The organism is Thermoanaerobacterium xylanolyticum LX-11, from assembly GCF_000189775.2.
Lineage (GTDB): Bacteria > Bacillota > Thermoanaerobacteria > Thermoanaerobacterales > Thermoanaerobacteraceae > Thermoanaerobacterium > Thermoanaerobacterium thermosulfurigenes.
The window spans coordinates 1,137,059-1,194,729 of record NC_015555.1 but is presented as its reverse complement, the minus strand read 5'-3'; the positions used below and the strand labels follow the sequence as shown (position 1 = coordinate 1,194,729).

Annotated in this window: 62 protein-coding genes, 1 tRNA gene and 1 riboswitch (2 of these 64 running past the window's edge); of the genes, 6 read left to right on the top strand and 57 right to left on the bottom strand. The window is 34.7% G+C overall.

Going from position 1 to position 57,671, the window contains the following annotated elements:
* Positions 1–398, top strand: partial view of a DDE transposase family protein gene (locus tag THEXY_RS05775; RefSeq protein WP_013787896.1) — the final stretch only. The gene continues 433 nt to the left of window position 1, outside the view; 398 of the gene's 831 nt are visible here — the last part of the coding sequence; its start codon lies beyond the left edge, outside the window; the stop codon is at positions 396–398.
* A gap of 34 nt (positions 399–432) precedes the next feature.
* Here THEXY_RS05775 and THEXY_RS05770 read toward each other — a convergent pair whose 3' ends face one another.
* The gene (locus tag THEXY_RS05770; protein ID WP_013787895.1) at positions 433–1,629 is read right to left on the bottom strand and encodes an IS701 family transposase; all 1,197 of its coding nucleotides are present in this window, start codon (positions 1,627–1,629) and stop codon (positions 433–435) included.
* Between the two features lie 117 nt (positions 1,630–1,746).
* Here THEXY_RS05770 and THEXY_RS05765 point away from each other — a divergent pair, with 117 nt between their 5' ends.
* A complete protein-coding gene (locus THEXY_RS05765; protein WP_013787894.1) occupies positions 1,747–2,223 on the top strand; it encodes a transposase in 477 nt (158 codons plus the stop codon).
* 415 nt (positions 2,224–2,638) lie between these two features.
* Positions 2,639–3,202 (top strand): TMEM165/GDT1 family protein, encoded by a 564-nt coding sequence (locus tag THEXY_RS05760; RefSeq protein ID WP_013787893.1) that lies wholly within the window; start codon positions 2,639–2,641, stop codon positions 3,200–3,202.
* 64 nt (positions 3,203–3,266) lie between these two features.
* Here the strand turns inward: THEXY_RS05760 and THEXY_RS05755 are convergent, their stop codons facing one another.
* From THEXY_RS05755 to THEXY_RS05680, 17 genes are all read right to left on the bottom strand, one after another.
* Positions 3,267–4,091 (bottom strand): cell wall hydrolase, encoded by an 825-nt coding sequence (locus THEXY_RS05755; RefSeq protein ID WP_013787892.1) that lies wholly within the window; start codon positions 4,089–4,091, stop codon positions 3,267–3,269.
* Positions 4,091–4,219, bottom strand: a riboswitch (cyclic di-AMP (ydaO/yuaA leader). It overlaps the preceding gene by 1 nt.
* Before the next feature lie 57 nt (positions 4,220–4,276).
* Positions 4,277–4,423 (bottom strand): hypothetical protein, encoded by a 147-nt coding sequence (locus THEXY_RS12625; protein ID WP_013787891.1) that lies wholly within the window; start codon positions 4,421–4,423, stop codon positions 4,277–4,279.
* Positions 4,424–4,513: 90 nt separating this feature from the next.
* Positions 4,514–5,884: a sensor histidine kinase gene (locus THEXY_RS05750; RefSeq protein ID WP_013787890.1), complete on the bottom strand. Its 1,371-nt coding sequence runs from the start codon at positions 5,882–5,884 to the stop codon at positions 4,514–4,516.
* A complete protein-coding gene (locus tag THEXY_RS05745) occupies positions 5,874–6,560 on the bottom strand; it encodes a response regulator transcription factor (protein ID WP_013787889.1) in 687 nt (228 codons plus the stop codon). Before THEXY_RS05745 ends, THEXY_RS05750 begins: the two co-directional genes overlap by 11 nt.
* Before the next feature lie 18 nt (positions 6,561–6,578).
* Complete coding sequence (aroA, locus tag THEXY_RS05740; protein WP_013787888.1) at positions 6,579–7,850, bottom strand: 3-phosphoshikimate 1-carboxyvinyltransferase; 1,272 nt, start codon at positions 7,848–7,850, stop codon at positions 6,579–6,581.
* A 23-nt stretch (positions 7,851–7,873) separates the two neighbouring features.
* Positions 7,874–8,719: a prephenate dehydrogenase gene (locus THEXY_RS05735; RefSeq protein ID WP_013787887.1), complete on the bottom strand. Its 846-nt coding sequence runs from the start codon at positions 8,717–8,719 to the stop codon at positions 7,874–7,876.
* On the bottom strand, positions 8,716–9,732 hold the full coding sequence (aroF, locus tag THEXY_RS05730) for a 3-deoxy-7-phosphoheptulonate synthase (protein ID WP_013787886.1): 1,017 nt from the start codon (positions 9,730–9,732) through the stop codon (positions 8,716–8,718). Before aroF ends, THEXY_RS05735 begins: the two co-directional genes overlap by 4 nt.
* A gap of 24 nt (positions 9,733–9,756) precedes the next feature.
* Positions 9,757–10,581 (bottom strand): prephenate dehydratase, encoded by an 825-nt coding sequence (gene pheA, locus THEXY_RS05725; protein ID WP_013787885.1) that lies wholly within the window; start codon positions 10,579–10,581, stop codon positions 9,757–9,759.
* Positions 10,582–10,653: 72 nt separating this feature from the next.
* A complete protein-coding gene (aroB, locus tag THEXY_RS05720; RefSeq protein ID WP_013787884.1) occupies positions 10,654–11,724 on the bottom strand; it encodes a 3-dehydroquinate synthase in 1,071 nt (356 codons plus the stop codon).
* Positions 11,725–11,883: 159 nt separating this feature from the next.
* Positions 11,884–12,759, bottom strand: coding sequence for an L-serine ammonia-lyase, iron-sulfur-dependent, subunit alpha (sdaAA, locus tag THEXY_RS05715; RefSeq protein ID WP_013787883.1), 876 nt, complete (start codon positions 12,757–12,759; stop codon positions 11,884–11,886).
* A 20-nt stretch (positions 12,760–12,779) separates the two neighbouring features.
* On the bottom strand, positions 12,780–13,466 hold the full coding sequence (sdaAB, locus tag THEXY_RS05710) for an L-serine ammonia-lyase, iron-sulfur-dependent subunit beta (RefSeq protein ID WP_013787882.1): 687 nt from the start codon (positions 13,464–13,466) through the stop codon (positions 12,780–12,782).
* The gene (pepF, locus tag THEXY_RS05705) at positions 13,466–15,265 is read right to left on the bottom strand and encodes an oligoendopeptidase F (protein ID WP_013787881.1); all 1,800 of its coding nucleotides are present in this window, start codon (positions 15,263–15,265) and stop codon (positions 13,466–13,468) included. The genes sdaAB and pepF overlap by 1 nt, the downstream gene beginning before the upstream one ends.
* A gap of 13 nt (positions 15,266–15,278) precedes the next feature.
* Positions 15,279–15,506 (bottom strand): hypothetical protein, encoded by a 228-nt coding sequence (locus tag THEXY_RS05700; protein WP_013787880.1) that lies wholly within the window; start codon positions 15,504–15,506, stop codon positions 15,279–15,281.
* Positions 15,503–16,132 carry a cyclase family protein gene (locus THEXY_RS05695; RefSeq protein ID WP_013787879.1) on the bottom strand — a complete coding sequence of 210 codons (630 nt, stop codon included), beginning with the start codon at positions 16,130–16,132 and terminating at the stop codon, positions 15,503–15,505. The genes THEXY_RS05700 and THEXY_RS05695 overlap by 4 nt, the downstream gene beginning before the upstream one ends.
* Entirely contained in the window at positions 16,119–17,597 is a 1,479-nt protein-coding gene (zwf, locus tag THEXY_RS05690; RefSeq protein ID WP_013787878.1) for a glucose-6-phosphate dehydrogenase, read from the bottom strand. The genes THEXY_RS05695 and zwf overlap by 14 nt, the downstream gene beginning before the upstream one ends.
* 229 nt (positions 17,598–17,826) lie before the next feature.
* A complete protein-coding gene (locus tag THEXY_RS05685; RefSeq protein WP_013787877.1) occupies positions 17,827–18,138 on the bottom strand; it encodes a hypothetical protein in 312 nt (103 codons plus the stop codon).
* Positions 18,139–18,201: 63 nt separating this feature from the next.
* Positions 18,202–19,380, bottom strand: a complete 1,179-nt coding sequence (locus THEXY_RS05680; RefSeq protein WP_013787876.1) for an FprA family A-type flavoprotein — start codon at positions 19,378–19,380, stop codon at positions 18,202–18,204.
* Between the two features lie 113 nt (positions 19,381–19,493).
* Between THEXY_RS05680 and THEXY_RS05675 the strand changes: the two genes are divergently transcribed.
* Complete coding sequence (locus tag THEXY_RS05675) at positions 19,494–20,849, top strand: hypothetical protein (RefSeq protein WP_013787875.1); 1,356 nt, start codon at positions 19,494–19,496, stop codon at positions 20,847–20,849.
* Positions 20,850–20,877: 28 nt separating this feature from the next.
* On the opposite strand, the gene sspI is transcribed toward THEXY_RS05675, so the two are convergent.
* Positions 20,878–21,132 carry a small acid-soluble spore protein SspI gene (gene sspI, locus THEXY_RS05670; RefSeq protein WP_230197650.1) on the bottom strand — a complete coding sequence of 85 codons (255 nt, stop codon included), beginning with the start codon at positions 21,130–21,132 and terminating at the stop codon, positions 20,878–20,880.
* A gap of 21 nt (positions 21,133–21,153) precedes the next feature.
* Entirely contained in the window at positions 21,154–21,426 is a 273-nt protein-coding gene (locus THEXY_RS05665; RefSeq protein ID WP_013787873.1) for a pro-sigmaK processing inhibitor BofA family protein, read from the bottom strand.
* A 143-nt stretch (positions 21,427–21,569) separates the two neighbouring features.
* On the opposite strand from THEXY_RS05665, the gene THEXY_RS05660 reads away from it, so the two are divergent.
* Positions 21,570–22,376, top strand: coding sequence for an undecaprenyl-diphosphate phosphatase (locus THEXY_RS05660; RefSeq protein WP_013787872.1), 807 nt, complete (start codon positions 21,570–21,572; stop codon positions 22,374–22,376).
* 38 nt (positions 22,377–22,414) lie between these two features.
* On the opposite strand, the gene THEXY_RS05655 is transcribed toward THEXY_RS05660, so the two are convergent.
* From THEXY_RS05655 to THEXY_RS05640, 4 genes are all read right to left on the bottom strand, one after another.
* Entirely contained in the window at positions 22,415–22,936 is a 522-nt protein-coding gene (locus tag THEXY_RS05655) for an O-acetyl-ADP-ribose deacetylase (protein WP_013787871.1), read from the bottom strand.
* A 66-nt stretch (positions 22,937–23,002) separates the two neighbouring features.
* Positions 23,003–23,653 carry a hypothetical protein gene (locus THEXY_RS05650; protein WP_013787870.1) on the bottom strand — a complete coding sequence of 217 codons (651 nt, stop codon included), beginning with the start codon at positions 23,651–23,653 and terminating at the stop codon, positions 23,003–23,005.
* Positions 23,654–23,672: 19 nt separating this feature from the next.
* Positions 23,673–24,407, bottom strand: coding sequence for a glycerophosphodiester phosphodiesterase (locus tag THEXY_RS05645; protein WP_013787869.1), 735 nt, complete (start codon positions 24,405–24,407; stop codon positions 23,673–23,675).
* A gap of 11 nt (positions 24,408–24,418) precedes the next feature.
* Positions 24,419–26,095: a B12-binding domain-containing radical SAM protein gene (locus tag THEXY_RS05640; protein WP_013787868.1), complete on the bottom strand. Its 1,677-nt coding sequence runs from the start codon at positions 26,093–26,095 to the stop codon at positions 24,419–24,421.
* 135 nt (positions 26,096–26,230) lie between these two features.
* Between THEXY_RS05640 and THEXY_RS05635 the strand changes: the two genes are divergently transcribed.
* Complete coding sequence (locus THEXY_RS05635; protein ID WP_013787867.1) at positions 26,231–27,457, top strand: M48 family metallopeptidase; 1,227 nt, start codon at positions 26,231–26,233, stop codon at positions 27,455–27,457.
* A 143-nt stretch (positions 27,458–27,600) separates the two neighbouring features.
* Here THEXY_RS05635 and THEXY_RS05630 read toward each other — a convergent pair.
* The 33 genes from THEXY_RS05630 to THEXY_RS05470 form a co-directional block, all read right to left on the bottom strand.
* Positions 27,601–27,676: transfer RNA gene (locus tag THEXY_RS05630), tRNA-Pro, on the bottom strand.
* Positions 27,677–27,723: 47 nt separating this feature from the next.
* The gene (gene spoIVA / locus THEXY_RS05625) at positions 27,724–29,202 is read right to left on the bottom strand and encodes a stage IV sporulation protein A (RefSeq protein ID WP_013787866.1); all 1,479 of its coding nucleotides are present in this window, start codon (positions 29,200–29,202) and stop codon (positions 27,724–27,726) included.
* A 101-nt stretch (positions 29,203–29,303) separates the two neighbouring features.
* Positions 29,304–30,296 carry an NAD(P)H-dependent glycerol-3-phosphate dehydrogenase gene (locus THEXY_RS05620; RefSeq protein WP_013787865.1) on the bottom strand — a complete coding sequence of 331 codons (993 nt, stop codon included), beginning with the start codon at positions 30,294–30,296 and terminating at the stop codon, positions 29,304–29,306.
* 14 nt (positions 30,297–30,310) lie between these two features.
* A complete protein-coding gene (gene plsY, locus THEXY_RS05615) occupies positions 30,311–30,907 on the bottom strand; it encodes a glycerol-3-phosphate 1-O-acyltransferase PlsY (protein ID WP_013787864.1) in 597 nt (198 codons plus the stop codon).
* Positions 30,908–30,923: 16 nt separating this feature from the next.
* The gene (gene der / locus THEXY_RS05610) at positions 30,924–32,243 is read right to left on the bottom strand and encodes a ribosome biogenesis GTPase Der (protein WP_013787863.1); all 1,320 of its coding nucleotides are present in this window, start codon (positions 32,241–32,243) and stop codon (positions 30,924–30,926) included.
* Positions 32,244–32,247: 4 nt separating this feature from the next.
* Positions 32,248–33,549, bottom strand: a complete 1,302-nt coding sequence (locus THEXY_RS05605; protein WP_013787862.1) for a DUF512 domain-containing protein — start codon at positions 33,547–33,549, stop codon at positions 32,248–32,250.
* Positions 33,550–33,600: 51 nt separating this feature from the next.
* On the bottom strand, positions 33,601–34,065 hold the full coding sequence (locus THEXY_RS05600) for a DUF3189 family protein (RefSeq protein WP_013787861.1): 465 nt from the start codon (positions 34,063–34,065) through the stop codon (positions 33,601–33,603).
* Positions 34,062–34,523: a DUF3189 family protein gene (locus THEXY_RS05595; RefSeq protein WP_230197649.1), complete on the bottom strand. Its 462-nt coding sequence runs from the start codon at positions 34,521–34,523 to the stop codon at positions 34,062–34,064. Before THEXY_RS05595 ends, THEXY_RS05600 begins: the two co-directional genes overlap by 4 nt.
* 37 nt (positions 34,524–34,560) lie before the next feature.
* Positions 34,561–35,691: a stage II sporulation protein P gene (spoIIP, locus tag THEXY_RS05590; RefSeq protein WP_013787859.1), complete on the bottom strand. Its 1,131-nt coding sequence runs from the start codon at positions 35,689–35,691 to the stop codon at positions 34,561–34,563.
* Positions 35,672–36,388, bottom strand: a complete 717-nt coding sequence (locus THEXY_RS05585) for a DUF1614 domain-containing protein (protein ID WP_013787858.1) — start codon at positions 36,386–36,388, stop codon at positions 35,672–35,674. The genes spoIIP and THEXY_RS05585 overlap by 20 nt, the downstream gene beginning before the upstream one ends.
* An 80-nt stretch (positions 36,389–36,468) precedes the next feature.
* The gene (phoU, locus tag THEXY_RS05580) at positions 36,469–37,125 is read right to left on the bottom strand and encodes a phosphate signaling complex protein PhoU (protein ID WP_013787857.1); all 657 of its coding nucleotides are present in this window, start codon (positions 37,123–37,125) and stop codon (positions 36,469–36,471) included.
* A gap of 13 nt (positions 37,126–37,138) precedes the next feature.
* Entirely contained in the window at positions 37,139–37,888 is a 750-nt protein-coding gene (gene pstB / locus THEXY_RS05575) for a phosphate ABC transporter ATP-binding protein PstB (protein WP_013787856.1), read from the bottom strand.
* Between the two features lie 37 nt (positions 37,889–37,925).
* On the bottom strand, positions 37,926–38,813 hold the full coding sequence (gene pstA / locus THEXY_RS05570) for a phosphate ABC transporter permease PstA (protein WP_013787855.1): 888 nt from the start codon (positions 38,811–38,813) through the stop codon (positions 37,926–37,928).
* Positions 38,810–39,715, bottom strand: coding sequence for a phosphate ABC transporter permease subunit PstC (gene pstC, locus THEXY_RS05565; RefSeq protein WP_013787854.1), 906 nt, complete (start codon positions 39,713–39,715; stop codon positions 38,810–38,812). The genes pstA and pstC overlap by 4 nt, the downstream gene beginning before the upstream one ends.
* Before the next feature lie 181 nt (positions 39,716–39,896).
* Positions 39,897–40,802: a phosphate ABC transporter substrate-binding protein gene (locus THEXY_RS05560; RefSeq protein WP_013787853.1), complete on the bottom strand. Its 906-nt coding sequence runs from the start codon at positions 40,800–40,802 to the stop codon at positions 39,897–39,899.
* 93 nt (positions 40,803–40,895) lie between these two features.
* The gene (pnpS, locus tag THEXY_RS05555) at positions 40,896–42,257 is read right to left on the bottom strand and encodes a two-component system histidine kinase PnpS (protein ID WP_013787852.1); all 1,362 of its coding nucleotides are present in this window, start codon (positions 42,255–42,257) and stop codon (positions 40,896–40,898) included.
* Entirely contained in the window at positions 42,250–42,957 is a 708-nt protein-coding gene (locus THEXY_RS05550) for a response regulator (protein WP_013787851.1), read from the bottom strand. The genes pnpS and THEXY_RS05550 overlap by 8 nt, the downstream gene beginning before the upstream one ends.
* Before the next feature lie 40 nt (positions 42,958–42,997).
* The gene (gene nrdR / locus THEXY_RS05545) at positions 42,998–43,465 is read right to left on the bottom strand and encodes a transcriptional regulator NrdR (RefSeq protein WP_013787850.1); all 468 of its coding nucleotides are present in this window, start codon (positions 43,463–43,465) and stop codon (positions 42,998–43,000) included.
* Positions 43,466–43,553: 88 nt separating this feature from the next.
* A complete protein-coding gene (locus THEXY_RS05540) occupies positions 43,554–43,805 on the bottom strand; it encodes a YlmC/YmxH family sporulation protein (protein ID WP_013787849.1) in 252 nt (83 codons plus the stop codon).
* Positions 43,806–43,891: 86 nt separating this feature from the next.
* Positions 43,892–44,662, bottom strand: coding sequence for an RNA polymerase sporulation sigma factor SigG (gene sigG / locus THEXY_RS05535; protein WP_013787848.1), 771 nt, complete (start codon positions 44,660–44,662; stop codon positions 43,892–43,894).
* A 65-nt stretch (positions 44,663–44,727) separates the two neighbouring features.
* Complete coding sequence (gene sigE, locus THEXY_RS05530; protein WP_013787847.1) at positions 44,728–45,453, bottom strand: RNA polymerase sporulation sigma factor SigE; 726 nt, start codon at positions 45,451–45,453, stop codon at positions 44,728–44,730.
* Between the two features lie 15 nt (positions 45,454–45,468).
* A complete protein-coding gene (gene spoIIGA, locus THEXY_RS05525; RefSeq protein WP_013787846.1) occupies positions 45,469–46,311 on the bottom strand; it encodes a sigma-E processing peptidase SpoIIGA in 843 nt (280 codons plus the stop codon).
* A 231-nt stretch (positions 46,312–46,542) separates the two neighbouring features.
* Positions 46,543–47,631, bottom strand: coding sequence for a cell division protein FtsZ (ftsZ, locus tag THEXY_RS05520; protein WP_013787845.1), 1,089 nt, complete (start codon positions 47,629–47,631; stop codon positions 46,543–46,545).
* Positions 47,632–47,648: 17 nt separating this feature from the next.
* Positions 47,649–48,875 carry a cell division protein FtsA gene (gene ftsA, locus THEXY_RS05515; RefSeq protein WP_013787844.1) on the bottom strand — a complete coding sequence of 409 codons (1,227 nt, stop codon included), beginning with the start codon at positions 48,873–48,875 and terminating at the stop codon, positions 47,649–47,651.
* Between the two features lie 22 nt (positions 48,876–48,897).
* Entirely contained in the window at positions 48,898–49,245 is a 348-nt protein-coding gene (locus THEXY_RS05510) for a small basic family protein (RefSeq protein WP_013787843.1), read from the bottom strand.
* Positions 49,245–49,964, bottom strand: coding sequence for a DUF881 domain-containing protein (locus tag THEXY_RS05505; RefSeq protein ID WP_013787842.1), 720 nt, complete (start codon positions 49,962–49,964; stop codon positions 49,245–49,247). Before THEXY_RS05505 ends, THEXY_RS05510 begins: the two co-directional genes overlap by 1 nt.
* Positions 49,965–49,981: 17 nt before the next feature.
* Complete coding sequence (locus THEXY_RS05500; protein ID WP_013787841.1) at positions 49,982–50,701, bottom strand: cell division protein FtsQ/DivIB; 720 nt, start codon at positions 50,699–50,701, stop codon at positions 49,982–49,984.
* 62 nt (positions 50,702–50,763) lie between these two features.
* Positions 50,764–52,014 (bottom strand): UDP-N-acetylglucosamine 1-carboxyvinyltransferase, encoded by a 1,251-nt coding sequence (murA, locus tag THEXY_RS05495; RefSeq protein WP_013787840.1) that lies wholly within the window; start codon positions 52,012–52,014, stop codon positions 50,764–50,766.
* A 70-nt stretch (positions 52,015–52,084) separates the two neighbouring features.
* On the bottom strand, positions 52,085–53,179 hold the full coding sequence (gene murG / locus THEXY_RS05490; RefSeq protein ID WP_013787839.1) for an undecaprenyldiphospho-muramoylpentapeptide beta-N-acetylglucosaminyltransferase: 1,095 nt from the start codon (positions 53,177–53,179) through the stop codon (positions 52,085–52,087).
* Positions 53,180–53,183: 4 nt separating this feature from the next.
* The gene (gene spoVE / locus THEXY_RS05485) at positions 53,184–54,290 is read right to left on the bottom strand and encodes a stage V sporulation protein E (RefSeq protein ID WP_013787838.1); all 1,107 of its coding nucleotides are present in this window, start codon (positions 54,288–54,290) and stop codon (positions 53,184–53,186) included.
* A gap of 5 nt (positions 54,291–54,295) precedes the next feature.
* Entirely contained in the window at positions 54,296–55,660 is a 1,365-nt protein-coding gene (gene murD, locus THEXY_RS05480) for a UDP-N-acetylmuramoyl-L-alanine--D-glutamate ligase (protein WP_013787837.1), read from the bottom strand.
* Positions 55,661–55,712: 52 nt separating this feature from the next.
* Positions 55,713–56,663, bottom strand: a complete 951-nt coding sequence (mraY, locus tag THEXY_RS05475) for a phospho-N-acetylmuramoyl-pentapeptide-transferase (RefSeq protein ID WP_013787836.1) — start codon at positions 56,661–56,663, stop codon at positions 55,713–55,715.
* A protein-coding gene (locus THEXY_RS05470) for a UDP-N-acetylmuramoyl-tripeptide--D-alanyl-D-alanine ligase (protein WP_230197647.1) crosses the window boundary here: on the bottom strand, positions 56,660–57,671 show its 3' portion. The gene runs 377 nt beyond the window's last position; only the last 1,012 of its 1,389 coding nucleotides appear in the window; its start codon lies off the right edge, out of view — the gene reads right to left on this strand; its stop codon occupies positions 56,660–56,662. The genes mraY and THEXY_RS05470 overlap by 4 nt, the downstream gene beginning before the upstream one ends.

The window sequence follows — 57,671 nt, the reverse complement described above, 5'->3', positions numbered from 1 at the left end:
TCCAAAAGGACGGGATTACTCATTACTTTCATAGGTCAGTAATATGTGCATCTGTAGGTTCTGATCCACATCTTATCATAGGTCAGGAAATGCTTGAACCTAAAAGAGATGCTTCAGATAAAGACGAAGGAGAAATCACAGCAGGCAAGCGTCTAATTAGAAAATTGCATAAAGAATTTCATCATTTTGCAGACATTATAGTAGCTGATGCATTATATTGCAAATCTACTTGGATTAAAGAAGTATTATCAATAGGGATGGATGCAGTAGTAAGGGTTAAAGATGAAAGACTTAATATAGTTAAGGATGCACTTGGTTTATTCAAGTGTCGAGAAGCAGATAAAGAATGGACTGTTAAGAAAAAAAGTAACAATTATACTATAGATGAGAAAAATTGATAACAAATATTACCATCAAATAGATGCACTACACCTATGCTAATTGTAGTTCTGCTAAAATTTCATTAATAGGTACTTTATTATTAGCTCGCTCATACAGCCATTGAACACGCTGCTTTTGTACTTCTTTGCGTACTATTTTTATTCCTTGCCCAAATTTATAATATTCGTCACCTGAAGTCGTACAATACAGGTATGTCAATGATATAAGCCATAATAATCTATCTATTGATTTTGTTGAGCGTACTTGATATGTATTTAGTCCAAGATTATTCTTTGTCTGCCTAAAGAATATTTCTATAGGCCATCTCTGACTATAGTATTTTAGAATAGTCTCAGTATCTAATTCAGTATCAGTACAGATAAATGCATGTAGAGCCTTCTGATTTTTAAAAGCTTTCTCAGGCCAACACAATACTACTACAGCATTATCTATTCCATTTAAGGCTCCTTCATAGCGATATACACAGTAATTAGAACCGTTCACTGTAACGAGGTGAACTTCGTTCTTTTCGATATATTGGGCAAAGTCTTTTATCTGAATTCTAATGCCTTGTGGATAGATAATTCTGTTAGTTTTTAGTGCTCCTATGAGATGGTATCCTCTTTCGAAATGTGCTTCTATTACTTTTTTGTTTATGTACCATGAATCACATAGTCCATATGCTGGTCCTTTAGGTATTGGAAGCATAGATACCATTTCGCATATTCTTTCGATTTTGCTTTTGCCACCTTTTTCATAGCGCTCAATACAGTAAGGTAATACCACATTGCCGCAAGATAGCATCATGGTAAGAAGTTGATGTCCCCAAACTTGCTTCCCTTTTAAATGTGATTGATGGAATCCTGTTGCCTGGATAGTATGTTTAGCCTGTAACGAAGGCTTTGTCTTCTCAGCAATAGTATCATCAAAAATCACAAATATCGGCTTGTTGCTAGTTTGGGATAATTCAAATATAATGCGAATAACTTCTCGCCTTATAGCTCTCCATGCATACTCTATATTCCAAACACCTTGGCTTAAGAATTTGCCAAATGTAGTTCTATGGCAATTAGCAAGGCTTAAATTAACTATATCTGTAACAGTACCACTATAACCTTTTTGAGTGGCAGCAATTATAAATTCTACAATATGACGAATAACAGGTTTAGTAAAATATAATGCAAAATTTAATTTCATTAAGTACTGGATTATTGATGAATTTTCTGTTATTCTTTTATTATGAGACATTTGCTCCACTCCTATGATTAATATTGTTATAGGGTAACAACATATTAATACCATAGAAGCGAGCATTTGTCTCTATTTTTTATTAAATTTTTTCATGTAAGTTTATTATGGTAATTTATGTTAGTGAATTTTCTCATCTATAGCAATTATATTAAAATAAAGGCCTGGGACGAAGACAATTTTCAAATGCCTAATTCCGACATAGAAGTAAGGTTTATAAAATTTATAGAGGAGATACATAGCTCAAGCAAAGTAGAAACAAAAGAATCATGGATAATAACTACCTCTAAAGTTACTTCAGTAGAAACTCTATGGAAAATAATACATAAAAGATGGGAAATTGAAAACAATGCTTTTCATCAATTAAAAACAGAATGGCACTTAAATCACTGTTTTATGCACAGTCCTGAGGGTGTAGAAACTGTGTTAATGTTTATAATAATAGCATTTAATTTGATGCAATTATATTTCTTCAGGTGTATAAGAAATTTTAGGGAAAAGCATATGCTTCAAATAGATATTATTGAAGATATAAAAGATGAGATATTTATCATAGAAACTGGATGGAGTAATCCACTGTTTGTGAAGACATAATTTGAAACAAAACTGGAAATTCATTATTAAAATTCATGGGGTAAGGGGAAAGTATAACTTTTTTAGCATCTAAATGGATTTACTATTACCATATATTCAACTAGATGTAAAATATAAAAATTCTTGTAAAGATAAATTTTTTGCTGGAATTTTGATGCGAAATCTCTGAAAGGAAACAAGTTGCATTGACATAATTTTTTGACTTATTATATAATGAAGTTATGACTTTTAAAAAATATTATATAATTTATCTATGTAAAGGGGAGTAGTTCACATATATAAATATGTGGCAAAGTCAACATGCTGGTTTTAACCTGGCTTTGCCTTAAAGAATGAGACCTTTACGTAATATGTTGCACATATTATGTAATAGGTTTTATTTTTTTGGCATACTAATTACAAGGAGGCAGATTTGATGAATGCTTTAATATCGTCTTTTATTCTCGTTTTTGCATCTGAAATGGGCGACAAGTCACAGTTTATGGCTATGGCATTTGCCACATTTATAAAAGCCAGAACTGTCTTAATTAGCATATTGATCGCTGCCCTTTTAAATATGGGTATTGCAGTTTTGTTTGGCTCATTTATTACAGAGTACATACCGATAAAATACGTGAAGCTATTGGCTGCCATATCTTTTTTAATTTTTGGGTTGATTACATTAAAAAATGGCCATGAAGGACATGAAAAAATCAGAAAATCCAAATACGGTCCGGTTTTCACCATAATAAGTACATATTTTATTTCGGAATTTGGAGATAAGACACAGCTTTCGACATTAGCACTTACTGCCACATACAAAAATCCTGTATTTGTTTTATTAGGCGCTACTGCAGGAATTTTTATGGCCGATGTCATCGGAATCGTATTGGGAGTTTATTTAGGTAAGAAATTGCCGACAAGGCTTTTACACTACATATCAGCGATCATTTTTATAATATTTGGCTTTATCACTTTGTACGAAGCAAAAACATTATAAAAGCAAAATGGATACCTTTCGGTATCCATTTTGCTCCTCTTAGCCTCTCAATTTTGCATCATCTTTATCTTGCATAAGAAAATACCATATTTCCAACTCTCAATGCAACTGGCAATGACCAAAGCCACTGGTTAGTATTGCTGTCGTCAAAGTAATAAAGTGCACCGTTTGTAGGATCTACACCGTTTAAGGCATCCCTTGCAGCACTTATTGAGTCTGGTGTGGCAGGTAGATTTATCCAGCCATTTTCAACAGGCGTAAATTGATAGTAGCCATTGCTATCGACTTGATATATTACACCCTTTATGGAGTTAGGAAATATACCACTTTTTACCCTATTCACTATCACGGCACCGACAGCAACTTTAGCTTGATACGATTCACCACCAGCTTCTGCATTTATAAGCCTTGATAGAAGATCCAAATCAGCATTTGTGTATGAAATAACACCTCTTTGGACAGAACCCCTGTTTGTAGTTACATCGCTTCTTATACTTGAAGAAGTTGATGGTGTGCCAGACGTCGATGTTGGTATGACAAAAACTTGACCTGGATAAATCATATCGCCTGTTAAACCATTTACATTTTTTAAAGCATCTACAGTAGTACCATACTTCATGGCAATTAAGTATAAACTATCGCCTTTTTGGACTGTATATGTGTTGTCACTGCCAGGTACAACTAATACTTGCCCCGGATATATTACTGTATTACTGATATTGTTAAGCTTCATTATTTGATTGTATGTTGTACCATAATTTAAGCCTATTTTATATAGGCTATCACCAGGCTTCACAGTATATGTTGCCGCAAATGCCGTCTGAGAAAATAAAAGAGCCGCTGCTAATGATGCAATGAGAGGCTTTACCTTAATACATTTTTTTAACATAAAAATCCCCCTTTTGCCTCCGAGGTTAGTTGACGGGTTCGGGCAAAGGGCCGCCCTACCACTTAAGTGGATTCACCCCAAAAAAAGATCCCCCGTACCCCTTTTCGGGGATTCGGCATATTTTACTTTAATTATAAGGGGAATGCTTGTATATGTCCATATTAAACTGATGGGAATATAGGTAATTAGTGGCATTCACTGTAACCGCAAAATGGACAGTAAATACATCCGCTTTCAGGAACTAACTGAGCCCCACAATCAGGGCATTTATATTCCTTAGAAGAATTTTTTGCCTCCATCTGCTGATTCTTCGTCGCTTCTTTTTGCAACATTTTATACCCTCCAATATATAGTGATTTTATAAATATATTATACCATATATTGTGGAGTATGTCACTAAAAATAAATAACACCCCCATCTATCAAATTTTGGGAATTGTTATTTTAAATTCGGATCCTTCATTTAACTTGCTTTTTACTTCAATACTTCCACCATGCAGCTCAACAATAAGTTTTGCAATAGATAGTCCTAAACCCATTCCACCAGTTTCTTTGCTTCTTGCTTTGTCAACCCTGTAAAATCTGTCAAATATATAAGGAATCTCTTCTTCAGGTATTCCAATGCCGTCGTCTTTAATTGTTACGGCTACATTATTATCTGCTTCCCCTGCATAAAATTTTATGTTGCCGTCAATATCTGTATATTTTAATGCATTATCGAGAATTATTCTTAATAGCTCCTTTATAAGGTTCCTATCTGCATACACTTCCAAATTTTTATCGCAAAAAATTTCAATGTTTTTCCCATTAAAAATCACTTTAGCATCCCTGACTATTTCTGCAATCAATTCATAAACATTAAATAATTTCTTATTTATATTAAGCGTCTTGTTATCTCCTCTTGCCAGCATTAAAAGCCTTTCAATCAATATCTCCATTTCTTGCTCTTCTTTTTTTAAAGCGCCTATAGACTCTTCCAGTACATCTTTGTTGTCTTTCCCCCATCTGTCTATAAGTTCTATATATCCTTTCAAGATAGACAAAGGTGTCCTCAGCTCATGGGAAACATTTGATATAAATGCATTCTGCCTTTTAAAATAGTCTTCCAACCTATCCAGCATGTCATTAAATGTAGCAGCGAGCTTAGACAGTTCATCATTATTTCCACTAATGCTCAATCTTTTATTTAATTTTTTTTCGTCGATTGCATGAACTTCTCTCACCATATAATCAACAGGCCTTAATGCTCTACCCGTTATAAAATATCCTGCAAAAAAAGACACCAAAACTCCAATGACATCGGAAACAGCCATCATAACAAACAAAAGCTTTAAGAAAAAATACTGATTTTTTAAATCTTCATAAACCTGAATATAAAAAAATTTATTCCCAAAAGTATACTTTCTGTTTATATATGCTATATGTGTCTCATCTTTTTCTATTTTTGTAGGTACATTTATATTTTTATCATATGGTATATCAATCAAATGCGGTGAAGACACGTACACAATTTTCCCATGCGAATCCACAATCTTTAAATACATATTTTCACCTATTGACGATCCGAAAAGTAAATCTTTGTCTACACTTGTTATTATGCCATCAACCTCTTTCAGTTTTTCGACTATGACATCTGATTGATTTTGTATATCGTCAAACGCTTGATATACAAGGTAATATTTGAGACCGTATAACACAGATGCATTAAGCACTATTAAAATAAATGAAAATATGATAGCATAAAGCAAAGCAATCCTCAACTTTATTGACAACTTAAAGCTTTTAATTCTCATTTTTTTCTTTCCTTAAAGAGTATCCTACACCTCTTATCGTCTGTATCAACTTATTATCAAACGGTTCATCAATTTTACTTCGCAAATACCTTATGTACACATCTACTATGTTTGTCTCACCAATATAATTGTAGCCCCATACATTCTCCAGTATGTTTTCCCTTGTAAGCACTATTTCAGAGTTTATAATCAAATATTTCAAAAGCTCAAACTCTTTTTTCGTCAGCTCTATCTTTATTCCGTCTCTTTTTACTTCGTATGTAGACAAATCCATTGTTATCCCATCATATACCAATTTATTAGCATTTGACTTTGCATTTTTTCTAAGGACATTTCGTATTCTCGCCATAAGTTCTTCAATCGAAAACGGCTTAGTCAGATAATCATCAGCACCTATATCAAGCCCAAATACCTTGTCTTTTACCTCATCTTTTGCACTTAAAATTATTACAGGCGTCGATGATTTTTTTCGTAGTTCTCTCAATACTGAAAAACCATCCAAACCTGGAAGCATCAAGTCTAAGATTATCAAATCGTAATTTCCATCTAAAGCCTCTCTTAAGCCACTATTGCCGCTATATTCTAATGTTACACTATAACCTTCACGTTCAAGCTCTATCTGTAAAAACCTTGCAATTCTTTTCTCATCTTCAATTATGAGTATGCTTTCTTCCATTAAAATCACCAATTTTTATTATAGCACATTAAGTACGCTATAAAAATCAGGAAATGAAATATTCACACATTCTGCATTTTTTATTTTTGTACTGCCATCAGCTTTTAGAGCAGCAATGCTTAATGACATAGCAACTCTATGATCGTTGTAGCTGTCAACCGTAGCACCATGCAGTGTTTCTTTACCATGGATTATCATACCGTCATTTGTAGCTTCTATATCAGCACCCATTTTTCTCAATTGGCTTACCATGGTGTCTATGCGATTGCTTTCTTTTACTTTTAGTTCTTCAGCATCTTTTATAACTGTAGTACCATCAGCGTATGCTGCCGCTACAGCAATAACCGGTATCTCATCAATCAACCTCGGTATAATCTCACCACCTATATCAATCCCCTTTAAATGCGAAGATTTTACTACTATGTCCGCTACAGGTTCATTGTTAACGACTTTCTCCTCTATTATTTCAACATTGCCACCCATTTTATTCAGCACATCTATTATTCCTGTTCGCGTGTTGTTTATATTTACATTTTTTATCAATATTTCTGAATTAGGCAATATGCTGGCTGCTACCATAAAATACGCAGCAGAAGATATGTCGCCAGGAACCAATACTTCGCACCCATGCAGTTTTTCCACAGGATGGCATATCACCTTATTGTCATAAGACTCAAAATTTCCGCCAAAGTAATTAAGCATAAGTTCGCTGTGATTTCTGGACAAATATGGTTCCTCAATTGTCGTAACGTCCTGTGCATACAAACTTGCCAGCATTATGCATGATTTTACTTGAGCACTGGAAACTTCTGTTTTGTAGTTAATCCCCTTAAGTGTATTGCCTTTTATGGTAATAGGTGCATAATTATCATAAACCGCTGTTATTTTAGCTCCCATCATTGATAGCGGCTGTATTATTCGTTTCATAGGCCTTTTTCTTAAAGACTCATCACCGGTTATAGTAGATGCAAATTTCTGACCAGCTAAAATACCTGATAAAAGGCGCATCGTTGTACCAGAGTTTCCTGCATCTAAAACATCAAGGCTTTCATTCAGATACATGCCATTTCCTTTAACATATACATCATCATTAACTATTTCTATCTCCACACCTAACTTTCTCATGCAATTTATCGTCGAAAAGCAATCTTCACTTTTTAAGAAACCTTTCACAACAGTATCGCCAACAGCAATAGAGCCAAACATTATGGCTCTATGAGATATAGATTTATCTCCAGGAACATTCACTACACCTTTTAGATGGCTTTTTTTAGAAATTTCTACCTCCATAAAATATTCATTCCTTTCCAAAGTCAAGAAGCTATGCTTTTTCTGATTTCTCTTGCTATATCAAAAAATTCACACAGTGACTTTATATCGTCACAATCAAGGCTAAATAAAAATTCGTTTAAAAGATTTTCATAATCTATTATCAGCTTTTTTATCACATCTTTGTTATTCAAAATAATATCCTTCCACATCTCAGTCTGGGACATCGATATTCTCGTAGAGTCTTTAAAACCGCCAGCAGCGAATCTTATGGCATCTGCATCTTCTCTATATGCAAAATTAGTCAGAGCCGCCGATAAAATATGCGGCACATGGCTCACAATACCTACTATCCTATCATGTGAATAGCTATCTACGAATATAGGGTTAGCACCAATTTTTTTAATGATTTCATTGATGAAAATCTCTACAACACTGTCAGGTGTTCGTTCATCAGGAATTATAAAATAATTGCTTCCCAAAAAGAGTTCAGAACTGCTTGAGAAAAATCCGCACTTTTCAGAGCCTGTCATAGGATGACCGCCTATAAAGAATTTATCTTTCGGCAATATACCATTTACCGCATCCATTATCGTTTTTTTTGTACTTCCGACATCAGTTATCACACAGCCATCTTTTAAGTGCGGAAGTATTTCTTCTATGCAATTTATGACTATGCCAACAGGAGTGCATACAAATACTACGTCTGTGTCTATTGGTTTATCAATTTCTTTAAAACCTTCATCAATTATACCTTCCCTTAAAGCTTCGTCGATATAATCATCTTTCACGTCTACACCTATTATACCTAAACTTGTATATTTTCTTATAGCTTTCGCCAAAGAGCCACCTATAAGTCCCAATCCTATGATCGCTACTTTTTTGATCATTTAAAATCACGTCCTACAGCATTTGCTATATCAGATATTTCTTCTGTCAAAACTCTAAATTCATCTGGCGTCAATGACTGCGCACCATCTGATAAAGCATTTTTAGGATCTGGATGGACTTCAATTATAAGGCCATCTGCTCCAGCAGCTATTGCAGCTTTCGCCATTGGATTTACTAAAAAAGATTTTCCTGTTCCATGGCTCGGATCGACTATTATTGGCAAGTGACTTAGTCTTTTTACAACAGGCACCGCACTTAAATCAAGGGTATTTCTCGTGTACTGTTCGAATGTCCTTATTCCTCTTTCACAAAGTATCACATTTTTGTTGCCTTCGTTTAAAATGTATTCAGCAGCATTAAGCCATTCTTCTATTGTGGCTGCAATGCCTCTCTTTAAAAGAACAGGCATATTAGACTTACCAACTTCTTTAAGCAGCGAAAAGTTTTGCATGTTTCTCGCGCCGATTTGCAATACATCTGCATATTTAGCTACAATTTCTACGGAATAGACGTCCATAACCTCCGTAACTATTTTTAAACCTGTATACTTTTTAGCTTCATATAACATCTCAAGTCCTTCTTTTTCAAGTCCTTGGAAAGAATATGGAGACGTGCGAGGCTTGTATGCACCACCTCGTAAAAATTTAGCTCCAAACATCTTTACTGCTTCTGCACTTTCAAAAAGCTGTTCTTTGCTTTCAACAGCACAGGGACCAGCCATTATGACTACACTTTTACCACCAACTTGGACACCGTCTACATCTACAATTGTAGATACAGGATTAAATGTACGACTTGCAAGTTTATAAGACTCAACTATAGGTATGACTTTCTCAACACCTTCCATAAGCTCAACATTTTTATCTTTAAGCTTTTTTTTGTCGCCAATCACACCTATTACTACTCGTTCTTCTCCTTTAGAAATGTGTGGTTTTAAATCAAGAGATAATAAAAGATTTGATACATCAGAGATTTGCTTTTCTGTAGCACTTGGCCTCATAACAATTACCATTTAAAAATCCTCCATTCTACCGTTTTACAAGTATTTAGGATATGAACCTAACACCTTTAAAAACTCCGTTTTACCCATCAACACACCTAATATTTTATTAATGCGATTATCGCATCTATGACCTTCAATGTCAACCCAAAACACGTATTCGCCCATATTCTTTCTGGAAGGCCTTGATTCAATCTTGGTCATATTCACGTTTTCTCTGGCAAACACCTCTAATATCTTATAAAGACTTCCCGGCTCATTTGGAACAGAAAATATTAGAGATGTCTTGTCGTTTCCTGTGTATTCGCAATCACTTGAGGCAAGAACGATAAACCTCGTAAAATTATTTTTCACATCTTGTATGTCTTTATCGATTATTTGCGCTCCATAAATTTCTGCGGCCCTGGCATTTCCTATTGCTGCAGCATACGCCTTATTCTTTATTTCCGAAACAGCTTTTGCCGTACTATCTGCAGTTACAATTTCAGCATTTGGCAAGTTTCTCCTGATATAGTTTCTACACTGAGCAAGTGCCTGTGGATGAGAGATTACAAGCTTTATTTCATCAAACTCCAGATTTTTGTCAGCGATAAGACAATGAGATATAGGAATGACTATCTCTCTTTTTATTTTAAGCCCATCAGCATCATTTATAAGCATATCCAATGTGACATTTACAGTGCCTTCTATAGAGTTTTCTATCGGAACTAATCCCTCATCATCTTTATTAATACACAACATTGTAATGATGTCTGGAATTGTCTTTAATTCCTTAATGCAGTATCCTCGTTTTTGACTAATATAAAATATAAGAGCTTGTTCAGAAAATGTCCCTTTCGGTCCAAGGTAGTATATGTTCATGCCACACCCCCTTTAACTATTTTCTTGATATTTTAATACTCTATTCTGCTAAAGTCAAGAAAATTTCTTTTATTACTTCAATACATTCAATATTTCATCTTCTAAAACATCGAAGACTTCAGCGTTGCCATATCCTATTGGCAGGACAAACTTCATTTTGCCCTCTCTGTTTTTCTTATCATGCTTTATGCACTTAACTATTTCATACTTGTCTATATTGCCGTAATCAACAGGAAGACCACATGAAATCAGCAAATTTTTGATGCGCAAAAGATAACTTTCGTCGATATACTTTCTGTTTAAGGCGATTTTACCAGCATAATACATTCCAATGGCAACAGCTTCACCATGAATGTACTTTTTGTACCGCGTAATTGATTCTAAAGCATGTCCTATAGTATGCCCATAGTTTAAAATGGCTCTTATATTATTTTCTTTTTCATCTTTTGATACAACGTCACTTTTTATCTCACATGATCTTTTAATCAAATATCTCATCATATCATCATCTAAATTTAATATTTTCTCCAAATTGGTTTCAAAGAAATTAAGCAGTGATTCATCTTTAATTATGCCGTACTTTATTATCTCCGAAATTCCTCCCAACACCTCCCTTTTGTTAAGGGTTTTCAATACGCTTGTATCAATGAAAACAGCCTTTGGCTGATAAAATGAGCCAACAATGTTTTTCCCCTCATCTAAATTTACTCCAACCTTGCCTCCCACACTGCTGTCAACTTGCGCTAATAGAGTGGTCGGAATCTGTATGAAGTCTATACCCCTCATGTACAATGCAGCTACAAGACCAGCTATATCGCCTACAACTCCTCCGCCTAATGCTATCACAGCACTATCCCTCAATAATCCAAAGTCGAAACACTCTTCCAACAAACGCTTTACTGTATATAAGTTTTTACTTTCTTCACCAGCTTTTATAACTAAGTGACTTACGACAAATCCATCTTTTGATAAAGCGTCTTCAGCGTTTTGAAGATATATATTTGACACATTTGAATCAGTTATTATGATTGCCCTTCCACTTCTCAAGTGGTTTCTCAAATACAGCCCAATATCACTTAAAATTCCATTTGAGATGTAAATAGGATATGAATAATTTTTTAAATTTACGTTGACGATTTCCATTGAATCAATCCCCTTTAACTTTGTATTAAAAGCAATATATATGCATATATTATAATAGAAAATTAAATAAATTTAAACAGTTCTGCCTCTTATAGAGGTAATTACCGATTAAAAATCGGTTTTTAAAAAGGCTTTACGAATAACTCGTAAAGCCTTTTTCTATTCTCTCATATTCATTTTCAACTTAATGCCGGTTGCAGTCTTGGCAAGCCCACCTTCAGCCGTCTCTCTAAGTGCACAAGGCATAGCTTTTCCTACACTGTCCATTGCACTTACAACTTCATCAAAAGGAATGATGCTTTTCATGCCAGATAAAGCCAAATCAGCGCAAATCAAAGCATTTGCAGCACCAATTGCATTTCGCGTGACACATGGAACCTCCACTAACCCTGCTACAGGATCACATACAAGTCCCAAAAGATTCATAATGGCAAAAGACGCTGCATTTAAGGCCTCGTCAGGAGATCCACCCATCAATTCAACTAAAGCAGCGGCAGCCATAGCCGACGCTGATCCCACTTCAGCCTGACATCCTCCTTCTGCACCTGAAAGCGTAGCATTTTTCGCAATTATTATTCCAATTCCAGATGATGTAAACAAAGATTTTATCAATTCATCATCATTTTTGCCAAATTTTCTTGCAATAGTTATCAGCGCTCCCGGAATGACGCCACTGGAACCAGCAGTAGGTGCTGCAACAATTTTGCCCATCGCTGCATTCACTTCTGATACTGCAATAGCCGATGCAACAGCCTTTGAAACTGTTTCACCGCTTATTGTAAAATTATTAATTATTTTATCGTACAATCTTTTTGCATCTCCACCGATAAAACCACCTACAGATTTTACATCTTCTTTTAAGCCTCTTTCGATAGATTTTCTCATCACGTCAAGATTCGATGACATCTTTTCTATTATTACATCTCTATCATCGCCAGTCATCTCATGCTCATAATTTATCACAACTTCCGATATAGGAATGCTATATTTTTTTGTAAGCTCCAGTAATTCAAATCCACTACTAAACTGATACAACTTCTTCACCTCAGTACATTTTATTTATGCTTTATCACACTGTCTACAACTATAGCTTTCTCTATTCCATCAATATGCTCTATTCTTATTCGCACATCTTCTGGTATGGTTTGGTCTGATTCAATCACCATAATAGCCATATCGCCCTTTAACTGCCTGTACACCCTCATAAAAGCTATATTTATCATATGCTCAGATAAGACCTTTGTCACCATTGCTATGATACCAGGTTTGTCAATATGCTTTGTAATAAGCGTCTCGTACTCTCCTGTAAACTCCACATTCATGCCGTTAATTTCTTTAAGCACAACATTACCTCCGCCTATTGACGAACCCAATACTTCAATAACATCACCTGATTTGTTTTTTATGACCATTCTAACTGTATTAGGATGCGACGCATCCTTATCGCTTTTTACAAACGAAAATGATATGTTTTGCTCTTTTGCCAATTCAAAAGAATTAGGCAGCCTTTCATCATCTGGATCAAGTCCTATAATTCCTGCGACAAGCGCTTTGTCAGTGCCGTGACCTTTGTATGTGTTTGCAAAAGAATCGTACAGTATAAACTGCACTTCTTTTACATCATCACCTGCTATTTGTCTGGCTATCTTTGCCAACCGTGCAGCTCCTGCTGTATGTGAACTGCTGGGACCAATCATGACAGGTCCCATTATATCAAAAACACTGTACTCTCTCAAATTCATCACCTGTCCAAAAGTCTTTCCATTTCATCTAACACATTCTCAAATACAGTTAAAGCATCTAAAACCGGCTTCTTTGTTGTAAGATCTACACCAGCTTTTTTTAAGATATTAAGTGGATAATCTGAACCACCGCTTTTTAAAAATTCTATATATCTTTTTACCGCAGCATCCCCCTCATTTAAAATCATCTGCGACAACGCAACAGCAGCGGAAAATCCTGTAGCATATTTGTAGACATAAAAGCTTGAATAAAAATGCGGTATCCTTTCCCATTCATAATCAATCTCATCGTCTACTATTATATCATTTCCGTAATAAAATTGATTAAGTTCATGATACTTTTTACACAATTTTTCTGCAGTCAGCGCCTCGCCTTTCTCAGCTTCTTCATGAGTATACTTTTCAAATTCAGCAAACATAACCTGTCTAAATATTGTTCCTTTAAACTGTTCAAGATAATGGTTTAATAAATACAACTTCTCGCTTTTGTCTCTTGCATTTTTTAAAAGGTAGTCTATTAAAATAGATTCATTGCAAGTAGATGCGACTTCTGCAACAAATATCTTATAGTGAGAATTGATGTATTTCTGAGCTTTGTCAGAATAATACGTATGAAGCGAATGCCCCATCTCATGAGCTATGGTGAAAACATCATCCAATTTACCTTGAAAATTCAGAAGCACAAATGGATGCACGCCATAAGTTCCCCATGAATACGCTCCAGATGTCTTGCCTCTATTCTCATAGACATCTATCCAACGGCTATCAAAGCCTTCCCTTAAGATGCTTACGTACTCATTTCCCAACGGCTCTAAAGCTTTTAGCACTATGTCTTTGGCTTCTTCGTATTCATATTCTTTGTCAAAGTCAGCAACTAATGGCACATAAAGATCGTACATATGCAGCTCATCAAGGTTCAACATTCTTTTCCTAAGAGAAACATATCTGTGTAATAAATTAATCTTTTCATGTATAGCCTCTATCAAATTGTCGTAAACAGATACAGGGACATTGTCATCAAAAAGCGAAGCTTCCAAAGATGTACTATAATTTCTTATCTTAGAATAAAATACATCTTTCTTAACATTGGAATCTGTCATAGCTGCATACGTATTAGCAAAATTTTTATATACACTGTAAAGTGATTCAAAAGACTTCTTTCTAACATTCCTGTCTTTACTGCTTATGAACCTAATATAATTCCCATGCGTCAGCTCCACTAAATCCCCGTCTTCATCTTCAATAGAAGGAAATCTAATGTCAGCATTATCCAGCATTTTGAATATATTCTCAGGAGAGTGTGCCATGACTTCACTTTCTGCCAATATCATCTCTTCTTTGTCTGAAAGGGTATGGGGCTTATACCTTAGTAAATCTTCTAAAAAATGCCTGTAATCTATGAAATCAGCATTTTCTTCAATACAACTTTTTAAGATTTTTTCATCCATCGATAAAATCTCTGGAGCAATAAAAGAAGTTGCACTGGATGCTTCAATATTAATTCTCATAGCTTTATCTGTCAATGCTTGATATTTTCCATTGCTATTGTCTTCATCTCTCTTCATCCTGGCATACACAAAAAGCTTCTCTATGATCATCTGCAAAGCATCATTTAGCTTAAGAACATTTAAAAGGGATTCTGAATCTTTAATCTTACCTTTAAAGTCAGACAACTGCCTTATGATTTTCTTGGCTTTGTCAAAATCGTCATTCCACTCTTTATCGCTTTCATATATGTCTTCCAGTTTCCACTTGTACTTGTCGTCAATGTCCTTTCGATCTTTCAACTTCTTATCCATATTAACCTCCAAATTAGATACTTTCTTTAAATTTTAATTTTTTAATCATGTGTTTTTTATTTAAAGCATTTTTAAAAGCATCTGAATAATTTTGCCCCATTTTATAGTTTTCAACAAATTCCAACATTGTACTTTCACCGTATTTGTCTATAAGCATAGACGATATTTCATGGATACTGTCTAAATCAACCTCAGAATTGCCAACAATACAATTTCCTATATTGTACATGTTGACTTTCATTTTTTATCGTCCTCTATCAAAAGCGCTCTAGTAGGAGCAGCTTCTGCACCATCTACTTTTAAAGGAGCAGCAATCAATGTATATTTTCCTTCACTTACGTCTTTTAATCTTAATCCCTCAAGTATAGTTATTCCGTTTCCAAGTAAAGTTTTATGGGTTTCGTGGTTTGGCTGTGCTCTTTCTATTCCAAGTCCATCTGTTCCAACTCCTATTACTTTTTTTCCCTTCAAATACTCAGCTCCGCTTGCATCTAAGAAAACGAAATTAAAGTTGAAACTATCTTCATAAGAATTTTTAGTCTTTAAAAGTACAAATTCTCCACTTTCTATTTCTTTCTCTTTCAAATCTTCTGCAGTAATTCTGTCCTCAACATTTGTAAAATCAAGCACTTTACACTTAACGACGGACTTAGAAATATCAAAGTTTTCAATGGTATCTCCGCCTTCTATCATGTGAAGAGGTGCATCAAAATGAGTACCTGTGTGCATATCCATACATATCCTGGATTCATGCACGCTGTCATTGGGAAAATCGCTGGTGACAATCAATTCAGGTTTTTTCTCTGGTTTGTTCTTGTAAACCTGCATATTCTTATTGATATTCATCGAAACATCATACATTTTCATCGTAAAAACCTCCTATATTCCACCACTTAAAATTATCTCTAAGAAGCAATTCATCAGCATCATAAGGTCCCCATGTTCCTGGTTTGTAGTTGGGAAACTCTGGTTTATTGTTCTTCCAGACCTCAGCTATTTTGTCTACATATCTCCATGAATACTCAACTTCATCCCATCTTGTAAAAAGAGTAGAATCACCTCGCAGCGCGTCGTAAATCAATCTTTCATAAGCTTCTGGGGAATTCATACCAACTTGACAATTTTGGCAAAAATCCATTCGCACCGGTATCACCTTATTTAAAGTACCAGGTCTTTTTGCATTAAACTGCAAAAAGACGCCTTCTTCAGGTTGTATCTTAATGACTAACAAGTCTGGCATAAGTCCACCGTACTCTTTAAAGTACAAAACGCCTGGGAGAGGTTTAAACTGTATTACTATTTCAGTGGATTTTACTGGCAATTTTTTACCTGTTCTTATGTAGAAAGGTACACCGGCCCATCTAAAATTGTCCACAAAGACTTTAAGTGCAGCAAATGTCTCTGTATCGGAATCAGGCGATACTCTATCCTCGTTCCTATAGCCTTCATATTGACCTCTAACTGCATTTTTCAATACAAGATCCGGCGTCAACTCCTTAAGAGATTTTAACACCTTCACTTTTTCATCATGGATAGAATCAGTAGTAAGATCAATAGGCGGCTCCATGGCAGTCAGCGTCAAAAGCTGCAACATATGATTTTGAATCATGTCTCTTAGCGCACCAGCTTTTTCATAATATCCACCTCTATTTTCTACACCAACCATCTCGCTGGAGGATATCTGAACATTGTCTATATATTTGTTGTTCCAAACTGGCTCAAAAAACACATTGGCAAACCTGATTACCATTATGTTTTGCAACATTTCTTTGCCTAAATAATGGTCTATGCGATACGTATTTTTCTCAGTAAAAACATCAGTTATCTTTTTATTTAAATAAACTGCAGAATTCAGATCCTTGCCAAATGGTTTTTCTATCATGACTCTTTGCCACGACTTTTCATTCTCCGCCATTCCATGTTGATGCAACTTTTCAACAATTAGTTCAAAATACTCAGGAGCTACTGCCAAGTAATAAATTCTATTTCCATTTGTTTGATATTTATCATCAAGCATTCTCAAAAAATCTTTAAGTTTTGAGTATCCATAGTCATCATTAAACTCAAACTTTTGATAGTATATTCTATCTCTTAAATTTTTCCAAAGCTCATCATCTATTTTAATTCTTGAAAATTTCTTAATAGATTCATAGACTTCATTGCGATAAATTTCATCCGTCTTATCACGCCTTCCAACTGAAACGACGCAAAAATTTTCTGGAAGGCTTTTGTCATAAAGCAAATTGTAAACAGCGGGCATCAACTTTCTATGAGTTAAGTCTCCTGTGCCACCAAAAATAACCATAACACTGGATATATTATCTGTTCCCATAATATCACCTTCTTTCATTTAATGTCTTAAATTTTAACCATTTCTATACATTATAATAACTCAGAAACAGAATTTTTTAAAATAACTTTCATAAAAATTTCAGCTATTAATAATTATTATTTATTAATATATTTTTCTTAATAGATATTATACTACTTTTTTATAATTATTGAAATAAAGAAACGTCAATAATCATCTTAAAATGAAAAAATAGGAGCATTAAAGCTCCTTACCGTATAGTTAAATACACATTCAACAATCTTTTTATTTCATCACACACACCTTTGTCAATCTGTATCATTATGTTGTTGCCGTCTATCTTATATTCAAAGCCAGAATATCCTTTGTTTAGTAAATACTCCTTTACTGCATTAATACCACCATCGCCGTTTGCAACAAGCACTTTTTTACCCACGAAGTCACCATTGACGTACACATTTAATGCATCCTGTGATTTCTTTAAAAGTGAATCTTCTTCATAAGTTGTCATAGCACTAATAATGCCAGGAGCTATGGTATTTTGTCCGTTTAAATTAATCATGAAATCACCTCACAGGATATTCTATACACAAATTTGCTATTATATTCTTCTATGATACATTAATTATTTGATGTTTGCTTCTTTATGTTTTTCAACTATAGTTTCTGCCAATTTATCTAAAAGCTTATAATCTTCTTCTTTCGGTAGACCTTTTATAAATACTGGCGGTATCACTTCAACTTTTAAATTCGTGATCATGCTGGACAATTGGTCAATAGTTTTTCCGCCCCAACTGTATGATCCAACAATTGATAAAAATTTAGTTTTTGGCTTTAAGGCATTTGCGAGATATGTAGCATAAATCACCTGTGGATGTGCCCCAGCCAAAACCGTCGGGGTACCTACGACTATTGTGGCAGCGTCAACTAATGACATAGCAAGTTCACCTAAATCCGTAACTGTCAAATCAAACGGTTTTACGATGACACCTTTTTGCGAAAGCACAGCAGTCAAATAATCCACCATTGCTTTAACAGAGCCATGCATTGTAACATAAGGTATAACAACTATATTCTTCGGTTCGTCGTATACCCAGCTATTGTACGCATCAAAAATAAATTGTGGTTTATTGTAAACCGGGCCGTGAGAAGGTGCTATGTAATCTATTTTTAAATCTTTTATCTTTTCAAGATTCTTTGCTATAAAGCTTCTAAAAGGCATCATTATTTCTGCATAGTATCGCTTTGCAGAATTATAAACATGGCATTCATCTTCTGCAAAAAGCTTCGATGTAGCTAAATGTGAACCTAAAAAATCACATGTAAAGAGGATATTGTCTTCTTCAAGATATGTAAACATGGTCTCAGGCCAATGTACCCACGGGGCATGAATAAACCTAAGAGTCTTTCCTCCAAGAGATACAGTTTCATTGTCTTCTACAGTTATTATCTTGTCTTCAGAAATATGTAAAAGATCCATTAAAAAGGCCTTTGCTTTCGGAGTGCATATGACTTTTGCATCAGGATACTTTTCTAAAACAAAAGGAATTCCACCAGAATGGTCCTGTTCAGAATGATTTGATACAATATAGTCTATCTTTTGTACATCTTTCAATTGATCCATAAGCACTTCTATTTTCATAGGATCAACTGTGTCTATCAAAGCTATCTTTTCACTGCCTTCTATTAGATAAGCGTTATAGCTTGTCCCGTCAGGAAGTGGAATAAGAGAGTCAAACAATCTTCTTTCAAAATGTACTGCACCAATTTTTGTTACACCATCTTTAAGCTTCATTGGTTTCATTTTAACTACCTCCTTACCGAATATTTTATCATATTTTTAATAATTTTGCCAAACTCAACACAAAATATGTAATTGAAACGAGTAAATAAAAACGCAAAAAATGAGGTGTTACAATGGTAAATATAACAACAACACATATTGTCTATTTAATTTCAATATTTGTAATATTTTTATTCATGGTCTTCCGAAAAGACATAATTTTGCCTTGCATTGCAAGCATATTTGCCGTAGCAATGTCACAGACTAAAAACGTATTGAAATCTATTGAAATTTTGTATTCTTCTGTATTTGTATCCGGAAAAGAGCTTTGGCAGGTAATACTTATCATATCTCTGATTATTGCCATGTCACACGCACTTGATGATATAGGAGCAGATGTTGTCATAACAAAGCCATTATTGAGATTTCTAAGCTCTCCGAGTAAAACATTTTGGATCGTCGGCATAGTGATGATGGTTTTATCTTTTTTCTTGTGGCCATCACCTGCTGTTGGTTTAATAGGTGCTGTCTTAATCGGGCCTGTTTTGAAATCAGGCTTTGATGAATTGAGTTTTGCATCTTTAGTAACCATATTCGGCTTTGGAGCTGCTTTGTCAGGAGATTTTTTTATACAAGGTGTCCCATCTGTAACAGCTAAAACATTAGGAATACCTACATCAAAATTAATTTTAAGTAGCATACCAGTATGGGGTGTAACATCTCTTGCAACAATAATTTTCTTTTATTTTGTTACGATGAAAAAGTTAAAAAATAATAGAGGTAATAAAAAAATTTACGGAAGCAATTCAAGTGAAAAGAAAATATATAAAGAAAGTTACATTATTTCATTTGTCGCTGTACTCTTTTTTGCCATCGATACTTTTTTAATGTACATTTTAAAAATCAAAGGAAATGCAGCGACGGCATTGATCGGCGGCACTGCAATAATCGTGCTTATAGCATCAACAATCATACAAAAAGATTTCTTAAATAAGACAAGAGACTACTTGAAAAATGGTTTCTTGTCTGGAATCAAAACATTTGCTCCAATAATATTGATAAGTGCTTTTTTCTTTTTAGGAGAGTTGACAACTGCAAAAGAGGTCATAGGTCCAGATGCGAAAGGATATCTCATGGATCTCGGCATATACCTTTCAAAGCACATTCCTTTAAATAAATACACTGTAGCATTAATGCAGCTTTTGATAGGAATACTGACAGGGCTATCAGGCTCAGGATTTTCTGGACTACCTTTGGTAGGTGCACTTTCTAAAACTTTTGCCCATACACTTAATATAAATTCATCAATATTAGCTTCATTAGGTGAAATAACCTGTATATGGGTTGGTGGTGGCACCATAATACCTTGGAGCGTAGTACCTGTAACTGCAGTCATTAAGGTGGATCCTGATGCAATAGTCAAAAGAAATCTGCTTCCAGTAATCATAGGTTTGACTTGCGGCTACATAGCGACAGTATTGCTACTATAATCATAAAGGGTATCAATCAAGATACCCTTTATGATATTCCTCTCATTATGTAATCCATCACGTTGTTTTTCTCATTATCATTCATTTTCTCCCATGCTGCTTCAAAAATTATGCCAAGACCAGGTATGGCATTCTCCTCCTTTGCATCAACAGCTTCTTGTATAAATCCTTTAATATCGTCCCTTGAACGACTTTTTAAATTATCAAGGATAATCTTTCTTATATCCATTTCAATACCTCCTTCGTACTTATTATTCCAAATCAAATCAACAATATTAGTCATAAAAAAATAACCCCAATAGGGTTAAAAAGAAATTTTAAATAGATACTTTAAAATCAACAATACAACTATTCCTGGTATACCAAAAACACCTGCAACAAAGGCATTTACTATGTTTAAATGCAATGTTAAGCCAAAAATCGAGCCAAAAAAATTAAAAATCAAAAGAAAAATATAGCCAATTATAGAATTTATGACAAATTTAAAAAGTATTTTTATAGACTTTCCAAAAAGCCAAACGACAAACGCAAGTATTATGATTCCTATTGCAAACGAAAAAAAGCCTGGCAAAAGCACAAAACCACCTCACAACACAATTATACACCTATTATATCATATTAAAAATAGATTAGAACACATAAAGACATGTTGAATTAAACTTAAAGTTAATATAAAATTAAATAGTGTTTAACAAATAAATAGTAAGGAGTCGGTATCTTATGATTCTTTTAATCAAAGCATTTATACTTGGTATCGTAGAAGGCTTGACTGAATTTCTGCCTGTATCTTCAACAGGCCATCTGATCATCGTTGGTGATTTATTAAACTTTAAAGGTGCCTATGCCACAATGTTTGAAGTGGTCATACAACTAGGTGCTATACTTGCCATCGTATATTATTACAGAGAAAAAATATGGAATTCTCTTAAAAATTTAGCACCTAATAAATGGGGATTCAGATTATGGCTTAAGATCGTCATCGCTTTCATTCCATCAGCAATTTTAGGACTTCTGCTAAATGATTTTATCGATAAACATTTATTCTCACCTTTTACAGTATCAATAGCACTTGTGATAGGTGCAATAATGATGCTTATTGTAGAAAACGCATTTTCCAACTATAAAATCGATGACATGGATAAAGTAACTCCCAAAAAGTCGTTTTGGATTGGAGTTGCACAATGTATGTCCCTATTCCCCGGCATGTCAAGATCGGCATCGACGATTATGGGTGGAATGATGGCAGGACTATCAGTAAAGGCCGCTGCAGAGTTTTCATTTTTCCTGGCTATACCGACAATGTTTGGTGCTACAGTCGTATCACTTCATAAAGGAATAGCCACAATGACATCTATAGAGTGGGAAGCTTTAGCAGTAGGTTTTATAATGTCATTTATCGTTGCCTTGATAGTTGTCGACAAATTTCTGTCATACCTTAAAAGTCATCCATTAAGACCTTTCGCTTACTACAGATTGATAGTAGGAATAATCATGATAGGACTTGTGTTGACAAACATAGTAAAATAAGAATTTTTTAGCAGGCCAATATCTGGTCTGCTTTTAATTTATAATTCATCATAAGCCTTTGAATATACATCATAATCATTATCACTATAAAGGACAAATCTCACTTCTTTGATTTGACTTTTGTCAAGATAATCAGATACTGCCCTTAAAGCAATTTTTGCAGCCCTTTCAACAGGAAATCCATAAGCGCCTGTGCTTATAGACGGAAAGGCAATTGTCTTTAAATTGTATTTATCAGCTATTTTCAAACTCTCTATGTATGCGCTGGCTAATAAGTTGTCTTCGTCATTATCCCCATCTTTCCAAATTGGCCCAACTGCGTGTATAACGTAGCTTGCTTTTAGATTACCTCCGTGTGTTATTACAGCTTTTCCGGTTGGACAACCACCTTCTCTATCTCTTATTTCTCTACATTCTTCATCTATGACTTTCCCGCCAGCTCTATGTATAGCACCATCTACACCGCCACCACCTAAAAGGCCAGAATTGGCAGCATTTACAATTGCATCAACCTCTTGCTCTGTTATATCACCTTTAAGAAGCTTTATTTTTTCTTTCACACTATCACCTCGTCAATATTCACAATAAGCAAGTTTTGAAAATACATTCATAGTATACATGAAAAACTACTTTATATCAAGAAGCCAATTAAGGAATTTTACTGACAAGTCTTTGTTTTTAGAATTAGATAGCACAGCAATTATCTTGTCATGATAATCATATCCAATCCCATCTAAATATTTATTATCTTTGTCGAGATAAATGCCATATGTGCCAGCTTTGACATCTTTTGAAGCAGGAAGTTTCTCTGTGTCCAATCCACTTAAATCAAGATTTTTTACAGTGTCAAGATTTAAAAACGCTCCTTGATTTCCTAATGCATAAAAATTATCCTTGTCAAGCGCTATAACATCCACTTCTTCAGCAGAGATCTTAACCATAAGTTTTTGTACAGATGTGGGATCAAGCTGAAATTTTCCGTCACTGCCTTTTGTCAACATGTAAAATTCAACTAATGCTTGATTTTTCCCTTTATCAGTTCCTAAAAGTTCTTTTGTTATGGTATTCTGGAAATTCATCTCCTTATCAAAATTTATCGATGTTCCTATCATTGAGAAGTCAAAAACGTAATTTTTATTTGTCAAAATTGAATTGACAAATGATGCAACTATAGCTACAACGATAATCCCCACTATTATGTGTATCTTATAATAATCCCAAATGTACTCTATCTTTTCTTTTAATGTCATATCTTTCATCCACTTGTTTGATTTCATACCATGTCCTCCTGTAAAACTAATGTAGTTTTTTCTCTAAATCAATCAGTTTTGACGGATCATTAGTGATTATTCCATCAACACCCAATCGTATCATGTTTTTCATAAGTTCTTCATCATCAATCGTCCACGGAAACAATTGGACATTATTCGATTTGCACCCTTTCACAACCTCAGGTATTATATTTACATAAAATGGATGAAGCGAATATGCGTGCATCCTATTTGCAATATGCCACGGTTCAACAAGTCCACATTCATACAAAAGTCCAATGTTAAGCCTTGGTTCAATATCCTTCACTGTCTTTAAGCTATAATGATTAAATGATGATATTAAAACCAAATCCTCAAAATTATATTCAAATATACAGTTAACCAGTTTCTCTTCTATCCCTGGATATGATATCAAGCCACTTTTTATCTCTATGTTTACCAATATACTCTTATTTTCCAGTAGCTCAAAAACCTCTGTTAAAGTAGGTATCTTCTCATTCATATAACCTCTGCCAAATTTTATTCCCGCGCTTAGTCTTTTAAGCTCTTTCAATGTATAGTCTTTAACATATCCTATTCCGTCAGTCGTCCTATCTACTCGCTCATCGTGTATTACCACAAGATATCCGTCTTTGCTAAGCTGTACATCCAATTCTATTCCGTCTGAGCCTACATCAACGGCTCTCTTAAATGATGACAGCGTATTTTCCGGAGCATTTTTAGAATCACCGCGGTGTGCTATGACAAGCGTCTTTGAAATACTACCCCACCTTAAACATTTATTTTTGCATAATATGTTTTATCATCACAGTGAAGGAAGGTTATGTACACATTTCCTCCTTCTATATTTAAAACATCATGCTTAAAAAAGCCTATAGAGAGATTCTTATTTTTTTCAGAGTTAGACATACCAATTGCTGCCGGTAGATTGCGCTTTAACCATTCATCATTCCGCAACAATGATTTTACTTCATCTGGTACTTTTTTATCCTCTTTAAGGCAATCAGGATATGCCTTATTGTTAGTAGAGTACAAATAGTCAAACCTTAAATAATCTTTAAAATAATCAGTATCTACACCTCCCGAAAGGGCAAATCTATAAATAATATCAAATAAATCATTTAAAGAATGCTTTTTCCCATAAAATCCGTTTTCTTCCCAAAAACAATTCAAACGGCTGTACAATTCAAATGGATCTTTAAAAAAATCAAGCAAAAATCTTAATGACATTTTAAATTTCCCAGAATTGTAATACTTATCTAATAAGAAAGCGATATTTTTAAGCTCATACAGCTCCATGTAAGATATTGTATTGGTCATCAGAACTTCATACGGTGGATCACTTTTATATTTGATGCCATAGATATCTTTGTTTTTTCTAATTCTGGTCCCTTTTAGAAGCTTTAAAAAGCCCAACTGAATTTCATCAGGATTTAACTTATATACGTCGTTAAAAGATTTTACAATCGAATCAAAGTCATCGCCAGGCAATCCAGCGATTAGATCTACATGCACCTTTACACCTGCATTGATGATAAGTTTTATGCCATTTAATGCACCACTAACGTCTGGATTTCTCGACACGTTCTTTAAAGTTTCCTTGTTAGTCGTCTGTATGCCTACTTCAAATTGAATTCTGTCTTCTATGCCTTTTAAGCTATTTATAAATACTTCATTGACTAATTCAGGATTAACTTCACAATGAAATACTGTGTCGCTCCTCAAACCTCTTATTATGTCTAATATTTCTACCGCTCTTTTTATATTGCTGTCAAAAGATCTGTCAATAAGCTTTACAATTTTTGCGCCCATGTTTGTCAGCTTCTCTAAATCATCTCTGACTTTTTCAATGCTGGCATATCTCAACTTATTATCAAGAGATGATAAGCAATAAGAACATCTAAAAGGACACCCTCTGGATGTCTCATAATACACAAGCTTATTGGAAATATCCTCCCCATCATAAGGAAATGGAATATCATCCAAGCAAACATAATCAGTATTTTCTCTTGATATTACTTTTCCATCCTTCATATAACTTATGCCATTTAAGTCATACACATTTTCGCCATTATGGATTTTTTGTAGAAGATTCTTGAAAGTTGCTTCCCCTTCGCCTAACACAATAAAATCTGCAACACCAATTTTCAATAAATCATCTAAATCAAAAGATACTTCAGGTCCTCCAAGAACTATTAAAATATCTTTATTGACCTTTTTTATGTATTCACAAAGCTTCAGCACTTTATCTATATTCCATATATAGCACGAGAATCCAATGACATCAGGCCTTTTATTTAGGATATTATATAAAATTAAATCCAAATCATCATTTATGGTCATTTCTAAAAGCTGGATGTCCATAGAATTGCAATACAGCTTAATATTTCTTATGGCTAAATTTGTATGATAGTATTTAGCGTTTAATGCCACCAATAATGTCTTCATTATTGCACCTTCCAATGATAAATCTATCTTAATTATAGCACATACATGCCAAAATAAAGTAAAATAATTTTAAATCCATCTTTGCATATAATATAATATATTCATGGTAATAATCTGTAGAAAGAGGTGATTAGATTGTACGTAAAGTTTAATAAAATATGGTTTTTGCTGACGTTTGTCGCATTGTTATTTTCATCTTTGTACATATATTACACACTTACACCTAATATCGTATCTCAAGACGTATATAAATTTTTTTCACACTATACAGTAGAAAAATCTATCCCATACCACAAAGAAAATAGATTATTGTATATTTCTTCTTTTTTAGTTCAATTGATTTTTTTGCTTTGGTTTGTTTTTGGCGGACTCTCAATTAAATTATCAAAAATATGTGAAAGAATTAGTGGAAAGCATTATTATCTAAGTGTATTCATCTTTTTTCTATTATTGTGGATAATTTTAAAGTTGTTATCACTGCCATTTAGTTTCTATTCATACAGACTACAAGTAAAATGGGGATTCTCCGTGCAAACAATTCAATCATGGTGGTTAGATTACATTAAAAACTCGCTAATAGATATTGTTCTATCCAGCGTAGGAATAGTTTTGCTATTCTTTGCTATAAATAAATTTCAAAAAACTTGGTGGGTATATGCATCCATATTTCTTACTGCTATGTTATTTTTGCAAAATTTTATTTGGCCGTCTTTTATAGCACCTATGTTCAATAAATTTACACCTATTACAGATCCAACTATCCTTAGCATGGTAAATGACATATCAAAAAACGCAGGAATAAAAATTGACAGAGTCGAAGAAATGGATGCCAGCAGGCGAACGACACTTGCAAATGCATATTTCTATGGTTTTGGCAGCACAAGTAAAATAGTCCTTTACGATACGCTGCTAAAAAAATATCCGCAGAACGAAATAAAAGCTGTAATTGCCCACGAAGCCGCCCATTGGAAAGAAAATCACGTTTTAAAGAGCATAATAATTGGTTCATTTGGGATCTTTATAATATTCTTTATATTCAATATTCTTTTAAAAACGAGTATCATCAAAGCGCAAAGCCTCAGATATAGTCCCTATATAATCTCAGTGTTTTATCTTTTTATGTTGCTTGTCAATTTTGATACAAATCCAATTCAAAATTTTGTATCAAGGCAAATGGAAAGACAAGCTGATTTGCTTTCCGTCCAATACCTTCATGATAAAAATGCAGTGATCAAGTTGCAGGTAGATTTAGCAGAAAAAAGCTTATCCGATGTAGAACCTCCAAAATTCATCGAGTGGTTTTCTTATACGCACCCCAGTGCCATGAACAGAATAAGGACTGTTGAAAAATCTAAGATATAAAAACAAATTCCATATTAAGCAACAAAATAACCACTCCTTTAGTCGAGTGGTTAAGTAATTTCAAATATGTTTTTGTATTTTATATTGACCATTTTATTTTTTGTCCTGTGGATAACTCTTAAAACCCGCATGACTGTAAGTAATGGTCTGAGTGACTGGATTTGAACCAGCGACCTCCAGAACCCCATTCTGGCGCGCTACCAACTGCGCCACACCCAGACATCTTACAATAGTATTATAAAACGTAATGTTTAAAAAATCAAGTATCACAATATGATGCAGATTATGCCGCCACCTCCATCATTGACAATTCGCTCAAGCGTATCCCTTAGCCTCATGCTTACATTGTCTGGAATCTTGCCAAGCTTGTTTTGCATCCCTTCTTTTACAAGATCGCTTAGAGATTTCCCGAATATATTTGATTCCCAGATTTTATCCGGATCATTTTCAAACTGTTCTGTAATGTATTTAACGAAATCTTCACTTTGCTTTTCTGTGCCGACGATTGGCGATACTTCAGTTGTAACATCCGTTCTGAATATGTGAAGGGAAGGTGCAGATGCTTTAAGCCTTACAGCGAAGCTGCCACCCTGTCTTACTATCTCTGGCTTTTCAAATTCCATGTTATCTATGCTGGCAGGAACAACACCTACGCCTTTTTTCTTAGCATCTTCAATGGCATCCTTTAATTTATCGTACTCAGCCTTTGCGTATGATAACTCTTTCATCATTTTCATAAGATCTCTGTCACCGCGTATTTCAAGACCGCATTCATCACTTAATATTTTAAAGAAAAGGCCTTCCTTTGTCTTTGCTTCTATGTCCGCAATGCCTTCACCTGGATCTATCTTTTTAATCACTACATCAGCCATGTGTTCATTGGACTTTATGGCATCAACTGTCTTTTTTATATCCCTCAATCTAAATAACTCATCTATACTTTGTTTAACTGTACTCATTATGCTTTGTTTTAGCCAGTGCTCATTTTCAAGTACATCCACCCATCTTGGCAGATCAATATTAAGCTCTGTAATTGGAAATTCATAAAGCACTTTTTCAAGTATATTTTTAATATCAGCCATACTCATCTTAAGAACATTTACTACAACCACTGGCACGTCGTACTTCATTTCCATTTCTTTTGCTAATTTAACTGTGTCGGCGTCATCTGGATGTGTGGAATTCAGTAATATTATAAATGGTTTATGTATTTCTTTTAACTCTTTTACAACTCTTTCCTCTGATTCTACATAATTATCTCTTGGTATCTCTGTAATGCTGCCATCTGTCGTCACGACCAATCCAATTGTTGAATGGTCATTTATTACTTTTTTAGTTCCTATTTCAGCAGCTTCTTCAAATGGAATTTCATAGTCATACCATGGAGTAGTAACCATTCTCGGTTTATCGCCTTCTAAATATCCCATTGCACCTTTAACCATGTATCCTACGCAATCCACTAATCTTACACTGAAGCTGGTGTTTTCGTTTAGTGAAATTTCTACCGCTTTCTCCGGTACAAATTTAGGCTCCGTAGTCATTATTGTTTTACCTGCTGCGCTTTGAGGCAACTCATCCTGGACTCTCTCTTTAAGGTTTAAATTGTCGATATTCGGCAATACCAATATATCCATAAATCTCTTTATAAATGTTGATTTCCCAGTACGAACAGGACCTACGACGCCTATGTATATATCGCCTTCTGTTCTTTCTGCTATATCCTTATAAATATCGTAATTTTCCACATCATTTCCCTCCTTCTTAAAGATAAATATAGTTTTTATACTTTAACACTACATATATATGAGGGAAATAGACAATTATGAATAAAAAAGAGGACACAATTTTATATGCCCTCCATCTCATGCTTCTTATTGCGTGTCATCAATGAATATACAGCTTCCCTGGGATTTTTACCTTCAAATAGTATCGAATAAATTTCATTAGTTATTGGCATCTCAATGTTATGAATTTTAGAAAGTTCATAAGCTGATTTCGTCGTATTAACGCCTTCTACAACCATTCCGATTTCATTTAATGCTTCGTCTAATGATTTGCCTTGCCCTATTTTTATGCCAGCCTTTCTGTTGCGGGAATACATGCTTGTACATGTTACAATAAGATCTCCCATGCCTGTCAATCCCAAAAATGTAAGTGGATCGGAACCTAATGCAACGCCTAAACGAGTGATTTCAGCAAGTCCTCTTGTCATAAGTGCAGCCTTAGTATTATCCCCAAAACCAAGCCCGTCTGATATGCCAGCACCTAATGCAATGATATTTTTAAGAGATCCACCTAATTCAACACCTATCAAGTCTTTATTTATATACAACCTGAAATTTTCATCCATCATTACATCTTGCACATATTCACATGCATTTATATCGCTTGATGAAATAACACATGCTGTAGGTATGTGCCTACAGACTTCCTCTGCATGGCTTGGTCCAGAAAGCACAACAACTGGATTATCCACTATCTCTTGTATAACCTGAGACATCCTTTTTAAACTGGAAGTTTCAAGACCCTTTGCTAAATTTACAATTATTGCCGACTTGTCAATTAACCCTTTTATCATTTCTACCACATATCTTACTGCATGTGAGGGAACTGCTAAAACTATTATTTTCTTGTTTTTAACTGCATGACTCATGTCAGTAGTTATATCAATGCTTTTCGGCAATTTTGCATCAAGGTACTTTCTATTATAGCCCGTTTTTTTGATTTCTTCCATTTGCTTTTGATCCCTTGTCCACATGCAAACATTGTGATTCATAGAATCCAAATGAATCGCCATTGCTGTTCCCCAACTGCCTGCTCCTAATACTGCAATGTCCATTTGTAAATCCCTCTTTACTTTATATTTGTTTTTTGTCCAAATTTCGATTCAGTTCCATTGAGTAATCGTTTTATATTCGCTCTGTGCTGAAACACAGCCATTGATGTAATCAGTATTGCAAATACCAACATATTAGATGATTTGTAATAAATAATATTAAATAGTAGAAATGAAACTGCTCCTATTATAGAACCAAGCGAAACATATTTGCTGATAGTGATAATAGCAATTCCTATTATAAGCGACAAAACCGCAATGACAGGACTTATGGTTACAATAGCTCCAAAGCTTGTAGCTACTCCTTTACCACCTTTAAATCCCAAGAAAACAGGCCAATTGTGCCCCATCACTACTGCGATTCCTGCAACATAGCCACCTATATTCCCAGCAATAAACCTACCAAGAAGTACAGCTAAAACTCCTTTTAATACATCAAATAAAAATACAAAAAAAGCGACTTTAAATCCAAGAACCCTCATGACGTTTGTAGCCCCAGCATTTCCACTGCCGTACTTTCTTATATCGGTTTTTTTGATAAAATTAGTAAAAAAATAAGCACTGTTAAACGACCCAATTAAATAGGCAAGTATAGCGACTAATGCTATCTTCACCGTAGATTCACCTCCTTTACTTTTCGCCTTTTTTTCTAACTTCAATTTTTAATGGCACGCCTTCAAATCCAAAATTATCTCTCAGTGTATTCTCTATAAACCTCACATACGAAAAATGCATTATCTCTGGATCATTTACAAATACCGCAAACGATGGTGGCTTTATGCCAAATTGCGTCATGTAGTATACTTTTAATACGCGGCCTTTTTCTGCAGGTGGCGGATTTATAAGCAATGCTTCGCTTATCACATTGTTTAACGTACCAGTAGAAATCCTTTTATTGTACTCTCCCCAAACGCTATTTATTAGTTCAAAAAGCTTATTTAACCTTTGTCCGGTTTTAGCTGATATATACGTTATTGGAGCAAAACTCATAAAAGAAAACTTCTCCCTTATAAGCTTTGTATATTCATTTACGGTGCTATTATCTTTTTCAATGAGATCCCATTTGTTTACCGCAATTATCATTGCTTTATTCTGCTCAAAAGCATAACCGGCAATTTTGGTATCTTGCTCAGTAGGGCCTTCAGTAGCATCTATTACAAGAATGCATATGTCAGATCTATCAATTGCAGCTAAAGCCCTCAAAACGCTGTATCTTTCAATCTTATCCTCTATTCTTCCTTTTTTTCTCATGCCTGCCGTATCGATTATGACGTATTTTCTGTCATCTTTTTCAAAGTACGTGTCAAGAGCATCTCTTGTAGTACCAGGTATGTCGCTGACGATGGCCCTTTCTTCGCCCAATATCTTATTGACGAGAGAAGACTTCCCTACGTTTGGCTTCCCTATAAAAGATATTTTAATAGTTTCTTCATCGTATTCGTCTATATGATCAGGTATATTTTCAATGACTTCATCCAACAAATCTCCTATGCCTAATCCATTAGATGCTGATATTGCTATTGGCTCTCCAAATCCAAGTCGCATCGAATCATAATAGCTAATAGGCATTTCTTTAAAGTTGTCAACTTTGTTTAATACAAGCAAAACTTTCTTGCGAGATTTCCTCAACATAGCTGCTATATCCTCATCAACAGGACTTACGCCTTCTTTTCCATCAATTACAAATAAAATCAAATCAACCGTTTTTAAAGCAGCTTCAACTTGCATCTTTATTTTCGAAAAAAACTCATCTTCCGAATCTGGCTCAAGCCCTCCTGTGTCAACCAATATAAACCTTTTATCCATCCATTCCGTCTCAAAATAAATTCTATCTCTTGTTACACCAGGTTGATCTTCAACTATTGAAATGCGCTGTCCAGTTATCTTATTAAAAAGCGTCGATTTCCCAACATTTGGTCTACCTACAATTCCTACCATAGGATATGCCATCGTATCACCTTCCAATTATCTTTTGTATAAATTTTTTGCCATCTACTTCGGAAACTAATACTTTTGTATTAAGCTCCTTTTCCACATCATCTATTGTCACATCATCTAAAAATGAGTCAGTACCTTCTTTTATCATGGAATCGGGTATTATTAAAGTTTCACCATTTATTTTGCCTTTCAACTGATTTATAATATCGCCACCTGTTATAAGACCTGAAACAGTTATCTTTTTGCCAAAGAAATTATTAATTATTGGAACGACTTTAATATCTACACCTTTTTTATCTAGCATATAAACAAGTTCCTTAATAAATTTATATGCTGACACTCCCGTTATAACACAAAAACTATTTTTAGGCTTCACATCTCCAATTTTTTTGTAGTAATCTACAAACTGCTTTTTAAACATGGCCATAAGGCCTACACCATTTTCAATTTGCGGGAAATTCTCATACGCATTATAATCAGGTATGTCTACGTCTGCTAAAACGTAAAATTCATCCGCTGCAAATACAAATGATGTTTTTATATCGCTTTTCAATCTTTTCTGCCATTTAGATATTTTATCTAATACCTCTTGTGCCCCTTCTTTATCAAATGTTTTAAGCTCAAAAAGCCCTTCTCTATGGTCTGTAAGTCCAACAGGCACCACCGCAACTGATTTTACTCCTGGAAAAAGCCTTGACAGATCCTCAATAGTCTTATCAAGGATTTGCCCGTCGTTGAGACCAGGACACAAGACTACTTGGCAGTGTACTTCAATACCATTTTTAATAAGCTCTTTTATCTTGTCTAAAATCCCTCCGGCATTTGGGTTTCTCATCATCCTTTTGCGGATCTCATCGTCTGTAGCGTGAACAGACAAGTATATTGGAGACATCTTATAACTTATAATCCTGGAAAATTCTTCATCACTTACATTAGTAAGCGTCACAAAATTGCCTTGCAAAAAAGACAAGCGGTAATCATCATCTTTGAAAGCCAAACTATGCCTTACATTCTTAGGCAATTGATCAACAAAACAAAAAACACACTTATTCCTGCAGTGTTTTAGCTTATCTATGATCCCTGTCTCAAAAATAAGACCCAAGTCATCATCGTAATCTTTCTCAATCTCGTAAATATATTCCTCTCCATTTTCCTTTTTTATTAAAAGCTCTATATTTTCATTAGCTATTTGAAACTTATAATCTATTAAATCTGTTATTTCACTGCCATTTATCGATATAAGCGTATCACCTGGCTCAATCCCCAATTCATCAGCAATGCTATCTTTTAGTACATCTTTTATTTTATGGTATGCCATTTAATATCCTCCTACTAATCATCCAATAATATTATGAATTAATAGAAGGACTTAGTCAAGCTCTTTTAATCTGAACTTCACACTATTTACTATGTCTAAAAAGTTTTTGTACTTTTTTATTATTCCATAGACAGTAAAAGGTCTGCCAATAGATATCATTTTAAATCTTCTGGATGTCATGCCACCAAACTTCGTCATAAGTCCAATAGCTGGCAATGTATCAATAAGCATTATTTCTTCTTCATGTATTCCAGATTCCCTTAAAAAGCTTTTTACGGCCTTCATCATGATCTTTCTCCCGCTTTTGGCTCCAATTGCGTACACATCATTGTTAAATTCATCAACACCCATGTAAAATGGAATACCTATCTGATTACCTTCTGTCATATCATAATGAGGTAAAGACAGGAATTCTTCAAAAGCCGGAATCCTATCATTAGGAAGAAATCCAACGTGAATCGCTGCCGCCACAATTGATGAATGAGCACTTCCATAACAAACATAAGCTATAATCATGTTTTCTCCTCAGCACCATGTCTTTTAAATTCTTCAACTAAATTTTTAATTCCATCAAAACGCTTAATTAACCAATTGTATAAAATTTCATCAGAAATCTTTTTTAAAAGCACAATCTTTCTTATTGGAAAAATAAATTTAAGATATTTGGGTTCATACATGCTTGTATCGATAAATATTAATCTGTCATACTCCAAATTGTAAATCTTTCTAAGCCCTTCTAATGTCTTTTTTATGTTATCGCTAAAACTTTTCATGCCTATGACATAAACCTCATGTAAGTTTTCATCAAACCCTATGTATTTTAGTTCACCGTAGTCTAAGTCAAGCATTTCTGGCAAAGAAAATATAGTGTCTTTTGATACTTTATCTTTTAAATATCCTGTATGAATATACGCTGCAATGACCGATGAAAAACATCCGTAATAGCTGTAGTATACTATTTTCAGTTTTATCACCACACTATAAAAATGGTGCTTTACCGCACCGATCAGATTACTTCTTATCTCGATTGAAAATTCCTAAAAAACTGCTGAATTCTTTCTTTGTATAATCTTTTATCTTTGACATCATCTCTCGTCCACCTGTACTTAAAAACATAAATCCTACAATCGAAAAAACAGCTACACCTATAAGAATCCAAATTCCCCAACCTGCAGAATTGTTTTGTGACGTCGTTCCTTTTTGTGTATTAGTCAAGGTTCCAACTTGTTTCTTTTCATCTGCACCATATACAGCTTTGGTAAGAACGTCAGCCATAAATTTGGCTGATTCCTCTGCTCTTTGCCTTGTATGCGTATCTGTGCCAAATTCCAATAATAACGAATTAGGAGTTAAATCTTGATTGTAGTCACCGCTTCCATAAAAAATATCTTTTATCAAGTTAGGATATTCCTTGTCTGCTATTGCTTTTATTCGAAAAGCTAAATCTTGATTGGCTTTTAAATTTGCATTTGTTCTGCCTAAAACAAGTCTAACACCTGTCGCATTTGTGCCTGCTATTTTTCGTATATAATCTTGGTACGGTGCAGCATCCCTGTGTATATCAAGCAGCAAATCAGGTCTATCGTTTTTTAAAATTTTTAATGCACCAACGCGAGAGCGCCTATACGCCATTGCATCATGTGGCAAATAAAGTGTCTCATCAACAAATGTTTTTATACCCTTTTTCGACAGAGCATTGCTTAACGATGCATCAACTTTATATATGCCTCCATGTCCATAGATACTAGCAGTTCCATCCGTCGGTATATATGATTCATCGCTATGTGTAGAATACATTGCAATTTTTCTTTCGCCAGTTTTTTGAGCCATTGCTTGAGAAACTTCTTCTATGTTGACATCCGGAAGCTTTACCGTCTTTAAATACGTCGCATAAGCTTTGTCATTTTTTTCATCGACTTTTATTATCTTGTACATTTTATTGTCATGTGATAAATACATATCATTTACCTTTAAGTCCCAAGAAATCCTAAAAAGCACATTATTCGTCTTGTTCAGATATACCGTATAGTATCCACCGTCTTTACCGCTCCAATTATCGGCATTTATTTTTACAAATGAAAAAGACACGAATACAATCAATAGCATTAACGCAATCGCTTTTTTATTTCTCATCTGAATCATCACTGTCCTTTTTGCGATATTTTTCTCTAATAGCTTCAATATCGTCCTCGCTTAAAAGGCTGCTGGTTAAATGCGGTTCTGTACCCTTTTTTGATGTACCTCCTTGTATTTTTTCTCTTGTTTCACCAAGTATCTCAGAGAAAAATACGGCTACTATCATTGATATGACTACAGTATCAAATGCACCTGCCCCTCCTACAGAAATCGTACCCGGTCTTGCTAAAATTATATTTGTAATACCTTCTGCCAAGTCGCTTAAAATGACTCCCATAACACCGGCGATAAAAGCACACCTTCTTGATTTGCCAAACAAATAAGCGATCAAACCACTGATAATGCCATAAACATAGTTAGGCTCTATGAACATAGCTTCTGGTTCACTTGGCAGTAACTTTCCAGCCAAGTAAACAGCAGTTCCTGCCAATATAGATGACACTATAGCGTTTATCCTCTCAACGCCTCTTTCCGCTCTAATGAATAAATAGACTGCAACGGCTGCCGGTATCACAGCACCTCCTATGTTTATAGATATTTTTTTCCCCAGCGGTATATCTGGCAAAAATGTACCAACAATCATACCCATTATTATTATAAGAGCCCATGTATCTGTCATTTTCATCCTGTCTAAGACTCTATGAGCAAATCCAAACAGAACAAATAGGCCTGTTATGGATAATATTATGTAAGCAAGTGGCATTTAACATCACCTCGATTTATATCTTTTGCAGTATTAAAAAAAGTATACAAAAAAAACACCTAAAAAGGTGTTTTCTAATTTTATTCATTTAGGTCTATATGCTGCCCACTATCAAGGTATATTACCCATTCACATATATTTGTCGCATGATCTGCTATTCTCTCCAAGTAGCGTGCCACAAATAAAAACTGTGCAGCTTGATCGATGTTTTTTGGATCTTCTATCATATACGTAAGAAGCTCTCTAAAAATCTGCTTGTATAAACTGTCAACAATATCATCTTTTTGATTGATGGTCTTTGCTAATTCTGTATCTTGATTTACATAAGAGTCAAGAGACAGCTTAACCATCTCTCTCACGATATCGCTCATCCTTGGTATATCAATAAGAGGCTTAATATACGTCTGATGTGCTATCCTGATCGTGGTTTTTGCTATGTCTACCGCATGATCTGCCATTCTTTCCAAATCAGTGTTTATCTTTAGACCTGTAAGGACAATCCTAAGATCTTTTGCCAACGGTTGCTGTGTCAGAATTATCCTGGAGCATCTATCGTCAATTTCCACTTCTTTTTCATCTATCCTGTCATCTTGATCGATTACCTTCTGAGCCAGTTCTACATCATGGTTTATTAAAGATAATATGGAATTCCCGATAGCTTCTTCAACCATTGCACCCATCTTTAAGATATCGTAATGCAAATCCTCCAACTCTTTTTCAAAATGTGTCCTGTTCACAATAGCACCTCCTTTAACCAAATCTTCCTGTTATATAATCCTCTGTGCGCTTGTCACGTGGATTATAAAATATATCCTCAGTTTTTCCTGTCTCGATTATCTCGCCATTTAAGAAAAATGAAGTTGAGTCAGATACCCTTCCAGCCTGCTGCATATTGTGTGTCACTATAACTATAGTATATTTATTCTTCAATTGGTCGATTAATTCTTCTATCTTCATGGTTGAAATCGGATCGAGAGCAGATGTTGGCTCATCCATCAATATTATCTCTGGCTCAATAGCTAATGTCCTTGCTATGCACAATCTCTGCTGCTGACCACCTGATAAGCCTAATGCAGAATCATTAAGCCTATCCTTTACTTCATCCCAAAGGGCTGCATCTTTTAAACTTTTTTCAACTATCTCATTTAATATTTTCTTATTTTTCTGTCCGTGTATTCGCGGACCATATGCTATATTATCGTATATGGTCATTGGAAAAGGATTTGGCTTCTGAAACACCATCCCTACCCTTTTTCTAAGCTCTATCGCATCAACATCTTTGTATATATTTTGATTGTCTATCATGACAGTTCCTTTAATAGTCACACCATCTATAAGGTCATTCATCCTGTTCAATGTCCTTAAAAAAGTAGACTTCCCACAGCCAGATGGACCAATCAAAGCCATAACGCTGTTTTCTTCTACATCGATATTTATCTTTTTAAGAGCCTGCATCTGACCATAAAACAAATCAAGATCCCTTACTTCAATTTTTTTCATGAAAAAGGTTTCCCCTTTCTATAATAATTATATTGCATTACTTTCCGCCTGTCATCTTTTTATATAAAACATTACCAAGCCAACGAGCTAAAATGTTAAACACCAACACTATTATGAGAAGAACTGCCGCTGAACCATCAGCAATTTGCCTGGCATCTGGTGCAAGCCCTTCACTATTAACTTTCCAAATATATACAGCCAAAGTTTCGGCGGCTCTAAATGGATAAAATGGAGAACCTGGCACTAAAGGGTTTAAAACTTTAAAATTAAGCATAGGTGTACTCATACCAGCCGTGTATAAAAGTGCAGCAGCTTCTCCAAAAATCCTACCAGAAGTAAGTATTATGCCTGTCACAAGTCCTGGCAAAGCAGATGGAATAAGCACTTTTACTATCGTTTGCCACTTAGTAGCGCCTAATGCAAAACTTGCCTCTTTTAATGAAGATGAAACACTTTTTATGGCATCCTCACTGACTCTCGCCATAACAGGCAAATTTAATACAGTAAGGGCCAATGCACCTGACATCAAGGAATACCCCCAATGAAGCATATTCACAAAAATTAAAAGGCCAAATAATCCTACCACAATCGATGGCAATGACGACAACGTTTCTGTTGACAATCTAATTAACTCAGTTATTTTGCTGGGTCTTGCATACTCTGCCATGTAAAGTCCTGCACCAACTCCAATCGGAACTGAAATAATAAGCGTTATCACTAAAAGCAACAGTGAATTAAAAATCTGTGGAGCTATACCTCCACCTTTCTCCATGAATTTTGGAGGTGTCAATATAAAATGCAAATTTAATTCACTTCTACCTTGATACAATATATAACTTATAAGAGATAAAAGAAAAAGCACTATGACTCCTGCCACAACGTAAAAATATATAGTAGCCAGCTTATCGTAAAATTTTGATTTCATTTGTACATGCTCCTCCTGCCAACAAGCCTTATTATGAGAATAAATCCAAACGATATTAGCAGCAACAATAATGCCAAGGACCAAAGAGCATTATTCCAAGTTGAACCTGTCACCGTATTTGCCATATCCATAGTGATAATAGATGTAATCGTGGACATAGGCTGCAAGAACGACAAAGGAATCGCTGGGCTGTTTCCGATAACCATTTGAACTGCCAAAGCCTCGCCAAAAGCACGAGCTAATCCTAATACAACTGCTGTAAGTATGCCTGACTTTGCAGCAGGCAATATTACCCTTCTAATCGTCTGCCATCTCGTGGCTCCAAGCGCATAAGAAGCTTCCCGTATCTCCCAAGGCAATGACTTAATAGCATCCGTACTGACGCTTGTTATCGTCGGAAGTACCATTATCGTCAATACTAAAATACCAGCAAGCAGGCTAAAACCTAACCCGCCAATGTGCTTACTTATGAAGGGAACTAAAACGGTAAGTCCAATCCAACCGTATACGACAGAAGGGATGCCAACGAATATCTCCATCGCAGGTTGCAATAAGTTTTTTCCAAGTTTTTTTGCTATTTCAACCATAAAGATAGCTGCTGATATGCTAAGAGGTGTGCTTATCAAAATGGCAAAAACTGAAACAAATACCGAGCCCAGTATAAACTGAAGTGAACCTACAGCAGGCCCTCCTTGACTATTAGGTCTATAAGGTTTCCATGTGGTTCCAAAAAGAAATTCGCTTACAGAACGTTTATCAACAATAAACGTTGAAAGCCCTTTTGTTGCAACAAAGTAAAAAATAGAAACAGTGATGACTATCAATAAAAAAGCACAAATAAAAGCATACGTTTTTCCAATCTTGTCAAAAACCTTTCGTCTTTTGTCATACTTTTCAGACATTTTTTACCTCCTGATATGAATTTTCGACAATACTTTAATTATAATAGTAGCAAAGTACAATAATTTATTCATTAAGTTAGTGTAAAATTCATGTTAATTTTATGTTAAGTTTCTAATAAACTTTATTAAAATTAGAGCTAGTAATAAACTAGCTCCTCCTTAATAACACTTATCATCATTTTTACTTTAAAGTTACTTTCATGTCATTTATGTTTATAAAGCCAAGCTTCTCTGCAGGTCCTTTCTGTACTTCGTCAGACATCATAAAGTCTAAGAATGCCTTCACAACACCTTTAGGTTCGCCTTTTGTATACATGTGCTCATATGATGCTATTGGATAGGTGCCATTTATGACATTTTCTTTTGTTGGTGCGACACCATTGTATTTCAGCGTCTTCACAGTGTCATCTACGTAAGCAAAACCAACATAGCTTATTGCACCTTTCTTTTCAGCGACTGTCTTCTTCACCGTTCCATTTGAATCTTCTGTCAATGCTTCCCCCTGAACTTCATCTTTTCCACCTAATACTATCTTTTTAAAGGTAGCTCTTGTGCCTGAACTTGTAGGTCTATTTACTACAACAATAGGTTCGTCCTGTCCTCCAACTTCTTTCCAATTCTTTATCTTACCTGTAAAGATATCAACCAATTGCTGCTGCGTCAGATTATCTACCGTGACATCCTTATTAACAATAACCGCGAAACCTACAACCGCTACTTTGTGGTCTACTAATGATTTTGTATCAATACCTGATTTTTCTTCTGCATATATGTCTGAATCACCTATGTCCGCTGCACCTTGCGCTACCTGTGTCAAACCAGTACCACTTCCACCGCCTTGTACATTAATAGTGGCATTAGGATATTTTTGATTGAATAATGTTGCTGCTTGCTCTACTAAAGGCTGTAAAGCAGTAGAACCGACTGCTGTTGCAGTGCCAGAAATATCTTGACTGCTGGTTTGACTGCTATTAGATTGATTAGATGATCCAGAATTATTAGTATTTGGACCACATGCAGAAAACAAAAACACGCTTAAAACCATCAATACAGACAACAAAACTTTTGCTATTTTGCTCTTTGACATAATTGCACCTCCGTATTTTTTTTACAATTTCAGTATAGCAGTCTATTGTAAAGCCTGTATTAAGCCTGTGTTAAAATCATGTAAAATCATGTACTATTTTTGATCTTTAGGTAAAACAATAGCAAATTTTGTGCCTTTGCCGACTTCACTTTCAACAGTGATACTGCCTTTCATTGATTCTACAATGTGTTTTACTATTGCAAGGCCAAGTCCAGTACCGCCCAATTTTCTCGATCTTCCCTTATCAACCCGATAAAACCTCTCAAAGAGCCTTGGTATATTCTCCTTTGATATGCCTATACCACTGTCTTCTACTTCTATTACGATATTGTTTTCCATATCAGTTGTAGTGACTTTCACATATCCACCTTCAGGAGTATACTTTATTCCATTGTCAACAAGATTGATGATCATCTGTCTAAGTCTATCCTTACTGATCTTAATCACAACATCTTTGCAGTTTAAATCTTTTATAAGCTTTATATTTTTATCTTCAGCAGTCTTTTCCATGATGTAAAAAATTTCATTGATTTCTTCATCAATTACAATATCCTCTTTTACAAAACCTTCCTTCAAATTTTCTATCTCAGAAAGCGTCAAAATATCATTTATTAGCCTCGTAAGTCTTTCAGCTTCAAACTCGATGATCTCTAAAAACCTATCCCTTCGCTCAATATTATCAATTGCACCTTCCCTCAATGTCTCAATAAAACCTCTTATAGAAGTAAGTGGCGTCCTTAACTCATGTGATACATTTGCCACAAAATCGCTTCTGATTTTTTCTAACTTTCTGATTTCCGTTATATCATTTATTATGACAACAAACCCTAATTTTTTATGCGTGACTTGATGAACGATTGGACTGGAGTATATTTTTAGATGTTTGTTAAATGTGTCAATCTCAAAGTTATCTATATTATATCCCTTGTCTTTTATGATTTTTTCCAAAACATCGTGAAATTTGGAATTTCTAACAACATCCAATATGTGTTTTCCAACTGCATAATTGTCCTTGATGCCAAGCATTGTTCGAGCTGAATCGTTTATAAGCAAAATTCTCTCATTTTCATCAAAAGCTACGACGCCATTTACTAAACTTTTTAAAATAGCTTCCAACTTTGCATTTCTATCGTACAACTCGTCAATTGTTTCTTGAAGCTTGTCCGACATAGTATTTATGGCAAACGATAATTGACCAATCTCATCGATTGATTTTATCTCAATTCTGTGCTCATAATTGCCTTTCGTTATCTCTTTAGCAACATCGGTAATCTCATTTATAGGCTGAACAATGCCTTTTATTAACCTGTAACCAAAAAAATTGCTGACAATCAGCCCAAAAAGTATCCCGATTATAAGCCTTATCATTGACACTTTCCCAATAAAAAAAAATGATGTTGCCAAGATGCCTAAAAAACTTATGATAAAATAGCTGTAGTACAGTTTTTTAAACATCACTTTCACCTATATCCTTTAATTTGTACCCAATCCCACGTACTGTTTCAATGTATACTGGAAGTTTATCATCATCTTCTATCTTTTTTCTCAAATGTCGTATGTGGACATCCACAGTTCTTGTTTCGCCAGCGTATTCATATCCCCATACCTTGTCCAACAAATAATCTCGAGTCAAAACTTTGCCTCGATTTTTTGATAAAAGTTTTAAAAGCTCAAACTCTTTTAAAGTGAGATCAAGCAATTCATTGCCTTTATAAACCAAATGTTTTTCAGTATCTATCGTGATATCTCCAAACTTGATGATCTCATTATCTTCAGACTCATTTTTGGATCTTCTTAGCACTACTTTAATCCTTGCCAACAGCTCTCTTATGCTGAAAGGTTTTGTAATGTAGTCATCTGCCCCAAGTTCCAATCCTAATATCTTATCTACTTCTTCGCTCTTTGCAGTCAGCATAATTATAGGGATGTTTTTAAGATGTTCATCTGATTTTAACTTTTTACATACATCTATGCCATCTATATCGGGAAGCATCAAATCTAAAAGAACCAGATCGGGGTTTGTCTCTTTGCATTTTTCAAGGCCACCTTTGCCATTATCTGTTAAAACAACATTATATCCTTGTGCTTCTAAATTGTACCTTAACAACTCTAAAATATGGGCTTCATCTTCAATAACAAGAATTGTATGTGCCAAAATTGCACCTCCTAAGTACATCATGTACAAAATTAGAGCTTCATTTCTTCTCCTCGGTATCATTCAGCAATTTTTTTAGCTCGTCCATAAAAGTGTTTATGTCTTTAAATTGTCTGTAAACAGATGCAAATCTTACATACGCCACTTCGTCAACATTTTTAAGCTTTTCCATCACCATCTCTCCAATTTTAGCAGATGTGATTTCCTTTTCATAAGAATTGTAAATATCTCTTTCTATTTCATCCGTTAGCTCTTCTAATTTTTGAATAGGAACAGGCCTTTTTTCACAAGCTTTTATCATGCCTCTTAGTATTTTATCCCTGTCATAAGACTCTCTGCTTAAATCTTTCTTTATTACCAGAATAGGAACTTGCTCGACTTTTTCATAAGTAGTAAACCTTTTGCCGCAATTTATACATTCTCGCCTTCTTCTTATTGAAGTAGAATCATCGGTAGGTCGAGAATCAATCACTTTAGAATCTAAATAACCGCAAAAAGGACATTTCAAACATTATCATTCCTTTCGTCACAACCGATCAAAAAACTTTCTTCATCGACAATTGCTAATAAAATTATAATAAAATTGATGTAAATAGTCAAACTTGTGTTACATCTTCATTAATATCAATTAGTATAACATCTTCTCCTATTTTTTTTACAGATTGCCATGGTATGTACAAGTCCTGATCCTTTGCAAAAAGTCTAAATCCTTTTGTCTCGGCTGGTATTATAAATCCGTCTACTTTGCCTTCCTCCAAGTTTACTTCTATGTCAATTATATTGCCAAGCCTTTTGCCGGTTTTTACATCAATTACGTCTTTGTCTCTTAAATCTGATGTTTTAAACATTCCGATTCCCCCTTAAAATCTTTATACTAAAAATATATGCAGTTATTTTTATCAAATTACAATAGAAAAACTTGCCATAAGGCAAGTCATATATATTTTCTCATGTGGGATAATGCTGATTTTTCAAGTCTTGACACTTGAGCTTGTGATATACCAATCTCTTTCGCAACCTCCATTTGAGTTTTTCCTTCAAAGAAGCGCATCGTCAATATCATCTTTTCTCTGTCATTTAATTTCTTTATTGCCTCCTTTAATGCTATTTGTTCCAACCATACTTCATCTACGTTTTTTTCATCGCCAATCTGGTCCATCACGTATATTGCATCTCCGCCATCATGGTATATTGGTTCAAAAAGTGATACAGGATCTTGTATAGCATCAAGCGCAAAAACAACTTCTTCTCTCGGTATGTTTAATTCTTTCGCTATATCGCCAACAGTAGGTTCTTTCGAATTTTCATTGACAAGTTTATCTCTTACTTGCAAAGCCTTATATGCCACATCTCGTAATGATCTGCTAACTCTAATAGAATTGTTATCTCTTAAATACCGTCTGATCTCTCCAATGATCATTGGCACTGCATACGTTGAAAATTTCACGTTCTGATTTAAATCAAAATTATCTATCGCCTTAATCAAGCCTATACAGCCAACTTGAAACAAATCATCTACATACTCACCACGATTGTTAAATCTTTGTATAACGCTCAATACAAGTCTTAAATTTCCATTTATGAATTCTTCTCTGGCGCTTTTATCGCCATTTTTCATTCTTAAAAGAAGTTCCTTTTGCTTAGCTCCTTTTAGTACAGGTAACTTAGAAGTATTTACTCCGCAGATCTCTACTTTATTATTCATATGCCCATCCTCCAAATGTATTGGTTAATTTTAAGTATTACCTGCGGAGCAAATTTTATTCAATTTTAAACTAATCTATTTATTTCTTTTTTGAGTCTTTTTAATATCCTTTTTTCTAATCTTGAAATGTAGGACTGCGATATGCCTAATAGGTCGGCTACTTCCTTTTGAGTCATTTCTGTTCCACCGCTAAGTCCAAACCTCAATCCTATAATCCTTTTTTCTCTATCAGATAGCTTTTTCAATGCATTTGTCAACAACTGTTTGTCAACTTCGTCTTCAATGATTTTATACACCAGCTCATTGTCTGTACCTAAAATATCTGAGAGAAGAAGCTCATTCCCATCCCAATCAATATTCAGTGGTTCATCAAACGAAACCTCCATTCTGGTTTTGCTATTCCTCCTTAAATACATGAGTATTTCATTTTCTATGCACCTTGATGCATAAGTTGCCAGCTTTATCTTTTTGCGCGGATTGAACGTATTTATTGATTTAATAAGTCCAATGGTTCCTATAGAAATAAGATCTTCTATGCCCACTCCAGTATTCTCAAATTTTTTTGCAATATAAACTACAAGTCGCAAATTCCTCTCGATTAACATTGACTTAGCTTCATTATCACCTGATTCCATTTTCGCTATCAAAAACATTTCTTCTTCTGCCGAAAGAGGAGGAGGCAAAGCCTCACTGCCACCAACATAAAAGATCGAGTCTCGAATTTTCAGTTTTGTCAATACTTTTAGTATTGCCAACTGAATAGTTACTTTCACTTTTGTCTTAATATTCACCGCATCATCCCTCCATCAATTTAGCAATTCTGTACCTATAAGTGCTTCATAATCTGAAGTCTCATTCAACTTTTTAAAATATATTCCTACAATCGCATTTTTTTGCGATTTTCTATATCCCTCAACCACCAAATTGTCAGGTATAAATCCTATCAAAATCCCGCTGTCGTTTCCAATAGAATTAAAAGGCACTAATCTCAACCTTTTAAGCCATTTATCATCATCTACTACTTTAGTCATTTCAAATATAGATTCATTTCCCATAGAATCAAACACATTTTTTAATTTTTCTGGCAACAATTCTTTTACAGCTTCATATTCTACTATTGCAACAGGATAATTAGAAATAGGATCATGCAACGTATTGCCTGTATCTAATATCGCCCTTACATCTCTCCCTTTATTATCCATATCTATATGCAGCTTATACAAAATATTGCTTTCTATATTCTTTTTTGATATGTACCCCCAACCAATATAAGTTAAAAGTATTGCGAAAAATAGTGCTGCTATTATGATCTGTCTAATGCCTATATTCACGACGTAAATCAATGCAAAAGCTGTCCCACCTATTATAAATGAAACCAAATAAAAAATGCTTAAAACTCTTATAAATTCATGAAATCTGTTAAATCCAAATGCAATTGCCACCATTAAAATAGATATTATTATTTTAAATGTAAGTGAATAAATTATATTAGGCAAAGAAAAAAATATTAGAATTACATACAAAGCGCCTAAAGCGGACGAGAAAATTAACTTTGCATTATTAGTATTTGATCTGGAAAATCGCTTAGTCAAATATAAAATTATATAATTTATGATCAAGTTTTCGATAAAAATTACATCGGCGTACACTCCTATCACTCCAAATAACTTTAAAAACTACCTAAACTATGTATATTCATTCCGCAACCCTTTATTCCTATTATAATAAAAAAATATCGATAAAATTGTTATAATTTGGCATCAAATTTTCTCTGTTATCAATATTTTTTTAAAGAATTTTATACATTAATGTTAATTAATGTAGTTAAAAAGGCATTAAAAAACACCCTAATTAAAACATTAATTAAGGTGTTTCTATTTTTACTTTCTACCTCTTCTTAGGAAAGTAGGAATGTCGAGGTCGTCGTTGTCAAACTTTATAACCTCATTTATGTCTTTAACATCGCTTTGTTTTATAAGTTCCTTTTCTATTTTTGGTTTCTTTTCAGATTCAAATCTCTTTTCAAACCCTGTTGCAATCACTGTGATCCTAATCTGATCCTCTAAACTTTCATCAATGACTGCTCCAAATATGATATTTGCATCGGGATCCGCTGTTTCATATATGTAATTGGCTGCTTCATTAACCTCAAATATGCTTAAGTTAGTTCCACCGGCTATATTTAACAATATCCCTCTTGCACCTTCTATCGACGTCTCCAAAAGTGGACTTTGAACCGCTTGCTTTGCTGCTTCGGTGGCTTTATTTTCACCAGATGCTATTCCTATACCCATGTGTGCAAGACCTGTTTCCATCATGATGGTCTTTACATCAGCAAAATCAACATTGACAAGACCCGGGACAGCAATTAAGTCAGAAATACCTTGAACACCTTGCCTTAAGACATCATCTGCAATTTTAAACGCGTCTAACATTGATGTCTTCTTCTCTGCCACCTGCAACAGCCTATCATTTGGAATCGTGACAAGTGCGTCTACGTGTTTTTTTAATTCACTTATTCCCATTTCAGCGTGTGTCATTCTTTTTTTTCCTTCAAAAGTAAACGGCTTTGTGACAACTCCAACAGTCAAAATACCTAATTGTTTAGTTATCTCAGCTACTACAGGAGCAGCGCCTGTACCTGTACCACCACCCATACCTGCAGTAATGAACACCATATCAGCGCCGCTTATAATCTTTTCAATCTCATCTTTTGTCTCTTCCGCTGCTTTTTTGCCAATTTCAGGATTTGCACCTGCCCCAAGGCCTTTTGTCAGTTTGTCGCCAATCTGTATTTTTGTCTCAGCTTTTGACATGTAAAGTGCTTGCTTGTCCGTATTGATTGCAATGAACTCCACACCTTTAAGTCCTGCCTCAATCATCCTGTTTACAGCATTCCCACCACCACCACCGACGCCAATAACTTTAATATTTGCAAACTGCTCCATATCTGTTTCAATACCTATCATATAAGACCCTCCTCATATCATATCCAAAAATCATTAAACCAGTCTTTTATTTTTGACAATACCCCACTTTTCTTTTGATCCCTTTCTTTCGGAACCTCAACTTGCTTTTTATATAGATACTTTCGGTTTGCAAAAACATATTTGACGATTCCTACTGCAGTTGAATATACAGGCGTAGAAACTCCAATAGCATTAGGCAAACCCAATCTTACATTTTTACCCAAAATACTCTCTGCTAAATCAAGACTGCCTTTTATAAAAGATATTCCGCCTCCTGTTATTACAATATTTGTTGAAATCTGGTCTAAAACGTTAGAACCTCTCATTTCATCGTACACCATCGTCAAAATTTCATTTACTCTCGCTTCTATAATATCTATTATATCATTAAGTCTGGTATCTTGAGAACTATGATTTGCTATATTTGCTATTTTTACTGTCTCATCATTCTCTACCTTCACCACAGAACCATACTTCTTCTTTATAATTTCGGCTTCTTCAAAAGAAATCTTTAACCCGATTGACAAATCGTTGGTTATGTGATTTCCGCCAACAGGTATCATGCCTGTATATATTAAATTTCCAGACTTAAAGACTGCTATATCTGTTACACCAGCACCTATGTCGATAAGTGCTGCGCCCAGTTCTCTCTCATCTTTAGTCAATATTGCTTCTGCTGTAGCTAATGGCTCTACGATGATTCCCGACATGGTGTAACCAGCCTTTTTAACACATTTTTCCATATTCTGTACTGCTGTCAAGCTACCTGTTACAATCGCCGCGTCAACTTCCAACCTTATCCCTGCCATACCTACAGGGTCTTTAATTTCTCCATAACCATCTACTATGTATTCAATAGGGATAAGCTCAATTATCTGTTTATCAGATGGCAAAGCCATTATTTTAGCAGCTTGCAGCACTCTTTCCACATCTTGTGCTGTTATCTCTTTATCATCCCTTGTTACAGCTACAAGGCCTCTATTTCTGTATATTTCAGTAAGACCGCCGGGAATTTTAATATAAACCGATGTAACCTTTTGATTCGCCATTCTTTCAGCCTGTTCGACAGATTTTTTAATAGAAAAAGCAGTTGTCTCTATATCAACAACGACTCCTTTTTTCATGCCATTGCATGGATACATTCCAATGCCAATTATCCTCAGCTCTCCATTTTTGTCACATTGGCCAATTATAGTACATACTTTTGAGGTCCCAATATCAATACCTGTTATAATTTCATTCAATTAATTTTCCTCCCCTCGGAGCTTATTGTTTTTTAGAAAAATTATTTAAAATGTATCTCCGAATATAAGCAAAATTTGTAAACAATCTGCTGCCAAAAGCAAAAATCGCAGCCAAATAAATCGGAACTCCTAACACATCACCTATATAGGCTAAAACTGCAGCCAATATAGCATTTCCAAAAAAGCCTGAAATGAAAATAGCATTATTGAATTTATTTTCAAGGCTGGCACGAATTCCTCCAAAAACAGAATCTAGTGCAGCCAGTATGGCAACAGAAAGATATGAAGTATATGCAGGAGGCAAATTAATTGGCAAGAAAAAGCCGATTGCAAGTCCTAAAGCTAAACTTAAAATGATAATTAAAGCCATCAATTATTCCCTCCTTCATAAGGTTTCGCATATTTATACGTTAAAACACCGTCATATTTTTTGACTAATATTTTGTCAGAACGCTTAATGTTAACCTGAATTCCCCAGTTTGACAATGTATCGATAATTCCACCTTTAAGTCGCAATGCAGCTTCCAATGTATCTGGATTTCCAATGGCTTTCACCACATATGGAGGCGTAAATCTGACTGAATTAATATCGATAGTATTACCTATCATTCGTATCTCAGATGTCGCAACAAGTCTTTGGTCATTTATTGATATCGCTTCAGCTCCCGCTGCTCTAAGCTCATTAACTATATTTAGAAGGTCTTCATCGTGAACTAAAAAAGCATTCTGATCAGCACCGGGCTGAAGTTGTGTACTGCCGTCATTTATTGTAACTATGATGCCAGGTCCTTCAACATCAGAAAGCCCCGCTAATTCTTTATATTTGTCAAGGTCATCTTTAAGAGATTTTGTTACTGTGCTTGACTTAGCTGCAGAATTTTCATAATTTGATATTTTCGCTTCTAAATCATTTATTTGTTTTTTCAACTCATCTCTCTCTTTCTGAACTTGATTTAATTTACTTGTAAGTTCCTCTGCTCTTTGCACAGTCAAGCTATCACTGTTTTTCACATTTCTAAACTGTGTTGATATCATTATTCCAAGAACGACACATACAAAAGCAATAGAAACAAAAAAGCTCTTTTTCACTGCACTTCCTCCATTTCTTATGGCGTATAAATTGGATTCCCATTGCTTACTATAAGAATATTTCCGCTGTTATAGCCTTTTTTCTCTAAATCGTTCAATATCTTTTCAGAAAAATTTAATGAATAGCTTATGTCATCAACATTCTCCAACACTACATCTATTCCTGAATCCGTCTTTAATGTAATCTTTGAACCATTAACAATTATACTATTGTATATATTCTTATTATATATTAACGGCAATAGTTTTGCTATGTCCTTATTATTACTTAAATTGTTGATTTTGCTTCCTATCTCAAATTTTCCAACGTAGATTCCCTTTAATATTGGCAATTTATTGTTGTAATCACCTAACTGAACTGCGACACAGTCGGTATCTACATATAGAAATTTGTCTTTATAGCTTATTTGAACCGCCAATACCCTTTCATCTATTTTTATTTCGACTTTAGAAGGATAAATTATGTTAATAGACGCATCTTTAATGTATGGATCCTTCATAATGGATTTAATGACGGCTGATTTATTTATTTTCAGAGTATTGCTACCTATCTCTATCCCCGACAACCTTATGACATCGCTCTTATCTACTGATCTTGTCCCATAGACATATATGTTTTTTACATCAAATAATGATGTTTTAAATAAAATTATATAAAGTATAATTGCAAAAATAAACAAAAATACGATAAAAACGCTAAACCTCTTTTTCTTTTTATACTGCCTTTCTTCCATCATATACATCGCCTCTATCATATGCTTGTACAAATTTTAGATGATGTAAAACAGCATTGGCTGTTTTACATAGTCCTTTCTATGTCAGCACCAAGATTTTTTAAATTTTCGCTAAAATCTTCATATCCTCTATCAATATGTTCTATGTCTTCTACAATTGTAGTGCCAATAGCACCTAATCCGGCTAAGACCAGTGCTGCACCACCTCTTAAATCTTTTGCAACGACATTTGTTCCCGTAAGCTTGTCAACTCCTTTCACTACCGCAATTCGCCCATCTACTTTAATATCTGCACCCATTCTTACTAATTCCTCTGTATATTTAAACCTATTGTCAAAAATAGTCTCCGTAATTATAGATGTCCCATCCGCAGTAGCTAAAAGTGAAACCATTTGTGCCTGAAGATCCGTTGGAAAACCAGGATATGGGAGAGTTATTATCATGTCAACTGCCTTGGCTCTACCGGTAGAATTAAGTTTTATAAAGTCATTGCCATGTGATATTTTAAAACCACATTCATTTAGCTTTGACAAAAGAGAATCTACGTGTCTTTTAATCACATTTTTAAGAACTACCTCTCCTTTTGTAATAGCTGATGCAATAAGATAAGTCCCTGCAACTATCCTATCAGGTATTATTGTGTATTCCGTATCATGCAATTCTTTTACGCCTCGTATCACAATAGTATTTGTACCTGCACCTGAAATCTTGGCACCCATCGAATTTAGAAAATTTTGTAGATCCTCTATCTCCGGCTCTTTTGCAGCATTTCCTATAACTGTAGTTCCATCAGCCATGGATGCAGCCAACATTATATTTTCAGTTGCACCAACGCTGGGTATATCAAGATGTATTTCATTGCCGCAAATTGACTTGCTTTCACAATTGATAAATCCATACGATTCATCTATTGATATGCCAAGCTTTTTTAAACTTTTTAGGTGCAAGTCAATAGGCCTATGCCCTATGTCACATCCTCCTGGAAAGCTGATCTGAGCAACATTATTTCTTGCCACCAATGCTCCCATCAAAAAAATGGATGATCTCATTGCTCTCATTAATCTGTCTGGAATGTGGTAATCAATGATACCACTGGAATCTACTATAATGTCTGACCCATCAAATTCTACTGTACAGCCTAAGTGTCTTAATATTTCTATCATAGAATAAACATCTTTTAATCTTGGGCAAGAATGTAAAATACTTACACCTTTGTTTAATAGTGTTGCAGCAAGTATCGGCAATACAGAATTTTTCGCACCGTTTATCCGTACCTCACCTTTTAATCTATTTCCTCCTTTAATGACATATTTCATCCCATTCTATCACCTCCTGTTAAGCTGTACAATTCATAATATGCACCTATGCTTCAGGAGGTTACATCGCCTATTTTAGCTTACAAACAAGCCTATAAATTTCATTGGCAGCATCTATCTTTGATAACTTTTTTGCATTAGCTTTCATGGTTTTAAGCTTACTGGAGTCATTTACGATAGATAATATCTTTTTATGCAAAACATCTCCATTTAAGTCTTTTTCAAGAATCACCAAAGCTGCACCATTTTTTTCAAGAACTCTTGCATTGTACTCTTGATGATTGTGAGTAACATTTGGAGACGGAATTAAAATCGATGCAGTTGATGTGGCTAACAATTCTGCAAGTGTGATTGCACCTGATCTACACACAATTACATCTGCAATTGAATAGATATCACCCATTTCATAACAATACGGAATTATCTTAATATTTTCTCCTAATCTTATATCGTAATCTTTGATCATTTTTATTACACTGTCATACTGATTTTTTCCTGTTATCATGAGAACCTGAAATTCTTCTCTCGCCTTTTTTATCACTTCAACCATGTATTCATTAATTTTGGCAGCCCCTCTGCTACCTCCTACAGAAACCACTACTTTTTTCGTCTCATCTAAGCCCCATTTTCTCAATGCCTTTTTTCTATCTCCATTCAAAATCTCCATTCTAACGGGATTACCTGTCACAAAGATTTTGCCTTTATTTCGAAAGTACTTTTTTGACTCATCAAATGCAACGGCCACAATATCCACAAACCTTGAAAGTATCCTATTTGTAAGTCCCGGATAAGCATTTTGCTCATGAATAAGCGTTGGTATCTTCATAAGGGCTGCTGTCATGACTACAGGACCACACACATATCCCCCTGTTCCAATTACTACATCTGGTCTATAATCATTTATTATTTTTTTTGCATCTATCAAACCATCGAAAGCTATCTTAATAGTCTTTATCGTATCAACTGATAATTTTCGCTTAAATCCTTTTACCCTTATCGTTTTAAGGGTATAACCTGACTTTGGCACCAACTCTTTTTCAAGTCCATTTTCTGTTCCAACAAATAATATCTCTGCATCTTTTTCGTTTCGCATGATTTCATTTGCAATCGCCACTGCCGGATATATATGACCACCTGTACCGCCACCTGTCAATAAGTACCTCATTTCATCAACTCCTATCCATGTTTGCGTACCTTGATATATTCAATAATATGCCCATTGCAGCCATCATAAAGACTGTAGATGTCCCACCATAACTGATAAATGGCAAAGACACACCAGTAGCTGGCATTGATGAAGTTACAACTGCAACATTTATCAAAGTTTGAACGCCGATCACACCTACAATACCTGTAGCGATAAGGCATCCAAATACATCCGGAGCTTTTGCCGCAACTCTAAGGCCTCTTATTATAAGATACAGAAAAAGCAGCAGTATAGAAGCTGTTCCAATAAGGCCAAGCTCTTCACCGATTATTGAAAAAATAAAGTCGTTTTGTGGCATTGGCAGATACATAAACTTCTGACGACTTCTGCCTAAACCGACTCCAAAAAGCCCACCTGAACCTAAAGCATACAACGACTGTACAATTTGATAGCCATGCCCTTTTATGTCCTGCCAAGGATTTAAAAAAGTAAACACCCTTTGCCTTATGTACTTTATGCTGGTCACAACGATAATAGCTGCAGAGCCACCAACTCCAAACAACGTCGCCATAAATGATAATTTTGCACCCGCCACAAATAAAATTATTATGGAAATGATAAATATTGTACCAGCAGTGCTGAAATTTGGCTGCTTCATAATGAGTAAAAAGAATATTCCGGCAATCAATAGTACAGGAAGGACTCCCTTTTTAAAGCTTTTTGCATAATTAGGGTTATTATCAAAATATTTTGCAAAAAACAGTATTATGGCGTATTTAGCTATTTCTGACGGCTGCAGAGTGAATCCGCCTATTTCAATCCATCTGGTAGAATTGTACCTTGTACTTCCTATTCCTGGAATCAATACCACTATAAGTAAAATTATGGACAATATCAACAACCCATTTGACAGCTTCTTCAATTTATGATAATCAAAATTCATCATAAATGTCATAGCAAAGAAGCCGATAATTGCCCACAAAAGCTGACGCTTCAAAAAATAGAATGAATCATGGTACTGGTAATACGCATTTGCAGAGCTTGCGCTAAATACCATCACAACACCTATGGACACAAGAACCAATACAGAGATAAGTATATTGTAATCAACGGGATACTTTCGATTCACTGAGCCTACCCCCTCAAAGAATTTACTGCATCTTTAAAGAGTCTGCCTCTCTCTTCATAATTTCTAAACATATCCCAACTTGCACAAGCAGGCGATAAAAGCACATTGTCACCAGGTTTAGCCGCATTATAAGCAGCATAAACAGCATCATCTATGCTTTCTACAAATATAACATCATCTTCTGAATACCCTTCTTTTATAGCAGATTTATAGATTAAATCTTTTGTCTCGCCAAGCAGAATCAATTTTTTTACGCGACCTTTAAAAGAAGCAGTAAATTCATCAAAACTTACACCTTTGTCATATCCACCGGCAATCAATATGATAGGGCCTTTCATGGCTTCAATAGCTTTTATTGCCGCATCTGGATTTGTACCTTTTGAGTCATTGTAATATTTGACTCCATTTACGTTTCTTACAAATTCAATCCTATGCTCAACGCCTTTAAATGTCCTCAATGTTTCACTTATGACCTTAATATCAATTCCTGCCAAATAAGCCATTGTAGATGCTACCATGGCATTTTCTACATTGTGATTTCCTGGAATATATATGTCTTCAATGTCTATTATCGTACTTTTTTCTCCATTTGCAGAGATTATGATTTTTCCATTTTCAAGATACGTACCGTACTCTAAAGCTCTATTTCTGCTAAATGGAAAAACATTGCACTTGGCTTTTTTAAATAAAGAAGAAATATTTTTATCATCATAATTTAAGACAGTAAATTGATCAGCAGTTTGATTTTCAAAAATCCGCCCTTTGATTTCAATGTAGTTTTCCAATGTCTTGTGTCTATTCAAATGATCCGGGGTTATATTTATTATTGCGCTTATTACAGGTTTAAACTCCTTTATTGTTTCCAATTGAAAACTGCTTATTTCCGCTACAATGACATCCTCCGCATTAGCATTTATTGCTGCTTCAACAAGAGGATATCCTATGTTTCCTGCAACATATGTCTTTACACCTGACGCTTTAAATATTTCACCAAGCAGCGATGTTGTAGTAGTCTTTCCATTTGTACCAGTTATAGCGTATATAGGCGCTTTTGACAACCTATAAGCAAACTCCACCTCACCTATTACATCAATACCTTTTGATTTTGACAATACGACTATATCAGAATCCATAGAAATCCCAGGACTGACGACAACCATTTCTGTGCCATTTAAAAGTTCGTCTGTAACTTTTTTAAAGCAAAATATCACACCTTTTTCTTTAAACTCTTTTAAATCATCACCAAACTTATCTTCATTTTCTGAATCAAACACAAATATTTTAGCATTTAACATCAATAAGACCTTACACAGAGCTTTGCCACTTAACCCAAATCCTGCTACAACAACTTTTTTACCACAAAAGTCCATTTTTTCCTCCTGAATCATAAAAAAATTTTTCATTCTGATTTTTAGGATATATTTAACTTATTCCATAAAATGACACAAACACTGCTATCAAAGTTACCATCCAAAATAAAAACACGACTTTAGTCTCTGACCAACCAGAAAGCTCAAAATGATGATGGAGAGGGCTCATTTTAAATATCCTTTTACCTGTAAGTCTAAAGGATACAACCTGCATTATGACCGACAATGCTTCAGCGACATAGACAATTCCCACCACTACTAAAATAACAGGCAATTTAGTCATTGTTGCCAAAGCCGCTACAGCTCCACCAATTGCAAGTGAACCTGTATCTCCCATAAACACTTCAGCAGGGTATCTATTAAACTTCAAAAATCCAAGAAGTGCACCAGTAATTGCTGCACCAAACACAGTTAACGATGAATTGTTCATAAAAAAGCCTATTAAGGTAAAAAAAGCGGTAACCATAAAGGATACTCCTGATGCAAGCCCATCCAATCCATCCGTTAGATTAACACTATTTACAGTTCCAACAACTACAAACATTATAAACGGTATGTAAAAGTAGCCTAAATCAATTTCTCGCTTCAAAAATGGAACTATTACATCAGTGCCAACTATATTCTTCGAAAAATACGCAAACAAAATAGCTAATGCAAATTGACCTAAAAGCTTTTGCCTGGCAGTAAGACCCAGCGATCTTTTATACCTCACTTTCATGTAGTCATCCAAAAAGCCGATTATTCCATATCCTAATGTTATCGTGATTAACAAAGCCATGTATTTATCCCATTTTGAAAATACAATATCAGCAATGAGCAAAGAGATAATTATGATTATTCCACCCATTGTAGGTGTTCCAGCTTTTTTTAGATGCGTCTTAGGTCCATCGCTTCTTACACTTTGACCAAACTTTAATTTAGTTAGCCACGGAATAACAATAGGACCTAATACGACACAAATTAAAAAGGAAACAATTGTAGCAAATATCATCTTTTGTATCATTTATAAGCACTCTCCTGCAAAAATTTCACGATTTCCTCCATCTCCATCCCTCTTGAACCTTTAACTAAAAATATGTCACTTTCTTTCATAATATTTTTTATGACATCAATGGCTTCTGCATTATTAGCACATCTAAAGACATTATCATTGTTCATTCCTTTTTCTATTGCCCCATCAGCTATTTTTAAAGCATAATCTCCAACTGTTATAAGTACATCAATGTCATTTTCCTTCACGTACTCGCCAACCTCTCGATGTGCAATGTCTTTATACTGTCCTAACTCTAACATATTGCCTAAAACAGCTACTTTTCTTCTCTCTGTATATCCACCTAAAACTGACAAAGCAGCTTTCATAGATGAAGGATTTGCATTATACACATCGTTTATAATTTTAATACCTGCGACATCTATTATATTTAATCTCATAGCACTTGGTTGAAACTTAGCCAGTGCTTTCCTTATATCTTCTTTATTGACATCAAATTGGATTCCTATACAAATTGCCGCTAAAGAATTGTATATATTGTGTTTTCCAGGTACGTTTAATTCTACGTCTAATACATACCCATCTATCAAAACCTTGTATTTTGAAGATTCTTCATTTAATTCTATGTCAAAGGCCTTAATATCGCCATTATTTATGCCGTATGTCACAAATTTAGGACCTTTTTTTTCAAGCATTTTTATTAACATATCATCATCTGCATTAATTACGACTGTATCGCCATTTTTAAAATCTTCAATAAGTTCTGATTTTGCCTTTAATATATTTTCACGAGAACCTAATTTTTCAATGTGAGCAACTCCAATGTTTGTATATACCGCAACATTAGGAGATGCAATGTTTTTTAACCTTCTTATTTCGCCAAAACCGCTCATTCCCATTTCAACGACAGCCATATCATGATCATCATTAAGCGTAAATAAGGTAAGGGGCAAGCCGATCTCGTTGTTGAAATTTCCGATTGTCTTTAAGACATTGTACTTCATCGATAAAACATCGTAA

What these genes read in the sequence shown, in the direction of transcription:
- THEXY_RS05770 (WP_013787895.1), bottom strand. Translation starts at nt 1,629, where the DNA reads ATGTCTCATAATAAAAGAATAACAGAAAATTCATCAATAATCCAGTAC.
- THEXY_RS05765 (WP_013787894.1), top strand. Translation starts at nt 1,747, where the DNA reads ATGTTAGTGAATTTTCTCATCTATAGCAATTATATTAAAATAAAGGCC.
- THEXY_RS05760 (WP_013787893.1), top strand. Translation starts at nt 2,639, where the DNA reads ATGAATGCTTTAATATCGTCTTTTATTCTCGTTTTTGCATCTGAAATG.
- THEXY_RS05755 (WP_013787892.1), bottom strand. Translation starts at nt 4,091, where the DNA reads ATGTTAAAAAAATGTATTAAGGTAAAGCCTCTCATTGCATCATTAGCA.
- THEXY_RS12625 (WP_013787891.1), bottom strand. Translation starts at nt 4,423, where the DNA reads ATGTTGCAAAAAGAAGCGACGAAGAATCAGCAGATGGAGGCAAAAAAT.
- THEXY_RS05750 (WP_013787890.1), bottom strand. Translation starts at nt 5,884, where the DNA reads ATGAGAATTAAAAGCTTTAAGTTGTCAATAAAGTTGAGGATTGCTTTG.
- THEXY_RS05745 (WP_013787889.1), bottom strand. Translation starts at nt 6,560, where the DNA reads ATGGAAGAAAGCATACTCATAATTGAAGATGAGAAAAGAATTGCAAGG.
- aroA (WP_013787888.1), bottom strand. Translation starts at nt 7,850, where the DNA reads ATGGAGGTAGAAATTTCTAAAAAAAGCCATCTAAAAGGTGTAGTGAAT.
- THEXY_RS05735 (WP_013787887.1), bottom strand. Translation starts at nt 8,719, where the DNA reads ATGATCAAAAAAGTAGCGATCATAGGATTGGGACTTATAGGTGGCTCT.
- aroF (WP_013787886.1), bottom strand. Translation starts at nt 9,732, where the DNA reads ATGGTAATTGTTATGAGGCCAAGTGCTACAGAAAAGCAAATCTCTGAT.
- pheA (WP_013787885.1), bottom strand. Translation starts at nt 10,581, where the DNA reads ATGAACATATACTACCTTGGACCGAAAGGGACATTTTCTGAACAAGCT.
- aroB (WP_013787884.1), bottom strand. Translation starts at nt 11,724, where the DNA reads ATGGAAATCGTCAACGTAAATTTAAAAAATTATTCATATCCTATTTAC.
- sdaAB (WP_013787882.1), bottom strand. Translation starts at nt 13,466, where the DNA reads ATGAATTTGAGAGAGTACAGTGTTTTTGATATAATGGGACCTGTCATG.
- pepF (WP_013787881.1), bottom strand. Translation starts at nt 15,265, where the DNA reads ATGGATAAGAAGTTGAAAGATCGAAAGGACATTGACGACAAGTACAAG.
- THEXY_RS05700 (WP_013787880.1), bottom strand. Translation starts at nt 15,506, where the DNA reads ATGAAAGTCAACATGTACAATATAGGAAATTGTATTGTTGGCAATTCT.
- THEXY_RS05695 (WP_013787879.1), bottom strand. Translation starts at nt 16,132, where the DNA reads ATGAAAATGTATGATGTTTCGATGAATATCAATAAGAATATGCAGGTT.
- zwf (WP_013787878.1), bottom strand. Translation starts at nt 17,597, where the DNA reads ATGGGAACAGATAATATATCCAGTGTTATGGTTATTTTTGGTGGCACA.
- THEXY_RS05685 (WP_013787877.1), bottom strand. Translation starts at nt 18,138, where the DNA reads ATGATTAATTTAAACGGACAAAATACCATAGCTCCTGGCATTATTAGT.
- THEXY_RS05680 (WP_013787876.1), bottom strand. Translation starts at nt 19,380, where the DNA reads ATGAAACCAATGAAGCTTAAAGATGGTGTAACAAAAATTGGTGCAGTA.
- THEXY_RS05675 (WP_013787875.1), top strand. Translation starts at nt 19,494, where the DNA reads ATGGTAAATATAACAACAACACATATTGTCTATTTAATTTCAATATTT.
- sspI (WP_230197650.1), bottom strand. Translation starts at nt 21,132, where the DNA reads ATGACTAATATTGTTGATTTGATTTGGAATAATAAGTACGAAGGAGGT.
- THEXY_RS05660 (WP_013787872.1), top strand. Translation starts at nt 21,570, where the DNA reads ATGATTCTTTTAATCAAAGCATTTATACTTGGTATCGTAGAAGGCTTG.
- THEXY_RS05650 (WP_013787870.1), bottom strand. Translation starts at nt 23,653, where the DNA reads ATGAAATCAAACAAGTGGATGAAAGATATGACATTAAAAGAAAAGATA.
- THEXY_RS05640 (WP_013787868.1), bottom strand. Translation starts at nt 26,095, where the DNA reads ATGAAGACATTATTGGTGGCATTAAACGCTAAATACTATCATACAAAT.
- THEXY_RS05620 (WP_013787865.1), bottom strand. Translation starts at nt 30,296, where the DNA reads ATGGACATTGCAGTATTAGGAGCAGGCAGTTGGGGAACAGCAATGGCG.
- der (WP_013787863.1), bottom strand. Translation starts at nt 32,243, where the DNA reads ATGGCATATCCTATGGTAGGAATTGTAGGTAGACCAAATGTTGGGAAA.
- THEXY_RS05605 (WP_013787862.1), bottom strand. Translation starts at nt 33,549, where the DNA reads ATGGCATACCATAAAATAAAAGATGTACTAAAAGATAGCATTGCTGAT.
- THEXY_RS05600 (WP_013787861.1), bottom strand. Translation starts at nt 34,065, where the DNA reads ATGATTATAGCTTATGTTTGTTATGGAAGTGCTCATTCATCAATTGTG.
- spoIIP (WP_013787859.1), bottom strand. Translation starts at nt 35,691, where the DNA reads ATGATTCAGATGAGAAATAAAAAAGCGATTGCGTTAATGCTATTGATT.
- THEXY_RS05585 (WP_013787858.1), bottom strand. Translation starts at nt 36,388, where the DNA reads ATGCCACTTGCTTACATAATATTATCCATAACAGGCCTATTTGTTCTG.
- pstB (WP_013787856.1), bottom strand. Translation starts at nt 37,888, where the DNA reads ATGAAAAAAATTGAAGTAAGGGATCTTGATTTGTTTTATGGTCAGATG.
- pstA (WP_013787855.1), bottom strand. Translation starts at nt 38,813, where the DNA reads ATGAAATCAAAATTTTACGATAAGCTGGCTACTATATATTTTTACGTT.
- pstC (WP_013787854.1), bottom strand. Translation starts at nt 39,715, where the DNA reads ATGTCTGAAAAGTATGACAAAAGACGAAAGGTTTTTGACAAGATTGGA.
- THEXY_RS05560 (WP_013787853.1), bottom strand. Translation starts at nt 40,802, where the DNA reads ATGTCAAAGAGCAAAATAGCAAAAGTTTTGTTGTCTGTATTGATGGTT.
- pnpS (WP_013787852.1), bottom strand. Translation starts at nt 42,257, where the DNA reads ATGTTTAAAAAACTGTACTACAGCTATTTTATCATAAGTTTTTTAGGC.
- THEXY_RS05540 (WP_013787849.1), bottom strand. Translation starts at nt 43,805, where the DNA reads ATGTTTAAAACATCAGATTTAAGAGACAAAGACGTAATTGATGTAAAA.
- sigG (WP_013787848.1), bottom strand. Translation starts at nt 44,662, where the DNA reads ATGAATAATAAAGTAGAGATCTGCGGAGTAAATACTTCTAAGTTACCT.
- ftsZ (WP_013787845.1), bottom strand. Translation starts at nt 47,631, where the DNA reads ATGATAGGTATTGAAACAGATATGGAGCAGTTTGCAAATATTAAAGTT.
- THEXY_RS05510 (WP_013787843.1), bottom strand. Translation starts at nt 49,245, where the DNA reads ATGGCTTTAATTATCATTTTAAGTTTAGCTTTAGGACTTGCAATCGGC.
- THEXY_RS05500 (WP_013787841.1), bottom strand. Translation starts at nt 50,701, where the DNA reads ATGATGGAAGAAAGGCAGTATAAAAAGAAAAAGAGGTTTAGCGTTTTT.
- murA (WP_013787840.1), bottom strand. Translation starts at nt 52,014, where the DNA reads ATGAAATATGTCATTAAAGGAGGAAATAGATTAAAAGGTGAGGTACGG.
- murG (WP_013787839.1), bottom strand. Translation starts at nt 53,179, where the DNA reads ATGAGGTACTTATTGACAGGTGGCGGTACAGGTGGTCATATATATCCG.
- murD (WP_013787837.1), bottom strand. Translation starts at nt 55,660, where the DNA reads ATGGACTTTTGTGGTAAAAAAGTTGTTGTAGCAGGATTTGGGTTAAGT.
- mraY (WP_013787836.1), bottom strand. Translation starts at nt 56,663, where the DNA reads ATGATACAAAAGATGATATTTGCTACAATTGTTTCCTTTTTAATTTGT.